This window comes from Alteromonas sp. AWJ4_197, from assembly GCF_056160285.1.
This window is the reverse complement of record NZ_JBSWWW010000011.1, coordinates 1-41,310: the sequence shown is the minus strand read 5'-3', so window position 1 is coordinate 41,310 and position 41,310 is coordinate 1. Positions and strand designations below refer to the sequence as shown.

The following is a 41,310-nucleotide window of genomic DNA, read 5'->3' as shown; positions in this document are numbered from 1 at the left end:
CAGAGCCAGAGCCAGAGCCAGAGCCAGAGCCAGAGCCAGAGCCAGAGCCAGAGCCAGAGCCAGAGCCAGAGCCAGAGCCAGAGCCAGAGCCAGAGCCAGAGCCGGAAGAGTCGAATGACGGCAGTGCACTTGATGAGGCACTGGCAGAGTTCGACCGGCAGATGATGGACGATATTCCTTCTTTCGCCAGTATGGACACGCCTGCGTCTTCTGAGCGTAATGCTCCGGAGGAGCCAGCCGGTGATACAGACGACAGTATCGACGACTTCAGCCTCGAGCAGGAGCAGGACGGTGAACTGCCACAAAAACCTGTGTCAGAAGAATACAATGAATTGTCTGACTTGCCGGGTCTGGATGACTGGCTGTCACAGGATCACAGTGAAGATCACAAGTTACTGGATGAGCTTGAACAAGCTGATTTTGATGACCTGCTGGGTGGACTGGGCGATGACGAAGAAGCACAGGCCGGCACTTCGCCGATAGCTCCGGACACAGCCGCAGACAGTGAACCGGCACCTCAGGAAAAGCCGGACATGTCGCTGGGCAACCCGGATCTTGACCTTGAAGCGTTGTTGTCTGATCCGCAACAAAGCATCGACGATGACACCGAAGAAAATGACTTTCTTGATGTGGAAACCCTCATCAATGACAGTGATGACGACAGTGCCATCGATGATGATGCCCCGCTGGACCTGGATGTCAGCCTGTCTGACTTCTCCGGCATTGGCGAAGATGATGATGTTATCGATATCGACAAGGATGCCGGTCAGAGTGCAAATCTTGACCTCGCCCGTGTTTATGTCGAAATGGATGACTTTACCGCTGCCAGAGAACTGTTGAACGAAGTCCTTGAAAAGGGTAGCGAAGATCAGATTGAAGAAGCCAAAACAATCCTCGCCGGTTTAAGTTAGTGTCTGCGCGCTAACGCTTGCATCTGGCTAAGTGGCTGACTACACTTAGCCGGTTTTTTAGCGGGAGCAGAATTTTCATGGCAAGAATCGTCCTGGGCGTCGAGTATGATGGCGCAGCACACTATGGCTGGCAGCGTCAGCGTGAATTACCCAGTGTGCAGGGATATCTGGAAAAAGCACTGTCTGTGGTAGCCAATCAACCCATTGATGTGCAATGCGCCGGTCGTACTGATGCCGGCGTGCATGCCACCGGTCAGGTGGTGCATTTCGACTTCGACGGTGAACGTCCGGACCGTGCCTGGACAATGGGTGTGAATACCAACCTTCCTGATTCTGTCGCTGTGAGCTGGGTAAAAACCGTCAGTGATGACTTTCACGCCCGCTTCTCTGCAACCCACCGTCGCTACCGCTATGTGATTTATAATTCGCCGCTGCGCCCGGCGATTCTGCTGAACGGCGTCACCCACGAATATCAGGAACTGGATGCATCACTGATGCACGAGGCTGCTCAGGCGGTGATCGGCGAACAGGATTTCACCTCATTCCGTGCTGCTCACTGCCAGTCAAAAACGCCGTTTCGTAATGTTACAGGTGTATCTGTGTTTCGTCAGGGGCGCTATGTAATTGTCGAAATACGTGCAAATGCATTTTTGCATCATATGGTGCGCAATATTGTCGGTTCACTCATTAAAGTAGGGTGTGGTGAACAGCCGGTAAGCTGGATTGCAGAACTGTTAGCCGCGAAAGACCGTACACAGGCGGCTGCAACAGCAAAGCCGAACGGACTGTACCTGGTCGATGTGACTTACCCGGACACATTCGGCATTCCCCGCCAACCGGCCGGGCCGTTGTTTCTGCCGGAAACCTGAAAGCCTGATGAGCAGTCGGTGAGTGGCTTGACTTCTTAGACCAGTTTTACTTTTTACCGGGTGCGGATATGTGGTCTAATACATGGCTAAATCGCGTTCTTTTAACACTGTGCACAAATAAAGACCAACGAAGCATAGTTACAGATAACAAGGATTCTCCTTACTATGAGCTGGATTCAAAAAATTCTGCCTAAAACTCAAACGTCCATGAAAGGTAACGTACCGGAAGGTGTGTGGACGAAATGTTCAAGCTGTCAGGCTGTGCTGTACAAGCAGGAACTGGAAAAGCTGCTGGAAGTGTGTCCCAAGTGTGACAACCATATGCGTATCAGCGCCCGTAAGCGTATTGATGCGTTTCTGGATACCGGCGACCGTAAAGAGCTGGGCGGAGATTTAGAACCTCAGGACGTTCTGAAATTCAAAGATTCCAAGCGCTATAAAGATCGCATCGTTGCAGCACAAAAAAGCACCAACGAGAAAGACGCATTAATCGTGATGCAGGGCAAACTGAAAGGCATGCCGGTTGTGGTTGCCAGCTTTGAATTTGCCTTCATGGGCGGTTCTATGGCTTCTGTTGTCGGTGCCCGTTTCGTGGCTGCTGTTAATGCCTGCCTTGAACACGACATGCCACTGATTTGTTTCTCTGCTTCCGGCGGTGCCCGTATGCAGGAAGCGTTGATGTCATTAATGCAGATGGCGAAAACCTCTGCTGCACTGGCAAAAATGAGCGAAAAGGGTTTACCTTACATTTCTGTGCTTACCGACCCTACAATGGGTGGTGTTTCGGCCAGTCTGGCTATGCTGGGTGACGTTAACGTTGCCGAGCCGAAAGCACTTATCGGTTTCGCAGGCCCGCGGGTTATCGAACAGACCGTTCGTGAAACCTTGCCTGAAGGTTTCCAGCGCAGTGAATTCCTGCTGGAAAAAGGTGCCATCGATATGATTGTTGACCGTCGTAAAATGCGTGATAAATTACACGGCCTGTTAGAAAAGATGCATCGCCCGAATTAAGTGAATAAACAATCACCTTCTTTTACTGCGTCAGCGGATAACTCTCTGACGCAGTGGTTGGCCTACCTTGAGTCCATTCATCCCACAGCCATCGATATGGGGCTGACGCGGGTGAAGCAGGTCGCTGACAAACTCGCCTTAGATTTTTCAAACCAGACTGTCATCACCGTTGCCGGTACAAACGGCAAAGGCACTACTTGCCGCTTCATCGAACAAGCCTGCCTGGCGCAGGGTAAAACCACCGGTGTGTATTCCTCTCCCCATCTGCTGGATTACCGTGAGCGTGTACGTATCAATGGCGACATTGAAGCCGAAAGCCGGTACTGCGAAGCCTTCGCTGCAATTGAGCAGGCCAGAGGTGATATCACCCTGACCTATTTCGAATTTGGTACGCTTGCCGCCATGCTCATGATGGTGAATGCCGGTGTCGACATCGCTATTCTTGAAGTAGGTCTTGGTGGCCGGCTGGATGCAACCAATATCGTTGAACCGTCTGTTGCTGTTATCACGACCATCGGTCTGGATCATATGGACTGGCTGGGAGATACCCGTGAAGCCATCGCCATTGAGAAAGCCGGTATCATGCGCAATAACGGCATTGCGGTAGTAGGAGAGCGCGAGCCGCCTTCAACGCTGGATGAGTACGTCAGTGAACATCAGGTTGATACCTGGTGGGCCGGCCGGACTTTCGGTACAGAGCAGCAGGGTGACATGTGGCGCTGGTATCATGAATATGAGCAGACTGCCTGGTTGCCCATGCCGCAAATTCCGCTGCAAAACGTGGCGACAGCACTGGCAACATTGAAGCGTCTGGGGTTGTTTCCTGACAACACCGCACTGCAAGAGCTTGTTAGTACTGTGAATGTGCCCGGACGTAGACAAACCTTGTCCCAATCCCCTGAAGTGCTGGTTGATGTGGCCCATAACCCACAGGCCTGTGCATTAATGCGCGACTGGGCCGACAGTGGATTAAACGGTGAACTGCATATTGTTGCCGGTATGCTGGCAGATAAATCACTGGCCGCCACGCTGGATGAACTGGCGGGCGTAAAGGCGAAGTGGTACCTTGGTAATACCAGCGGGCCAAGAGGCTTAAGTGGCAGTACTTTAATGTCTCACTTACAGCCACATCAGCGGGCACATGCCAATGCATTTGATTCGGTAACCGCCGCTTATAAAGCAGCCCGTGAAGCAGCAAATGAGAACGACCGCATCCTGGTATTTGGTTCTTTTCTTACCGTTGCGGATGTATTAACGTTTCACAAGGACAGTAGTATCCAATAGGAGTAAACAGTGACCCCGGCGTTACATAACAGACTGGTCGGCACCGTTATTCTGGTCGCGCTGGCAGTCATTTTCCTGCCAGATTTTCTCGACAGAAAAAAAGAAACGAATCAGGACGAATTTGTCAGTGTGCCGGCTACGCCGGCGAAAAAGCCTATTGTGGATCCCGAACCGTTTCCTGTAGACCGCGTTGCGGGCGTCACCCAACGTCCGCTGGAAGTGGTCGATGAGCCTGCGGTTGATGATGAAGCTGCACAGGTTGCTGCATCGTCAGAAAAAGCACAGCAAGCTATTGAAGACGACCTGGCCCGTCAGACAGTGGTGGAGCAGCCTGCGCCGGAAGCCGTTGAAGGCAGCTGGGTGGTGCAGCTTGGCAGCTTCCGCCACCAGAAAAACGTAAAGCAATTACTCGTAAAACTTGAACAGGCCGGCTACCGTGCCTTCAGCCGCCCTGTGGAAACCCGTTCCGGTCCGCTGACGAAAGTGTTCGTCGGACCAGATACCGACAAAGCAAAATTACAAAAAGCAGTGCCGCATTTGCAGGAGATCACCGGACTGAAAGGGAAGGTGGCTACATTCAACGCCGAATAGCTTCCGGCGGCAGGTGGCAAGTTTTTCTTACTCAGGCGGGAAGTTACCCGGTCCGCGTTAAGATTACACATTGGTAATCTCCGGGGCTTCTGTTAGAATGCGCGCCATCTCGCAGCGGGGCAGTCACACTGCGTGCTTAACGACAGACGGATAGTATAACGCTTCATGAATTGGGTTGATTTTTCCATTCTCGGTATTATCGCGGTTTCAACGCTGATAAGTCTGATGCGTGGCTTTGTGAAAGAAGCCATTTCCCTGGTTGTCTGGTTCGGTGCACTTTTTATTTCCAGTGAATTTCATGCCGATCTTGCTGTCTATTTCACGCAAATAGACGACGAGGTGCTGCGCAATGGTGCTGCAATCGTTGTTCTCTTTATTGTTACGCTGGTACTGGGTGGTTTATTTAACCACGTTGTCGGCCAGTTAGTACAAGCTTCAGGATTATCCGGCACAGACCGGGCGTTGGGCGCAATTTTCGGCGCTTTACGTGGCGTACTGATTGTAAGCGCACTATTGTTCTTTATGGATACGTTTACCGATGCAGCAAAAGCCGTTTGGTGGAGCCAGTCTCTGCTGATACCGGAATTTGGTGTCATCATAGAGTGGTTTTTCACCTTCGTGAAAGGCAGCTCCAGTTTTCTAAAACCCGCTTGATATAGGTAAAGCAAATGTGTGGTATTGTCGGAATTGTTGGTAAAACACCTGTTGCTCAGTCACTCTATGATGGACTGACAGTGTTACAGCATCGCGGACAGGACGCTGCTGGTATCATTACGATCGAACAGAATCGATTTAATCTGAGAAAAGCAAATGGCCTGGTGCGGGATGTTTTCCACACACGCCATATGAAGCGTCTGTCAGGAAATATGGGTATCGGTCACTGCCGTTATCCCACCGCAGGCACATCAAGCTCTGCTGAGGCACAGCCTTTCTACGTGAACTCACCTTTCGGTATCGCGTTTGCGCATAACGGTAACCTTACCAATGCACACGAACTGCAGGACGAAGTGTTCCGTATTGCCCGCCGTCATATTAATACCTCTTCAGATTCTGAGCTGTTATTAAACATTCTGGCTCATGAACTGCAGCAGGTTGCCGACTTAACCGTAACTGCAAAAGATATTTTCAAAGTGGTCACAACCGTCCATAAGAAGATCCGCGGTGCCTATGCCGTGGTTGCTGCGATTATCGGACAGGGCCTGGTAGCTTTCCGTGACCCTAACGGTATCCGTCCTCTGGCGCTGGGCAAGCGCATTACAGAAATGGGCGAAGAATACATGGTTGCTTCTGAGAGCGTGGCTCTGGATGCGGTAGGTTTTACCTTCATCCGTGACGTAGCGCCGGGCGAATGTGTATACATCACCGAAAAAGGTGAACTGCATACCCGGCAGTGTGCTGAAGTACCGGCCACTTCTCCGTGTATTTTTGAATTTGTTTACTTTGCCCGTCCTGATTCATTCATCGATGGTATTTCTGTTTATGCTTCCCGTGTCAACATGGGGCGTAAGCTGGGTGAGAAAATTGCCCGCGAGTGGGCCGACCTCGATATCGATGTGGTCATTCCTATTCCGGAAACCTCCATGGATGTGGCGCTGCAAATCGCCAATACCCTTGAGTTACCGTACCGTCAGGGCTTCGTGAAAAACCGTTATATCGGTCGTACCTTCATTATGCCGGGACAGACCATGCGTAAGCAGTCTGTACGCCGTAAACTGAACGCAATTTCTTCAGAATTTAAAGGCAAAAACGTACTGCTGGTAGATGACTCTATTGTGCGGGGCACCACGTCCGGTCAAATCATCGAAATGGCCCGTGAGTCCGGTGCGAAGAAAGTTTACTTTGCTTCCGCTGCTCCTGAGATCCGTTTCCCGAATGTTTACGGTATCGATATGCCGTCTGCCAACGAACTGATTGCCTACGGCCGTGAGATTGACCAGATAGCTGATCTTATTCAGGCTGACGGACTGATCTTCCAGGACATTGAAGATCTGGTTGAAGCGGTACGGGAAGAGAATCCTGAAATTCAGCGCTTTGAGACGTCAGTATTCGACGGTAATTACATCACTGCTGATATTGACCAGGATTACCTTGAGCGCATTGATATTGCCCGTGGTGAAGCGTCAAAAAGCGGTCCTGTGGTGCAGGCAGAGTTGTCTAATCTGGAAATGCACAATATGGATTCTGACAACTAAGCCGGGAATCCGCGCACCAAATAAAAAGACCGCTCTCAGAGCGGTCTTTTGCTTTCGGATATGGATGAAATTTAATGATCAGTGCACGTATACCGGACCGAAGCCCATACTCCACATGATCACGGTGCTGGCCATTAAAATAGCCAGAAGTACCAGTCCGCACGTCACTACAGAACTGGCATAAATGAACCCTTTACCATCCGGTATATGCATCATAATTGGCGTACCTGAATAAAGCAGATACACAGAGTAGGCGAGTCCGACCAGACCTACAGCCATCACGAACCAGAGCTCCGGATAAAGACCAGCAAACCCCGTCATAAATAACGGTGTCGCCGTATACGCGGCAAGATCTAAAGACTCGGTATAATTGGGCTTGGCGTCAAACGCATTCGCAAGCTCATGAATCATGTAGGTAAGAATAAGCACACCGGCTATCAGACCAAAATACATGCCCACTGCCAGCATTGCTGCGCTTTGCTCGGTCAGTTTTATTAGATCACCGGCACCGATACTCCAGCCAAGGTGTGCGCCGGAATAATACGTGACCAGTGAAGGTATCAACGCAATAACCCCGATATGACTAAGGGCATATACACAACTTTCATGTCGTCTGTCTATGTCCTGCCATTCTTCACGGGGATGAGTGTATATGCCGAGCAAGTGATTCAATATCATATTTTCACCTTATTGTTACCGGCGCTGCGTGCAGCGTTGATCATATTGATGTTTGTTTATGGTTAATATAATTAACATTAATTTTACAATGAGTGTTGATCATGTTTGGTGCAGGGTCAAATATTTTTTGCTTAAAAAATGTTCAGTTTTGTGAGTGGTTGAATTTGCTGAAGATATTAAAGCGCAGAAAATCGGGGCCGAAAGGAAATATCCGGCCCGAATTAGTTAGAAGGGAAGAAACAGACGTTGTTTACGGCTGCTTGAGAGGAAAATATCCGAGAACTTTGGTTATCTGGCCTTTTTCATCCGCCAGTCCCACGCCCACAGCTTTTACATAACCGGTAGCAGAGGGGGGAGAGGCAGCAAAATACTTTTTCATTGCTGGCAGGGCGGGTGATGCTTCTGCGGCCAGCAATGTCATATGCGGCTCAAATTGTGCAAATACATTAGGGCTGCCATATTTTTCGAACACCGCTTTCTTTTGCGGATAGGCATTAACCCACGCAGGCAGAGGCGCTGAAAGATCTCTTAACGGGGACAAGGCATTTGTCAGTTTATCTGCCAGATGTTGAAGTTCAGTTTCTTTCACCGCATCGACAAATACCCAGTTCCCTGCGGTTACCGTAAATCCCTCAGCTTTCAGGGGCACAGCCGGTTGTGTGGTTGTGAGCATTTCCACTTTCGCCAGTAAACCGGGAATAGCGGCTTCGTCGTAAGTGGTGAGGTACAACGTAATATGAACAGGAAATCCCTGTTCGTAAAAGCTCTCCATACCTTTCTGCTTCAGTTTATCGCTTACCGAGGCAACCGTCTGCTCTATGTCTGCCGAAGGAACAGCAAAAACATTAACAGACACACTTTTTGCCAGCGCAGCAAAAGACAGTAAACAACCTGACAAGATTGCAATAATGGACGCACTTAATTTCAACGGCTTATCTCATAATGTAGAATAAAGAAAACCCTTTCAAATACCGGCAGTCAATCTGTTGGTGATCAGCAGGGAGTGGCAGGCATCAACGCTACTTGAAACAGCGCTTTCCCACAAGTCTGATACTTCAATGAATGCTAAGGATAAACATGGAAAAACACATTTTCTTGTGCCGTCATGGTCAGACTGAGTGGAACCGTGACAAGAAATTGCAGGGTCAGCTGGACAGTCCGCTGACAGAAAAAGGACGGGCACAGGCGGCTGAGCTGGCAGCGAAGGCCGGGAACTGGGATATTGATCTTGTGGTCAGCTCACACCTTGGCCGCGCGAAAGATACCGCTGCAATTTGTGCCAGCTCGCTGGGGCAGTCCCATAAAGTGTACCAAGGTTTCTGCGAACGTAACTTTGGTGAATGGCAGGGAAAGGAAACCAGCGGACTTGCAGCCTATCAGGCGTTTAAAGAACACCGGTATACCCGTCCTGATCTTATGCCTGACAACGGCGGTGAAAGTGCCAACATGGTAACCGAACGTTTTATGACAACCTTTCACTCACTGGTGAACAGCGAAACGGCTTCCCGTATTCTTATTGTCAGTCATGGTGATGCGATGGCCTGTATCGCCCGCAGTTTCGGTGAAGGCCGTACTATTGATAATTGTGGCGGCATGTTGCTGGGTTGGCAAAACGGTAAACTGCACTGGCAGCAGTGGATCGACTAAATATACTCAGCGGATTTGTGATAGGATCCGCGCCCGGCGGCGCCCTTAAGGGCGTTGTCTTTATTTAACTGATATGAATTAACCTGAAAAAGCAGTGCTGGCCGCAGATGAACGAATTACTCACACCTATCCATTCATTTTTACAGTGTGAAACCCCTGATCCCTGGGTTGAAAAAGCCGCGGAAAAAGACAATCTGGCGGTGGTACTGACTGATCATTTAATTTGCGAGCTTAAAGCTGCGCAAAGCGCCATGTTTCTTATCCGTCGCTATGCGGTGGATAAGGAAAGTGGTGATGCCTTACTGGCATGGCTGAAGCCTTTTGAAGACTTTGCTTACCGGAAAGAAGGTGACTGGCAGTCACTGCTTAAACATAACAAATTGTCGAAATCGATTATTCCCAAGTCCGGCACACCTTACGGCCAGGATCTCATTGATAAAATGGTGCTGCTTATCAAAGAGGAACTGCATCATTTTTTCCAGGTACTGGAAATCATGAATGAGTACGACATTCCTTATGAAAATATCGCGTCAAGCCGCTATGCAAAAGGATTACTGCGTCACGTGCGTACTCATGAGCCGGCAGCCCTCACAGATAAACTCATTTGCGGCGCGTACATTGAAGCCCGTTCCTGTGAGCGCTTTGCTAAATTGGCCCCCCATGTTGATAAGCGTCTGGGCGATTTCTATATTTCGTTGCTTCGCTCGGAAGCCCGACATTATCAGGATTATCTGACACTGGCAGAAGAGATTGCCGGTGAGGATATTGCAGAACGTATTGCTTTTTTCGGTGAGGTAGAAGGTGAACTGATAACCTCACCGGATGAGGATTTTAAATTCCACAGCGGTTTGCCCGTATAGAGAAACCCCGGCTGCAGGCTTCGGCAGCAAGAATACCTTCACCAGTCTACGGGGCAATTTGTGCAGTCTGCCATGTATGTTCCCTGAAAAGTGGCGTAATGGATACGTGTACCGGTTAAGTCAGCACGGGACAAATTGGCGTCATTCAGCTTGGCTTCCTGAATGTTTGCGTTCGTCAGATCGGCGCCGGCGAGTTGAATCTTATTCATCCAGACCCTTTCCATGCGGGCATTCCGCAGAGTCACTCCGTTGAGTTTTGCGCCCGACATTCTCGCCTGGTCGAAATTGACGCCTGTCAGGTCTAAGCCTCTTCGTCTCTAAGAAGAATTCAACAACGGTATTGCTGACCAGGTCGTTGACCAGTGCCCAATAACAGAAGTCGCCAGGGGGGACGATGAAGTGCGTCCCCTGAACGGCAAACTGCAACTGCTTGGTGAATATGGCTTTGGTCAGCTTCGCCTTCACACGTTCACGACGGTTGCGCCAGTATGGGTTGTAATAGTCAGGGTTGATGGTGTGATAGAAAGGATCCATCCCAACACACAGTGATGCGGCGTCATCGAATGACCACGTAGCCTTGTGGCTGCATTCGTTTCGAAGGTGCTCACCAAAAAGTGGCGTTGTTGCTAGTGCGTTAAAAAGACTTGAACAATTAATGGAAGGCTCTTAAGTTAATTAGCCATAGCGGATTGGCCTTTGATTAAGTGTTCTAGTTAACAGTAAACCAATGAGCTTGTTCAACTATAAATCAAAATTTATTAAAATATAACTGGTAATGATTGCATCAATTTAACGGGTGTCCTTTCAACGGAAAAAATAGATGAAAAAGGTGTCCTGGTATTTTTTGACCAGTACACACTAAATTTGTAGCTTTTGTCGTTGAATATGAGTAGTTTGCCAAGAAGTTATCTCTTATTTATAAATGGATTCGTATGAAAATTAATTTTATACCAAACTTTAAATGGGTTTTATTAATCATAATGTTAACACCTTTTTTATCTAAAGGAGAAACCCATAAAGTTCATGAATTAGAGGCAAATGTTAAATCACTTTCTGAAAAGGCAGCTGCTTTGGAGAAGCTAAATGCAGAGCGGTTCAATCAGTTGAGTAGAAATGATGTAAAGCTTTACGAAACGGCTGTAAACTCAATTAAAGACACTTCTAAAGCCGCGATTGATTCAAGTAATCAATCTGTAGAAGCAATAAAGTACGTCATTTACTTGGGGGTTAGCATAATTTCGGTCTTAGTAGGTTTCGGCGTGTTTTTGGGTTACAAAGATAGGAAAAAACTATTGGAAGAGCATGCCGAGTACGTTGAAGAATCCAAAGTTAAAATTGAGGAACTGTCTAAGGCGACAGAAAATGTTATGAGTAAAGTTCCGGCTCATTGTGTTGACTTAGCTATCCTCAAAACGGAATTAAATGAGTATGCAAAAAAGTATGTAGAATCAGCTTCGATTAAACATAGCGATATAAACAATAATATGAGGAAAAGAGACAAAGAACATTTACTTCATATCAGTAGAACTGCTGTGACTGGTGCTAAAGATATCAGCGATTTCAGGAGTGTATCGTGGATCTTTTCGGAAATGGCGTTACTGTACTATTATGATGGGCAGTATGATGAAGCGTTAGTTTTACAAGAAATGTCAGCCAATCCTAATTACAACCGCATTCGCGCGGTGGACAGGTTCTACAATTTATCTTGCTACGCATCATGTTTATATGGTGTGACTAGGAAGCAAGGGCACTTGAAAAAAGCTAAAGATGCATTTCATGCAGTTCTTGAGATAGACTCAGATAAAGCTCAGGAGCTTAGGGGGGACCCCGATATGAGAGCTGTGATCCCTCATTTAGATTAATGTACTGGTTTAATTATCATGTCGCTTCTCCTCATAGGACGCTAAAGCTAAGAAAGATTTTTACGTAACCCTAGTTAAATTGTCAACTATTAAAATAATTACGATTCTAGGTTCTTATCAATCAGTATATAGGCTCCTGAGATGTAATTCAATTCGATTCATCTCATACAACTAGTCGCTCTGCTCTCATATTAGCAAAAAATCACTTAACTACAGGGAAATGTGTGACATTATTTTTAGTGTGCACATATTTACATTAAGTGAGTTAAAAGCTGCGCAAAGCGCCATGTTTCTTATCCGTCGCTATGCGGTAGATAAGGAAAGCGGCGATGCCTTACTGGCATGGCTGAAGCCTTTTGAAGACTTTGCATACCGGAAAGAAGGCGACTGGCAGTCATTGCTTAAACATAACAAATTGTCGAAATCGATTATTCCCAAGTCCGGCACACCTTACGGCCAGGATCTCATTGATAAAATGGTGCTGCTTATCAAAGAGGAACTGCATCATTTTTTCCAGGTACTGGAAATCATGAATGAGTACGACATTCCTTATGAAAATATCGCGTCAAGCCGCTATGCAAAAGGATTACTGCGTCACGTGCGTACTCATGAGCCGGCAGCCCTCACAGATAAACTCATTTGCGGCGCGTACATTGAAGCCCGTTCCTGTGAGCGCTTTGCTAAATTGGCCCCCCATGTTGATAAGCGTCTGGGCGATTTCTATATTTCGTTGCTTCGCTCGGAAGCCCGACATTATCAGGATTATCTGACACTGGCAGAAGAGATTGCCGGTGAGGATATTGCAGAACGTATTGCTTTTTTCGGTGAGGTAGAAGGTGAACTGATAACCTCACCGGATGAGGATTTTAAATTCCACAGCGGTTTGCCCGTATAGAGAAACCCCGGCTGCAGGCTTCGGCAGCAAGAATACCTTCACCAGTCTACGGGGCAATTTGTGCAGTCTGCCATGTATGTTCCCTGAAAAGTGGCGTAATGAATACGTGTACCGGTTAAGTCAGCACGGGACAAATTGGCGTCATTCAGCTTGGCTTCCTGAATGTTTGCGTTCGTCAGATCGGCGCCTGCGAGTTGAATTTTATTCATCCAGACCCTTTCCATGCGGGCATTCCGCAGAGTCACTCCGTTGAGTTTTGCGCCTGACATTCTCGCCTGGTCGAAATTGACGCCTGTCAGGTCTGCGCCGTTGAAATTAACGCCCTGAGCGAACAGGGAGAAGCCGGTGGCTCCTTCAAGATTGGCCTCAGTTAAGGTGGAAGTACGTAGATCACTGTGATTCAACGACACCATCGCCAGGTTTGCTTTGTCCAGTTTACTCTTTTTGAAGGTTACGTAGCTGAGATCTGCATGGCGCAGATCTGCACCGCTGAAGTTGACATTTGTGAACACGGAGCCGGACAAATCCATGTGGCGCAAATCAGCACCGGACAAATCAGCATTATTGCATTGTGTTCCCTGAGTCAGTTTGCAACCGTCAATTTCGGCCACGTCATCATCAAAAGGCAAAGGCTCTGCGTGGCTCAGTGTGGCAGTAAAGCAGAACAGAAAATACAAGGGTTTCATAAGTCACTCCTTGGAAGCGGGGCCGCAGCCCCGCCGGGTATGATTAACGTTTAGCGACTTTGTCGAAGTTTGGTAATTTGAATACCCAGAATGAACCGCCTTGTGCGACAGGCTTGGTCAGTTCTGCCATATCGCCACCCCACAGTGGTACAGCACCGCCGTAACCTGAAGCGAAACCGATATATTGCTCACCGTCCATTTCCCAGGTGATCGGGCAGGAAACGATGCCTGAGCCTGTTTGAAACTTCCACAGTTCTTCACCGGTTTTCTCATCAAACGCTTTGATGAAGCCATCGCCGGTACCAGTGAAAATTAATCCGCCTTTCGTGGCCAGAACGCCGGCCCATAATGGCAGCTTCTCTTTATGCGTCCATTTTATTTCACCGGATACCGGGTCTACTGCACGCAGTACGCCTACATGGTCGTCAAACAGGGTTTTAATTCTGAAGCCCTGACCAAGGTATGCATTACCTTTTACGTAATTAACTTCTTCTGTCCAGTAATCTTCTTTCCAGTGGTTTGCGCCCAGATAGAACCAGCCGGTGTTCTGACTGTACGCCATAGGATTCCAGTTCTTTCCGCCAAGGAATGGGGGGGATACTTCAATAGATTTTCCTTTCTCTTCGCCGGGGGCCGGCAGAGGCGGACGTTGTCCTTCTACTTCAACCGGGCGACCTGTATCGGGGTCGATGTGCGTAGCCCAGGTAATTTTGTCTACAAACGGGAAGCCTTTGATGAATTCGCCGTTCTCACGGTCTACCACATAGAAGAAGCCATTGCGGTCGGCGTGAGCAGTTGCTTTAACTGTTTTGCCGTTGTCATCGTATTCAAACAGCACCAGCTCGTTGTTTCCGGAGAAATCCCAGGCATCATTTGGCGTATGCTGATAGAACCATTTCACTTCACCGGTGGTAGGGTCTACACCAACCTGACCTGAGGTGTACAGGTTATCCCAGTTGCGCGGATCATCGCCTTTTGCTGTACGCTTCCATGTATTCCAGGGGGCCGGGTTACCTGCACCGATAATAATGGTGTTTGTTTCTACATCGAAGCTGGCACTCTGCCACGGCGCACCGCCACCGTGATGCCAGGCTTCAACCAGTTCGCCGTTTTCATCACGCGGCCAGGTAGGCGCATTTTCATCACCGGTGGGGGTACTGTCTTTACCGTTCAGCCGGCCCATGTGACCTTCAACAAAGGGGCGCATCCACACTTCTTCGCCGGTCAGCGGATCACGGGCGAACAGCTTGCCTACTACACCGAATTCATCGCCGGAGGAGCCGTGGATCAACAGGACTTTGCCAGTTTTCTGATCTTTTACCAGTGTCGGCGCACCTGTCATGGTGTAACCGGCGCGGTAGTCTTCAAAACGTTTTTTCCATTCCACTTTACCGGTGTGGCGATTCAGTGCCACGATTCCGGCATCCAGCGTACCGAAATACACCATGTCGCCGTAAATGGCAGCACCACGGTTAATCACGTCACAGCAGGGGCGGATCCCTTCAGGTAACCGGTGAGAATAGGTCCACTTTCTTTCGCCGGTTCTGGCATCAAAGGCGAAAATACGGGAATAACTGGCGGTCACATAAACAACGCCGTCATAAACCAGTGCCTGAGATTCCTGACCCCGCTGCTTTTCGTCACCAAAGCTCATGGTCCATGCCGGTGTCAGCATGTGCACATTGTCTTTGTTAATCTTGTCCAGTGAGCTGAATCGCTGTGCTTCCGGACCCATACCGTACATCAGTACATCTTCTGTGGTACTGGCATCGTTCTCAATATCATCCCAGGTGACGCCTTTAGCCTGAGTATATTGACTGGCAAGTGCGCTGCTCACGAGAATAGCAGACAGCAACAGTTTTTTAGTGGTGTTCTTGGGTGTAATAGTCATAGCGTACCTTTGCTATTTGTTTATGAAGTGTTAACAGTATGCGAGCAGCAGGGGGGCAGGGAGAATAGACTTTTGCCCGAAGTAAGGCGGGAATAATTCCCGATTTGAAGCGGGATTTATCCCGTCAGTGAAACAAGGTTACAGAAGCTGATATCTGCCACGGAATAAGTAAAAAAAAGGCTAACCACAAAGGGTTAGCCGGAATAGGGTGTGAGCTGTTGAACCTCACTAAACCGAAAGGTTGGTCGAACAATGCAGCCTTCGATTTAGAGTAAGTGTGACGTAAATGGTGTCTGGTAACCACGGAACTTTTCCCGGTTTTGGCAGGAGCAATTCCCGAAATTCAAAGGATCATGACGCCACTTTGACATAACCGTTGTCGATGGCGAGATGAACCAGTTCAGTACTGGTTTTTACCTGAAGTTTACTTTTAAGCTGGGTGATGGCATTGGAAACCGTTTTGTCAGAAATATTCAAATCCTCTGCAATCCGTGTCCGTTTCTGGCCCTTTGCTACACCCATAAACACATCGAATTCACGGCGGGTAAGCTGGTCGAAAATATCTTTCTTCTCACTGTAAGCATATGACGCAAGATTAATGGCCAGTTCGTGTTCAATATAAGTGCGTCCGGCCATTACAGTTTTTACCGCATCAAGCATTATTTCCGGTCTGCAACGTTTACTGATATAACCGCTGGCACCGGTATGCATTGCCCGGTTAACAATAGAGGCCTCGTCAAACATACTGAAAAATATGATTTTCAGTCCCGGCCACCGGCTGAGGAAGCGGGGAGCCAGATTCAGACCACTGGCCTGCTCCAGGTTAATGTCCAGAATCATTACGTCCACATCATTCTGCGTCATACATGTCATCGCCTGGCGGGCGTTTTCCGCCTCGTGAATCGTGGCTTCCGGCAGCATCATTGACAGCAGGGCACCGTATCCCTGGCGTACAACGGCGTGATCATCAACAAGTAATATGTGCATGACTGCTCTTCTCCGTTCCGGCCGTTAAAGGAACAACAACCTGAATACGTGCTCCTTCTTCGAAATTGTCTTTTGCAAAATGCCCACCCGTAAGACGGGCTCTGTCACGCATGGATGCCAGTCCCAGTCCGTCGGAACATTCTGATTGTTCAGCAAATCCGGTACCGTTGTCGGTGATATTCAATGTCATGGCGTTTTGCATCAGGGTGAGCGAAACGTGCACTTTTGAAGCATGTGCATGTCGTGCAACGTTGCTCAGCGCTTCCTGGGTGATGCGGTACAGATGCATGTCCCTCTCAATATTTTTTTCCGGGCTGAGGTCGGGAAGGGAGCAGGTGACAGCAATATTGTGAATTTCTGACCAGCGTTCCAGCATTTCCCGCAGGGCGGAAACAAGGCCCACTTTATTCAGTGTGACGGGGTAGAGTTTATTAACCAGTTGCCGTATGCCGGACTGTATTTCTGCACATTGCTCGCCAAGTAAAGTGGCTGTGCGTTCTATGAATTTCGGGCTTTGTGTTTGCTGGCGCAACATGTAGCTTTGTACACGGATTCCGGTTACCAGCTGGCCCAGATTATCGTGTAATTCACGGGCGAGATTCTGGCGTTCGTGCTCTTGCAGGGAAGCCAGTTTATTTCTCAGTTGCTGTACTTTGTTTTCTCTTTCTTCAAGTGCAGAAGCCATCAGCTGGGTATGGGTAACCACACTGTCAATTTCTTCAATATCGCTGTGTTCAACGTCAACACGATAATTACCTTTCGCTACTTTACTGAGAGCTGAACTCAGTGCCTGTAAAGGCTTCATTCTTGACTGAACCACGATGTGCATTACGCTGAGAGTGAATAAAAGTGAAATCGCCAGTAAACCGAAAACTTGATAGACAGTGGTCAGGATCTCTTCCCGTTCAGCAGCGGGATTAGCAAACAGAAATAGTTGCCGGCGGGGATCTTCCGGATGACTGAACACACTTACAGGTTCTACGGGAAAAAATGAAGCATCCGGAGAATTAAGTGTTGAACCGGCCGGAGAATCGATTGCGAGGGCTGTAAGGTGACGGCTGTGCTGCAAGGCTGCTTCTATGGTTGCAAAGTCAACGTTTTGTTCAACCAGCGCATCAGCCAGTGCCAGTGATGCGTTAATTTCGGTGGCAACATCTTTTGTTGCCTGACTGTACATGATGAAAGCCAGCACTATTCCTGATATCAAATAGATACCTGTGATTGTAAGTGTAATTCTGCTGGTTGCTTTCATCGTTCTTTCGTACCTGAAACCATAATGTATTTTAGTCAGCATCAGGTCAAAATTGCCTTGCCACTTTAGCTACAGATTTATAGTACTTTGGTAGGAAATGCTTCAGAGCCGGATTAAAGACAACAAAAAAGGAGCGCGATGCGCTCCTTTCATATGTAGTGGGATTGACCCCGCCGGATACCGGATTTATTGCGGGGCAGGGCCGGCACCATTTGATTTCGTTTCAGTGGTCGTGCCGGTTTGAGAGGTAAGGGCTGCAACCATAGCATTGTCGCCTTTTAATAAATCGGTGAGTGAACCACCGGCTTTATCTACCAGACCGACTTCCCGTAACAGAGCATCGACAACCGGTGCGTTGGCACGGTAATTCAACGCTGCCTGCGTGACCTGATCGGCCATACTGCCATTACCGGTACTTACTGTGCCTTCTGCACCCCCGGCGGCATTACTGATCCCGTAGCCCTGCAGAATTTTAATGCCTTCAATATTTTCCAGTGGCTTCACGGCGCTGGCGATTATTTCAGGCAGGACTTTCAGAATTGCCAGTGCTTTTTGCAGCTCAATCTGTTCGTTTTTCAGAGTGTTTTCAGCATCGTACAGCGCCTGTTTACCCGCCGCTTCTACTGCCAGTACTTTTTCATCGGCCTGCGCCTGCAGCATTTTCGCATCCGCTGTGGCTTTGGCTTCAGTTAAAATGGCTTCAGCCGCATTCTCCGCCGCTTCTTTTTTCGCCTGAGCTTCTACGGTAATGCCCACTGCTTCCCGTTCCGCTTCTTTACGGGCGTCAATCACTTCAATTTCCATGCGACGCTTAGCTTCTGCAACCTGACGGGCTGTGGTTACCGCTTCTTCTTTCTCTACCTTAGCCTTTTCTGCTTCTGCTGCTTTAGCTCGTGCGGCAGACTCTTCTTCTGACTTGGTAGCAACCGCAATTTGTTTAACTTGTTCGGCTACTTCGACGTCCTGCTGCTGGGCAATACGGGCTTCTTCCAGTGCTTTGCGCTTGGCAATTTCACGGGTTTCCAGCTCATGTGACTTGTCAATTTCAGCTGCTTCAACGGCTTTTTCTTTGGCAATGCCGGCTTCACGTTCTTCCCGTTCTTTTTGCTCCCGCTGTTTAGCGATTTCAGCTTTTTGCTCCTGACGCTTAAACTGCAAAACCTGCTCCTGCATCAGTCGTGCTTCTTCTTCTTCCCGTTTAATATTCAGCGACTCTTTTTCCGCTTCCAGATTACGGGTTTCAATCTTGATGCGGTTTTCCTGCTGGATATCGTTGGTTTCTTTACGCTTTTCTTCAATGATTTTTGCAAGACGGGCACGACCTTCAGCATCAAAGGCATTGTTCTCATTGAAGAAATCCAGGTCGGTCTGATCGAAGCCGGTTAAACTTACCGATTCCAGTTCCAGACCATTTTTCTCAAGATCGTTTGCAACACTCTGCTGCACTTTCTGGACGAAATCTGCACGCTGTTCATGCATTTCGGTCATTGTCATTTCTGCAGCCACGGCGCGAAGTACGTCAACGAACTTCGACTCCATCAGCTTTTTCACTTCTTCGGCCCGGGTTGTACGGGTACCTAAAGTTTGTGCCGCCATGGAAATGCCGCTGGCACTGGGCGCTACACGTAAGTAAAAGTCGGCTTTCACATCCACCCGCATGCGATCTTTGGTGATCAGCGCATCTTTTTGGGTTTTTTCTACCTCGATACGCAGGGTGTTCATATTCACGGGAATGATTTCATGCACTACCGGCAGCACTATCGCACCGCCATCTTTAATGACTTTTTCACCGCCAAGGCCGGTTCTGACGAAAGCCGTTTCTTTAGTGGCCCGTTTATAAAGCTTGGCGAAAATAAGACCAATGGCCAGCAGGGCGATAACGACAACAAGCCCGATGATGAGAACGGCGGGCAGATTATTAGCAGAGTAGGTTTCCATATTTACAACTTCCTTATTGCTGCAGGGTTATTTATATCGGGTAGCTAGCCAACTGTGCAGGCTTTTCTTTACGAGGATGATTTTTTCTCCGCGGGTAAAGGTTTCATCACTTTCAAAAGGCTCAACCAGTACATAGTGAACCTGGCGGTAACGATCAGTAAATTTCGCTTCCGCCGGACTGCCGTTACGGGCAACGCCTATGGTGATTTCTCCTACTGCGCCAACAAATTCATCATTGTCGATAGCACTGCTTTCATTTTTTGGTAACAGACCTGCCAGTGCGCTGCCAAGCCGGCCGGTGAGGGGCAGGGAAACGAAAATAGCGATTGGAACACCAGCCGCCGGCGGTAAGAAGCGTCCACCCAGAAAGCTGGCGTAAGACAGATTCAGTATGTAGCCGGTGAGTCCGAACAGGGTAAGAAGCAGAATGAACCAGATCATCACCGGTAATTTGTCCAGCGACAGCCAGTTGGTAAGGGCGGCCATTCCTGACACAGACTCACCACCGCCAAGGTCGGGTTCAGGCATATCGTCGAAAATGCCTAATAAACTGATCCCCAGCGCCATGCCGAGTAATTCAATAATGAACAGTAAGATGACAATGCCAACTGCTGCACTGAACAGAAAGTTGGCATCATGAAAGAAGAATGTGGACATTTTTTCACCATCCTTGATGAATCCTGATTGCTATTTTTATAACACATTCTTATCAAATTGCGAGGAGTTTACAACGATCTTTAGTGCAGGTGAGATCCCTCAAGGGCTTCACCGCTGGCATTGTAAAAACCACTGGCACCGGCTTCTATAAAGCCCTGGTGTACCATGTTGGTGAGAAACGGATCGGTATGATCATCGCCAATATCGGCATAATCAGTTGTCTGATATCCGTAGCGACTTGCAAAAAATGCGTTGATGCCTGCCTGTTCATGAGACAGCGATTGCTGTTGCCAGTGCATTTTCTGTTCGCCTTTAGTCACAGTGAACGAGACAATTAATTGCAGGTTGTCTGCCCATATTAGCTCGATGTACCCGTTTTCACTGCCGCCAGTATAACGGGTACGGATATCGCAGCCTGACCCCTGTGAATCCTGTTTCTCCAGCCCGTCGATAAAGGCCTGCTTAACCAACTGATTGCGGTATTCCCAGTCGTTATCAACGCGGCCATGAATATTTTCGCCGGGCTGATATTCAATGCCCCGTTTGTGAGCATCAAAAAAGCGCGTTTGTTTTACCCGTTCATGCACATGTTCCCAAACCTGCGTGATGTCGCTGGCAGGATACTGGTGTGCTACCACATCAGGCTTTCGCCATAAGGTCAGTGAACGGCTTCGAACATTGTCGTTGGTCGTCTCAGTAAGGGTATAGTCTGCTTTCACCCAGTTCTTTTCAGCATCACACTGAACCGGTTCTTCAGACGTTGCGGCAGTTACCGCTGAAGTAAACAGAGTGGATGCGGATAAGAGCAGTCCGCAGAGAAGAGTGTGAGATTGTTTCATTATTTATTACCAGCAAAAAAGGGACGACCAGACGGACGTCCCTGTATTCAGAGCTTATTGTTACTCGATAGCCGCTTCTGCGTCATCAATCAGACTTCCGGCAAAATCCATCACATGGAAGATAACGCTTTGCTCGTTAGTGCTGTTGACGAGGAATGCGCCAGGGCCTTTTGCATAAATGCCAACGTCTTCACCTGAGTGAGTTTCAGATGAAAGCGGGATTAAAGACTCCTGGTGGAAACCGGCAGCAGTGGTATCAACATCTGCCAGATCCTGACGGCCGGCGTTGACATCATAGTTGTAGATTTCGTCTGCATCGGTTTCGGTACCCAGGTCACGGAAGCCGTTACCGTTCATGTAACCAACCGTGGTGTATGGCATACCGTCAGCTGCAGTTGCTGCTTCGTCTGCGCCTACGTTAACCACTTTGCCCAAAATCGGATTACCCCGTTTCGGATAACCGGCTATGGTAAATACGTGGCCGTGGTCGGCTGTGACGATGATTAATGTATCTTCATCATCCGTTAACTCATCAGCTACAGCTACCGCATCAGCAAGGGCAATTGTATCGGTCAGTGCACCGTAGGCGTTACCGGCGTGGTGGGCATGGTCAATACGACCGGATTCCACCATCAGGAAAAAGCCGTCATCGTTGTTATCCAGAATCTTAATAGCTGCTTCTGTCATTTCACTGATTGACGGTTCACCGGCTACATCGTTACCGCGGTCTGCGTCGTATTGCATGTGCGATTCATTGAACAGGCCGAAAACACGCTCAGTGGTTTCTGTGTCGAGTCCGTCAAAACCGGCCTGGTCGTACAGGTAAACACCATTGGGATATTGCGCAGACCATTCTGCGGTCAGATCACGTCCGTCTGTACGGTCACCTTCAACAGCGCTGACAGCGTCAGGGCTGTTAAACGCAGCATCTTTAGGCAGGAATGAGCGGCGGCCGCCGCCCATAACGACTTCGATACCGTCAATGTCAGCACCGAAACGTGCTTCTGTAGCTGCTTCAAAACCAACCAGCTGCGCAGCAATGTCGGTACAACCGGCAGTAATGGCCTCAGCAGGCATGTCGCCATCGTCTTCCCAGTTACGGTCAGCTGATTTGGCGTAAGTCGCTGCAGGTGTAGCGTGAGTGATACGTGCAGTAGACACGATACCGGTAGATTTACCGGCCAGTTCCGCCAGTTCCAGCGCCGTTACCAGCTCATTACCGGCAACGGTGCTGCAGTCACCGCGAACAATATTTTCGTTTACACCAATTACGCCAACATCGGTTTTCACGCCGCTCATCATTGCGGTCATGGTGCCCGCTGAGTCTGGCGTTTGTGCATCAACGTTATAGGTTTTAGATAAACCGGCGAAAGGGAAGCGGTCGAAACTCAACTGGTTCTCTTCACCGTTGTCACCGTTCATCTGGCCTTCCATGATACGGGCTGCCGTTACAGTAGACACGCCCATACCGTCACCGACGAACAGGATAACGTTTTTCGCTTTACCTTTCAGCGATGCAACAGCCGCTTCCACAGAAGCATGTTTGGTCACTGTAGTCTTGCTGGTAATAGTCTGAACGCCGTCCACAGAGGTTGTGCCGGTGGCATTCAGCCAGGTGGTTTTGGCCGCCTCAACTTCCGCCTGACCGGCAACAAAATATTCGTTGTTCAGGCTGGTCAGCAACTCACTGGTTGCCACTTCTGCATTAGCCGGTACACACACATAACTGGTTTCAGAAATTTCGCTGTCGCTTAACGCGCCGTCTCCGTCAGCATCCAGGCCTGAATCAAAACGTACGCCACTGTTCGGGCAGTTTGCATCGCCGGTGGCCAGTTCAGTTTGTACCGTCAGGCTGTTTAATCCGTTACTGCCGTCAGTACCGTCAGCGCCATCATCACCGTCAAGAGAACAAGCGGTCAGGCCGGCCATGGCCATGGCTAAAAGGCTATATTTAAATACTTTCATGATGTCCTCTTCTTATTCTTCAATCAGTCCGAGAGACTGGTTAATCAGGTGGAATACAACGCTTTGCTCAATGACACCCTGAATTAACTGGCTGCCTGGGCCTGTGCCGTGCAGGGCAATGTCTTCACCGGAGTGAGTTTCTGAAGACAGCGGGATAAGCGCTTCCTGGTGGTACCCTGCAGCAGTGGTATCCACGCTGGTAATATCCATACGGCCAGCATTGATTTCTTCGCTGTAGATAGCGTCAGAATCGGTTTCTGTACCTAAATCGTTAAAGCCGAAACCATTCATGTAGCCCACAGTGGTATAAGGCATGCCGTCAGCAGCAGTAGCCGCTTCATCAGCACCTACGTTAACCACTTTGCCCAGGATCGGGTTACCGCGCTTAGGATAGCCGGCAATAGTAAACACGTGGCCGTGGTCAGCCGTGACCAGAATCAGTGTTTCTGAAGGATCGGTATTCGCTACCGCAGCTTCGATAGCCTGCTCAAACGCTAGTGTTTCAGACAGTGCACCGGAGGCATTACCTGCATGGTGAGCGTGGTCGATACGACCTGATTCCACCATCAGGAAGAAGCCTTTGTCGTTGTTATCGAGAATGTCGATTGCTTTAGAAGTCATCTCTGCAATGGAAGGCTCACCGGCAACATCGTTGGCGCGGTCTGCCTCGTACTGCATGTGAGATTCGTTGAACAGACCAAACAGACGGGTCGTGGAAGCGGCATCCACCGCATCGAATCCGGCCTGATCGGTTACGTAAACACCGTCGCTGTACATTTCCTGCCACTCAGCAGTCAAATCACGGCTGTCAGTACGGTCGCCTTCTGTTTCACTTACCGCGTCATTACTGTTAAATGCAGCATCATTCGGCAGGAAGTGACGGCGGCCGCCGCCCATGGCAACATCAATACCGTCAACGTCTATACCGGTGTAACGGCTTTCCAGATATTCTTCAAAATGTACCAGCTGGTCGGCAATGTCAGCACAACCGGCTGTGACTGCCGCTTCCGGCATATCAGATACGTCTTCCCAGTTGCGGTCTGCTGATTTGGCATAAGTGGCTGCAGGCGTCGCGTGAGTCAGGCGGGCAGTTGATACCACACCGGTAGACAGTCCTTTAATTTCAGCCAGTTCCAGTGCGGTAATCACTTCATTGCCGGCAACTGTTGAACATTCGCCACGTTCGATGTCTTCATCTACACCGATTACACCCACGTCAGTTTTCAGTCCTGACATCATGGCTGTCATCGTACCCGCTGAATCCGGAGTCTGGGCATCTACGTTATAGGTTTTTACCAGTGCAGTACCGGGAAAGCTTTCCCACGCTAAGTAACCTTCTTCACCGGGGTTGCCCGCCAGCTGGCCTTTACGGATACGTGACGCCGTCAGCGTTGAAATACCCATACCGTCACCCACAAACAGGATCACGTTTTTGGCTTTAAAATTATTGGTGGTTTCCAGTTTCTCAGTGAGTTTGGTTTGTGCGTCGGTGAACCAGGCACTTTCAGACTGATAAGCAGGGAGCACATCCGCCTGCAAACCAGTTGAAACCGCCAGAGCCAGAGCGCTGACAGAAGCTTTCCAGTTAAATTTCATTATGACATTCCTAATTATGTTTTTGATTACCGGCGCTGTAGACAGAAGCAGCCGTGTGTCTGCGGCAGGGAGCGGGAAGCAGGCAGGTGATGTGTGTAACCTCTCTTCCCTGAAAGTATCGGTTCCCCGACCGGACGGTGAAACAGAGTAGGCGGCCTGTATGACGAACAGGTTAATCTGAGATGAATGATTTATGTCGGATTGATGTCGGTTTTATGAAAAATGTTATAACATAACATGTTGTTTTGGCTGATGTTTTGAGAGGGCGCAGTAAATAAACGACTGGTCTTGAGCATTTACCTGCTTATTTTCAGTCTGTGTACACTTCGCTTAATTTAATCACGATCCAGCCGCTGATGTAGATGTTTTGAGGGCGGCGGGCGTCGTAAATAATCCCGTTCTCGTACATGGAACTCAGTTCTTTGCGACTGAACCGAAGATGATTTTTCCGGTAGTAGTTTCTAAGCAGGAGTGGTTTATCAAATTTGATGTGAGTTTCAGGCGATACGGGTTCACTGAAACCAATATTTCCTACCGCTACCGTAATGTTTTGCTCATCTGTTGCAATGACTTTTAAGGGCACAAAACGATATTTAATGTCACTGGATCTATCCAGTTCATAGTAATCAACAAACAAAAAGTCGCTTTTCCTAGGCTGGGAGATAATCGTAGAGGCGACAGCCTGCAGGTACTGACCGTGTAAAAGGTAAATGGCAATCAGACTGCCCACCGCCAGAAACTCCCAGTGATTTTTCACAAACTCAATGAAACCAGCGCGCTTCCCCACAATCAAAATCCTTTTGATTCTCCATATTGTTAGCTTTGTATATATCCGCAGGCAGGTCAAACAGGGAAAAGCGGCGATGACAATTACTCCATCGCGTAAAGGGTGGGAATATTACTTTTAAATTTCAGATTCTTGAGACCTTAAATGCTTGTGTTTTTGTGTGCCAAACTGACACAGTAATTGCTTACCGCACAATTTACGCCCATAATAGACATGTGTCATTTTGACACAACAGGAGACAACATTATGACTACTACCTTGCCTCGCATCACCGCCAGAGTCGATGTCGATACACAAGATTTACTGAATAAAGCTGCAGCGATTGCTGGCATGTCCAGTATTAATTCATTTGTCTTAAGTGCTGCAATTGAAAAAGCTAAACAAATCATTGAACGTGAGCAAGCTTTAAAATTGAGCCAATCTGATGCAATGTTGCTAATGGAAGCTTTAGACCGTCCTGCAGTACTAAACTCAAAACTGAAAGCAGCCTCGGACCGGTACGGGAACAAAACTCAGTAATGAATACGGTACTTCTGGATAAAGCTAAACACGATAGAAACCGGTTCAACTGTGGTATTGAAGCTCTCAATAATTACTTAAAAGTAATGGCTAGTCAGCAAGCCAGGAAAGACAATACCAGAACTTTTGTTTTGGAAGATGATAACGACAACTCACATATCATCGGCTTCTACACGCTAACAATGACACCAATTGACTTAAAGGCATTACCAGATAAATTACAAAAAAGGCATCAATCGTCGACCTCTGGCGGCCTTATCGCCCGCCTTGCAGTTGATGACCGATATAAAGGAAAAGGCTTCGGCGAGTGGTTGCTGGTCGACGCGCTTCGAAAGCTATTAGCTGCAAGTGATAGCGTTGCATTCCCTGTTGTTATCGTTCACGCCAAAGACAGTGCAAAACTATTCTATGAGCGCTATGGATTTCAGGTATTTCAGGATACTGAAAACAAACTCTTCATCACTATTGCAGATGTCAGAGCAAGCTTAAGTTAGTTAAGTCTTTAACCGCTAATTCCATTTCTGTCTGCTGATTACAGGAATTCACTCATTCCTGCCCGGGCATCAAAAAATCCCGCTGCTGCAACGCAACTTCCGTTTCACTGATTTTTAAAACCGAGCCTTGATCGTACCAGTCGCCCAGCACAATACGGGTAGCGGGTTTGCCGTTGGCTTTCAAGGCGTGGATGGCGGGGCGGTGGGTATGACCGTGGATCATTCGCTGTACGTTGAAGTGTTCCATGGCTTTCACCACCTCTTCCGGCGTTACATCCATGATTTCAGGTTTCAAACCCTGCTGGTTTAACTTGCTTTGCTTACGTCCGTTCTCGGCGACCTTACGGCGGTATGAAAGTGGCAATGCCAGCATAAGCCGTGGCCACCACCAGCTGCGGCTTTTCTTACGGAATTTCTGGTAGGCAATGTCTTTTGTACATAACTCATCACCGTGGCTGATGAGGGTAGGGGTGCCATATAAATCGATGACAGCTTGTTCGGGCAGTAATGTCATGCCGGCCTGGGTTGCCCATCCCTGACGGATTGCAAAGTCTCGGTTGCCGTGAATGAAAAATACCGGTGTGGTTTTACTGACTTGTTTAAATGCGGCAGCAATCGCGTCATTGAAAGGTGTTTTATTGTCATCACCTATCCACACTTCAAACAAATCGCCCAGCACGTAGAGTGCATCGGCCTGTGGCGCTTCGTTTTCTAAAAAAGTCATCAGACACTGAGTAATGTCAGGGCGGTCTTCGCTCAGGTGAATATCGGCAATGAAGTAAGTAAATGGCATGCAGCTAAGTGTGACAAATGGGGAAAGAGGGATCAGAGACAGCAGGAACTGTCTCTGAACAGAGGTATCGCCGGATTACTCAGCAATAACCGCTTTTTCGATAACAACAGGCTCTGCAGGTACGTCCTGGTGGAAGCCGCTGGTGCCAGTTTTCACAGCTTTGATTTTCTCAACCACGTCCATGCCTTCAGACACTTTACCGAATGCACAGTAGCCCCAGCCGTTTACTGATTCGCTGGAGAAGTTCAGGAAGTCATTGTTGTTCACGTTAATGAAGAACTGCGCAGTCGCTGAGTGCGGATCATTTGTACGTGCCATGGCAATTGTGCCTTTTTCATTGGCCACACCGTTGTTCGCTTCATTAGCAATAGGTGCGTTGGTCGATTTCTGATCCATATCCGGTGTGAAACCACCGCCCTGAATCATGAAACCGTCGATAACACGGTGGAAAATCGTGTTGTCGTAAAAGCCTTCTTTTACGTAGTTTAAGAAGTTTTCAACGGTTGCCGGTGCCTTATCTGCAAAAAGCTCCAGTGTGATGTCACCGTAATTTGTTTTTAACGTAACCATGAATTCGCCCCTTATCTTGTGTCCCGGCGGTTAAAGTGGGGTAATGGTAGCTGATTTCCTCCGTGAGTTAAATTAATCACTGTTAAAAGGCGGCAAAACCTGTGCGACCGCAACGGGTAGTGCTACACTTTCGCCCCGAATTTGAATCCTGAGCTAAAAAACGAGGACAACCATGCTACACCTTTACAACACACTGACCCGGGAAAAAGCCCCTTTTGTACCGCTGAAAGAAGGATGCGTGGGTTTATATGTGTGTGGTATCACGGTGTACGACCTCAGCCACATGGGGCATGCCCGTACCTATTTAAGCTTTGATGTGCTGGTGCGTTATCTGCGCCATCTTGGATTTGATGTGAACTACGTGCGTAACATTACTGACGTAGACGACAAGATTATTGCAAGAGCGAATGAAAATGGTGAAACCACCGGTGAACTGACTGCCCGTACCATCGCTATGATGCACGAAGATTTCGCTGCCATTAATTTACTTGAGCCGGATATCGAGCCCCGTGTAACCACGCACATGGCTGAAATTGTTGATATCATTGAAAAACTGCTGGATAAAGGCTTTGCTTATGTAGCAGAAAGCGGTGATGTGCTTTTTGATGTCAGTAAGTTTGGTGACTACGGCAAACTGAGCAAGCAAAACCTGGAACAGTTACAGGCCGGTGCCCGCGTTGAAGTGGCGGCGGGTAAAGATGATCCGCTGGATTTTGTACTGTGGAAAAAAGCCAAAGCCGGCGAGCCTTTCTGGACTTCGCCCTGGGGCGACGGCCGTCCCGGCTGGCACATTGAATGTTCTGCCATGAATCACAAGCACCTGGGTGCACACTTTGATATTCACGGCGGAGGCTCTGACTTAACCTTCCCTCACCACGAAAATGAAGTCGCTCAATCCTGCTGCGCCTTTGATACACCGTATGTAAACACATGGATGCATACCGGGATGGTGCAGGTTGATAATGAGAAGATGTCCAAGTCGCTGGGCAACTTCTTTACCCTGCGTGATGTATTGCAGGAACACGATGCAGAATCCCTGCGTTTCTTCCTGATGTCGGCCCATTACCGCAGTCAGCTGAGCTACTCGCAGGACAATATCACTCAGGCAAAATCAGCGCTGGAACGTTTGTACACGGCTCTTCGCGGTGTGGATATAAACTCTGCCACAGATTTGTCTTACGGCGGTTACCTTGAGCGCTTTGAAACGGCAATGAACGACGATTTGAATGTGCCTGAAGCGATGTCTGTCCTGTTTGACCTGGCCCGCGATCTCAATAAGCAAAAAGCCGGTGCGGAAGAAGCCGGCAAGCTGGCTGCGGTACTGAAAGGACTTGGAGCGATTTTAGGTATTTTGCAAACCGCGCCGGAAACCTGGTTACAGGGCGGCAGCAATGATGATGAGAGCGCCGAAATTGAAGCACTTATCAAGCAACGTAACGATGCCCGTGCTGCGAAAGACTGGCCTGCTGCTGACGCTGCCCGTGATGCATTAGCCGCAATGAATGTTATCCTTGAAGACGGGCCGGCCGGAACGACCTGGCGGAAAGGCTGACAAGCTACAGCACCTTGCAATATGCGCTGAATGAAAGGGCCCGTCGGATTATTCCAACGGGCCTTTTGTTTGATTTTCAATGCCGGCATCAGGCACCGGCCGGTTCTTTTCAGCCAGTTCGGTTTTCCAGCGCTGCTGAGCCACATGGGCTTTCACCAACTCCAGACACTCGTTAATCACTCCCAGCACCTCTTTATCCAAATCATCTGTGACCGGTGTGTAATCGTGTAAACCGGCTTCTACAAAATGATCAATCTTGTGGGCGTCGATGTCAGAAAGTAAGTTAATAATGGATGTGGTCACGATGTCTGTAACAGCCGACTCCAGTGTGCTTTTAATGGTTTTTCCCACCACCGGAATATAGTGCAGAGTCGATACCTGCTCGTTACTTTTCACCGCTTTGCCTACCGACCGTCTGACGTGTTCGCGGATCGCTTCACCATAATGGCCGTCACTGATGGACTGACCGAAATGATTCAGCACACCGGCAACCCATTCAGTCAGAACAGGGCGGCGGGGGGCGAGCACCTGACGGGTGATATCGTCAACCAGTGGTGACCCTGCAGAAATGTCTTTTTGTGCATCGCTGAGCACTTTAACGACAATGCGGTCAGACAGCTCTTCCACAAAAACATCGTAATAAAAGCGGAAGAAACGAAAAATAGCAGTACGGTTTAAGTCGATGATGTCGAATTTATGCAGCCGGTGCAAAATCGAAAAGATACGCAGGAAACGGAAAATGCGGGTTGCCCCGAGAGGAATGAGGCCGACGATATCGTACCAGTGCAGAAAGGGGAAAAAATACCAGCGCAGATGCTCTTTCCGTACCACTGACACAACCCAGCGAAAGCAAAACTCAACAAAGAAAATACCAATGAATACCAGGTCGACAAGAATGAAATTTTTATGGATGGGGTCGTAGGTGCCGGTAAATCCCGGCAGCAGAATTTCCAGTTGCTGGTGGATGACGGCAGTGCCGTAGAGAGCATCGAAGAGCAGCCAGGCCAGGTTTACCAGCAATAAACCCAGCATAACCAAATCAAGAATTAACCAGGGCGTTTCATGACTTTTCCGTAAGTTGTCCCAGTTAATTCTCAGCATGGTGGCTTATCCTACATTTTTTAGTCTCGTTACATCCACGTGTAATTTGAGTTTCTGACCAGGTTGCAAATAGCGGTTTTTGCTCAAATTATTCCAGTTGGTGATGTCTGAGATTTTAACATTGAACTTACTGGCTATACGGGAAAGACTGTCTCCCGGTTTAACTGTGTAAGTCAGAGAGCGGATGATGGAAGCGGAGGACTTCTCCGGCGCATCGCCACCTTGCCAGATCACCAGGGTTTTACCGGGCATCAGCGGATCTGCCGGCGCCATGCCATTCCACTTCGCCAGGTCACGGGTGCTGACTTTGTATTTAACGGCTAAATCCCACAGCGTATCGCCGGAGGTGACTTTATGTGTCACTTTCACCGATGAGCGAGGCTTATTCTGTAACGAAGCCAGACGCTGATCCTGTGACAAAGAATAAGAATCCAGTTCTTTTAAAGCAACCGGCACCATGACATAGTCACCGGCGCGGATCATGTTCCCCGACAGACTGTTGACCCTTCTGATGATGTCAGCTGTCGTATGATACTTCTTTGCCAGGCGTAGCAGGCTGTCTCCGCTTTTCACTTTATGACGCACCCAGTTCAGACGGTCATGACGGTCAACGGACGCCAGTTCTGTAGTAAATTGTTCTGCTTTCTCTACCGGAAGCAACAACTGATGAGGGCCATCAGGATCGGTTGCCCAGCGGTTAAAGCCGGGATTCAGGGCATGCAAGTCTTCCAGTTCCATGTCTGCAAGATCGGCAGCAAACGCCAAATCTACCTGTGAGCCGATATCCACCAATTTTACCACTTCAACATTATCAACAGCAGGCCAGGCAAAGCCGTAGTGCTCTTTGTTTTTAAGAATGTCAGCAAGAGCGAGAAGTTTCGGTACGTAGGCGCGTGTCTCGCGGGGTAAATCCAGCGACCAGAAATCTGTAGGTTTACCGGCTTTACGGTTTTGTTTGATGGCTCTGAGTACGCGGCCTTCACCGCTGTTATACGCCGCAAGGGCATGTAACCAGTTGCCGTCGAACATGTTATTCAGGTAGGTAAGGTAATCCAGCGCGCCCTGTGTGGATGCCACCACATCCCGGCGGCCGTCGTACCACCAGGTCTGGCGGATCCCGAAACGTTTCGCTGTGCCCGGAATAAACTGCCACATACCGGCAGCGCGGCCATGGCTGTATGCGAAGGGGTCAAAAGCACTTTCCACGACAGGAAGCAGTGCGATTTCCAGCGGCATATCCCGCTTTTCAATTTCTTCAGTGATGTAGTACAGGAATGGACGTGCACGGTTAACCACACGGGCCATGTACTCAGGGTGTTTCAGATACCAGTTACGCTGGCTGGTTACCCGCTTGTCGTCGGGGATCTCAAAGGCCATTTGTGCAGCCGCGCGGGTCCACACATCATCAATGACAACGTCTTCAGGTTCTTCCGGTTCAACCGCTTCATCCAGCGCCTCGTCCACATCTTCAACAGGGTGCACAACTTCAATGACACCTTCTTTGGCGATTTGACAGTCCTGCTCGTCGTCAATGGTCGTCTGGCCTACTTCACAGGTGTCTGAGTCCTGAGGTTCGGTATACTCAGGCGGTTGCTCACTGGCAATGTCATTCTCACCGGTGGTTTCACAACCACTCAGCATGCCAGCAAGCGCGATACTGGCAATCAGGCCCAGTGCTGATTTCATTAATTAAGTGCCCCGCAAATAAACTTCGAACGTGATAGTGTAACGATTGTTGCCGTCAATTGCATCAAAACTCATCTTTCCAGCGCCGCAGCGCAGCAAATACCGCAGTATCGTCATCTAATTCTTCTCCCTGCCACTGTGATGCAGCGGCTGCCACAGAAGCTTTGTGACTGCGCAGAAAGGGGTTGATGGCCTTTTCTTTTTGCATGCTGGAGGGCAGGGTAATGTTGTCTTCAGACCGCAACTTTTCTACGAGGTTCGCATGTTGCTGTAATTCTTCGTTGTCAGGCTCTACAGCGAGGGCAAACTGCATGTTGGCCTGTGTGTATTCATGGGTACAGAACACACGGGTGTTATTGGGCAAGCGTTTCAGTTTGTTCAGTGAATGGTGCATTTGCGCCGGTGAGCCTTCGAACAGACGTCCGCAGCCACCGGAGAATAATGTGTCTCCGCATAACACCAGTCCGTGACCATAAAATGCAATATGATCGAGGGTATGGCCTGGCAGCTCCATGACCGTAAACGCACAGTTCACCACATTCAGATGAATATCATCACCTTCATCCACAGAGCGGGTAATGCCGCGAATATGTCCGCCAGCCGGGCCGATAACCGGTAATGAAGGATTGGCGGAGGCCAGTCTGGCGATGCCGCCAGTATGGTCGCGGTGGTGATGGGTGATCAACACGGCTTCCAGACTGAGTCCGTTCTGCTTACAAAATGCCAGTACAGGTTCTGCATCGCCCGGATCCACAACCACTGCATGGGTTTGATTGTGCAAACACCAGATATAATTGTCAGTAAAGGCGGGAATAGCGCTGATTTGTACACCGTCGGGAAGGGCGTCAGACATCCTGTTCATGGGGAATCCTGCTTGTTTATCAGTATTAATGCGATACTATAGAAATTAGATAGCAGTGTCGCAACTAATTGGATCAGCCTGAATATTAATGAGACTGGCATACCGTTCTAAACCGCCCGGTTACCCTGAATCCTGGGCTCAGCTACCGGCAGGTGAGGCAATTAAAGATGCTGTGCAGACTGTCAGTAACAGCTTTTCTGGCCGTATCTTCGGCTATCATCTGGTAAAGCTGGGAACACTCAGCAGTGAAATTGCGTTAAGCAAGTGCAACGTCAAACACCAAATCCGTCAGACACCCGTTCAGATCGACGCGACATCTGTGCTGAGTCTGTCTACCGAACTGCCTTACGTTGAGAACAGCATCGACGGGTTTCTGCTGGCCAACGAACTGGACTTTTGTCAGGATCCTCATCAGTTATTACGGGAAGTTGACCGCTGTATCACGCAGGACGGTTACATTATTCTGAGCGGTTTTAACCCTTACAGCCTCACCGGCATCGGCAAATATCTGCCACTGAAACGGGGTAACCTGCTGCATGATGCACGTTTCTTCTCGTCAAGCCGGGTAAAAGACTGGTTACAGTTACTGGGCTACGAAATTATTGAAACCCGCCATATTCTGTTTTCCATGCTGTTTATTAAAAAGCAGTTTTCTTTACCTGCCAGCTGGCATAACCGCATTACCCGCTATTTTCCCTGGTGCAGCTCGGTGTATGTGATCCTTGCCCGTAAACGGGTGATCCCGATGACCACCATCAAGCCCGCGTGGAAACTCAAGCCCCGGTTCTCCGCCGTGGGTGCCAGTATGCGGGTGCAGAATGCAACCCCTGCAGGCCGCGACGGAAGCTGGGGCTGACCGGCAGTTGTCAGAGGTAGAAGGGTTCTCCCTGCTGTGGAAAAATCAGCGTTAGACCATGCGAATTAAGCGCTTCCAGTTCGGATTTTATTTTCAACAGGGTGTTTTCCTGTTTGTTCAGAGACGGCTTTATGTGGGTGATAATGACCTTTAATCCCCGCAATGCGCTTGCCGGATTTTCACTGTCGGTAAGTGCTGCCAGTGTGTCCAGTTCCCGCATCAGCCATGCCGGTGTTAAATGACCGAACAGCGCGTTGTCCGCTCTGTCTGAAGGATAGGACGCTTCAATAAACACGCCTTTTAACCGGCCGCTTTTTATCAGTGGTGCGACGGTTTTCCACAAGCCGGCTAAATGGCCGGTACCTTCCACTGCATCAGGCCCGGTATCTCCCAGATAGAGCACAGCATTGTCATCACACTGGTATAAAAACGCTGAAGACTTGTCAGCACCGGCATGGGACAGCGGATAGGCGGTAAGCGAGCAGCCTGTGTCACCCAGTGTTTGCGCTTCACCGGCCTGCATGTAGGTATAACGGTAGCGGTTCAGTTTGTAGCCGCTTCCCTCATTGGCAAAGTTCGGCCACAGCGCCCAGTTAAATACATTTTCTTTCAGCGTTTTAATAGTGGAGGGCATGGCATAAACCGGTTTCGGCGTATCATCCGTTGCGTTAATCACCAGGCCGGCTACGTGGTCGAGGTGAGCATGGGAAAGTGCATAACCGGTGATATGACGGGTGAGCACATTTCCCTCAACAGTTAAATCCGTTTGTACAGGCAAAGTCGCAAAAGCACCGTTTGCCGCAGCCACTTTCAGGCCGGTCATTACCGAACCGGCATCGAACGCGATATAACGGTGGCTGTAACCGCGCGATATCAGATAGGACGATAAGTTGCTTTCATCCAGTCCGCCTGCCGTACCCAGCGGGATCACTTCAAATGCCGGAGCTGAAACTTTTAGTCCGGCATCAACGGAAGTGGCGGGAGAGGACGGCACTGTACTGCAGCCGCTTAAAAGAAATGTGAGAAGACATGCTGCGCCGGCCAGTACGTTGACTGAAATCCCGGCCCGTGGTTTTACAAAAATCATTGTGACTGAGGCAGAAGGGGTTTGCACAAAGCATATTATCCGCTGCCTTTGCTGTATACCTTTTTGAAAAGCAATGACCTGTGAATTTTATTCATAAAAAAACGGTGCTCATCTGAACACCGTTTTTCGTTTACTGTCGACGTCACCTTTTCAGTTGACCATAGCGCAGCGCATTATTTGACGCGCATACCCGGTTTGGCACCTTCGTGTGGCTCAAGGATATACAAGTCCTTACCACCCGGACCTGCCGCCAGTACCATGCCTTCAGACATACCGAAACGCATCTTGCGCGGAGCCAGGTTGGCAACCATCACGGTGTGTTTGCCAATTAAGTCTTCAGGGGCATAGGCTGACTTGATACCGGCAAATACCTGACGGGTTTCGCCGCCTAAATCCAGCTCTAAGCGCAACAGTTTGTCAGCTTTTTCCACATGCTCGGCATTAGCGATGCGGGCAATGCGGAAATCCACTTTCGCGAAATCATCAAACGTAATTTCTTCACTTATGGGATCTTTCGCCAGCGGGCTTTCAGGATCTAACTTCGGTGCATTTGCTGCAGCCAGGCTTTCTTTTGAGTCTTCTACCATTGCGTCAATCTTATCCATTTCGATGCGTTGCATCATGGCTTTAAATTTATTGATTTCATGACCGGTCAGAACAGTTTGAGTACTTTCCCAGGTCAGCGTATCGTTCAGGAAAGCTTCCGCTTTCTCTGCCAGCACTGGCAATACCGGCTTCAGGTAAGCCACCAGAATACGGAACATGTTAATACCCAGTGAGCACACATCATGGGTAAACTGCTGTTTGCTTTCGTCTTTAATGGTGACCCACGGCGCGTTCGCATCAATGAACTGGTTCGCTTTGTCAGCCAGCGCCATTATTTCACGTACCGCCTGATGATACTTACGGTTTTCAAAGTGCGTGGCGATACTCTCTGATGCGGCATGGAATTCTGCCATCAGCTCTTTATCCAGTACCGTATCTGACAGTTTGCCGTCAAAACGTTTGGTGATGAAGCTGGCACAACGGCTGGCGATATTGACCACTTTACCCACCAGATCTGAATTCACTTTCTGGGCAAAATCAGCAAAATTCAGGTCGATATCCGTTACACCGTCACCCAGCTTGGACGCGAAGTAATAACGCAGGTATTCCGGGTTCAGATGGTCAAGATAGGTACGGCCTTTAATGAATGTACCGCGGGACTTGGACATTTTCGCGCCGTTTACTGTCACGAATCCGTGAATATTCACACCGGTAGGTTTACGGAAACCGGCACCTTCCAGCATGGCAGGCCAGAACAGGCAGTGGAAATACGTAATGTCTTTACCGATGAAGTGATACAGCTCTGTGCCGGTGTCTTTGTTCCAGAAATCGTCAAAGTTAACGTCATTCTGATCACAGAAATTTTGGAAGCTGGCCATGTAACCAACCGGCGCATCTACCCACACGTAAAAGAATTTGTTCGGCGCGCCAGGAATTTCAAAACCGAAATAAGGTGCATCGCGGCTGATATCCCACTGCTGCAGGCCGTCTTCAAACCATTCCTGAAGCTTATTCGCCATTTCAGCCTGAATCGCACCGGAGCGGATCCACTCTTTAAGCATGCCTTCAAATTGCGGCAGGTCAAAGAAGAAGTGCTCAGATTCCTTCAGTATTGGCGTCGCGCCGGAAACTACACTGCGCGGGTTTTTCACTTCTGTCGGGCTGTATGTTGCGCCGCAAACATCACAGCTGTCGCCGTTTTGATCTTCCGCATTACAGCTCGGGCAAGTGCCTTTTACAAAACGGTCCGGCAGGAACATTTCTTTTTGCGGGTCATACAACTGATTGATGGTACGCTTGCTGATGTAGCCTGCTTCATCAAGACGGTTATAAATGGTTTCACACAACGCCTTGTTTTCCGGCGAGTGAGTCACATAATAGTTGTCGTAATCAACGTAGAAGTCCTGCAGATCCTGATGGTGCTCTGCACGGGTACGGGCGACCATTTCTTCCGGCGTAATACCCAGCTCCTGTGCTTTCAGCATAACAGGTGTGCCGTGAGCATCGTCGGCGCAAACACTGTAGCATTCGTTGCCGCGAAGACGCTGGAAACGGGTCCAGATATCGGTCTGGATATGCTCAAGTAAGTGCCCGAGGTGGATAGAGCCGTTAGCATACGGCAGTGCACTGGTTACCAGAATACGGCGTTTCGCATTGTTTCCGGCAACAGAAGTCGACGTGTTTTCAGACATAGTATTATGTTTCTGTTCTCAAGCGTTGAAAAATGGCTGCAAATACTAGCGGAATCGCGCTGCTTTTGCATTACGTAAATAGCGCGACCGCGCATTTTAAAGGTGAATTATGTTCTTTTCCCGAAAGGGTGACAAGCTGGCGCAAACCGCCGCACAAAGTCTGGCTGATTATTATGCCTTAAGCACAGAGCAAACCCAACCGTGGTGTGAGGTAGACAACGGCTGTTTGTCGGTCACACTGCCATTCTGTGCGCTCACTCAACATGCCGTTATCAGAGAAACCATTACAAAAGCATTAACTCAAGCCGGTTTTCCGCTGGTGGAGCTAGCCATTTCCCAGCAGGTTCGCGGCGCTGAAACCGCTATCGCGCCGGTGACAAATATCCGTAACGTGGTTGCGGTCGCATCCGGCAAGGGTGGTGTGGGTAAATCAACCACCAGTCTGAATCTGGCATTTGCGCTGATGCAGGAAGGCGCCAGAGTGGGCATTCTGGATGCGGATATTTACGGCCCATCCGTGCCCATTATGCTGGGCAATCCGCAGGATCATCCGGTCAGCGGCGATAACAAACATATGCAACCGCTGAAAGCCTGGGGCATGGTGGCAAACTCCATCGGATACCTGGTGCCGGCAGAGGACGCGGCAGTATGGCGCGGCCCTATGGCGAGCAGGGCACTGAAACAGTTACTGGATGAAACTTTGTGGCCGGTACTGGATTATCTGATTGTGGATATGCCGCCGGGTACCGGTGATATTCAGCTGACCATGGCACAGCAGGTGCCCCTGAGCGCTGCCGTCATTGTCACCACACCACAGGACTTAGCCGTAGCCGATGCACAAAAAGGCATTTCCATGTTCAACAAGGTGAATGTGCCGGTGGCGGGTTTAATTGAGAATATGAGCTATTACCAGTGTTCTTCGTGCGGTCACACGGATTATTTATTTGCGCAGGACGGCGGTAAAGCGCTGGCTGAACGTTACAATTTACCGTTGCTCGGCGCTTTGCCGCTGGATGTGTCTATCCGCGAGCAGGCCGATTTAGGTAAACCGCTGGTGGCAGATAAACCGGACAGTGAACTGGCCGGAATCTACCGTGAAGCTGCCCGCGCATTGTCCATGCAAATGGCGCTTACATTACCTTCCCGCAGCTCTGAAAGTTACATTCGCGGTGAAACCATCGGGCTGACAAAGTTATAACTGCATAAAACGGTAGTTATGGCGGGTTGTGCGGCTTTAAGCAAAGTCGCATAATACGCGCTGTTTTCTTTCCCTCCTCAGGACATGTGTTATGCGTTTATGCGATCGTGATATTTACGATTATCTTCAGAAAGGCAAAATTAAAATCGACCCTACACCCGGGTATGAGCAAATCAGCGGTGTGACGGTGGATATGCGCCTGGGGAATAAATTCCGCGTTTTTGAAGACCATCAGGCACCTTACATCGACCTGAGCGGACCTAAAGCCGAAGTTCAGGAAGCCCTTAACTCTGTGATGAGTGATGAAATTGAGCTGCCTGAAGGCAAGGCATTCTTTCTGCACCCAGGTGAACTGGCTCTGGCCATTACTCATGAGTCAGTAACCTTGCCGGACAATATTGTCGGCTGGCTGGACGGACGTTCTTCACTGGCAAGGCTCGGCCTGATGGTGCATGTGACAGCGCACCGCATTGATCCCGGCTGGTCCGGTAATATCGTGCTTGAGTTTTATAACAGTGGTAAGTTACCTCTGGCTTTGCGTCCGATGATGAAAATCGGCGCGTTGAGTTTTGAAGTGTTGTCTCAGGCGGCAGAAAAACCGTATAACGCCCGTGCTGATGCCAAATACAAAGGGCAGGCCGGTGCCGTTGCCAGCCGAATTACATCTGATGACGATAAATAAGCCTGTAATCGTTTAATCCCGAATACTCTGTCAGTTTTCGTCTTAAAAGAAACGGAGCCCGGTAATGATAAAAAGCAGTCTTACCCTATTCATTGCCGCGCTGGTAGCGTTGCTTTCAGGCTTTGGTCTGCATTTCGCCGGCCAGCCCGCTGACATTGCGTCCACAACTGCAATCACCGCTTTTGTTGCCATATTATGGGTAACCGAAGCGTTGCCTATTCCCGCCACGTCACTCATTCCTTTTGCGCTTTTTCCGCTCGCCGGCGTAATCAGCCACGCCGAAGCCGCATCTTCTCTTGGCAGCCATGTCATCATACTGCTGATGGCTGCATTTATGCTGTCGAAGGGACTGGAAAAAGCGAATCTGCATAAGCGGTTCGCGATTTATATGTTGCGGCTTACCGGCACGGGAAGCGGTATGAAACTAATTTTGGGCTTCATGCTGACCACAGCTGTTTTGAGTATGTGGATCAGCAACACCGCTACCGTGCTGATGATGCTGCCCATGGCAATGGCCATCATCAACGCAACCAAACATACCCGCTTCGGTATTGTGCTGATCCTTGGTATTGCATACGCGGCCAGTCTTGGCGGTGTCGGTACGCCCATCGGCACGCCGCCGAATATTATCTTTATGAGCGTTTATGAAGAAACGCAGGGCAGTGAATATAACTTCATTGAATGGATGAAAACCGGTGTACCCATTGTGCTGCTGGCAATTCCGGCTATGGCCATGTGGCTCGGACGGGGTCTGGGCAGCATCGGTAACATTGATTTACCGCAGCCCGGCGCCTGGACCACCGCTGAGAAGCGGGTACTGGCGATATTCGGCACAGTGGCAATGGCCTGGATTTTCAGGCCCTTCTGGACAGGCTGGCTGGGGATCACCACCGTTAGTGACAGCACTATCGCTGTAGCTGGTGTGGTTGCCATGTTTATGGTAAACAGTGGCAAGCCGGACAATGACAAGTTGCTCGACTGGCCTACTGCCAACGATATTCCCTGGGGTATGCTGCTGTTATTTGCCGGCGGTATCTGCATCGCCAAAGCATTTAAAGCCTCAGGGTTAAGCCTGCTTATGGGCGAGTGGCTGACAGGCCTGTCTACTTTGCCTGTATTACTGCTTGTGTTTTCTATTTGCCTGTTCGTAACGTTCCTGACAGAAATTACCTCTAACACCGCCACAGCCACATTGCTTATGCCCATACTCGCTGCTGCCGGCACCGCCGTGGGCGTTGATCCGAAATTGCTGATGATCCCGGCCGCAATAAGTGCCAGTTGTGCTTTCATGCTGCCCGTTGCCACAGCACCAAATGCCATTGCCTATGCCAGCGGAAAATTCGATATTAAAACCATGGCGAGGGAGGGGATGGTGCTGAATGTGATCGTCGCCAGTGTCGTCACCGTGGTGTGTTACCTCACATTACAGGGCTAAAAGCGCAGTCCCGGCAGGGATTTGCTCATCATTTAGACGTTCAGTCTTCAGGGTGCATATTTGTCGTTGCAAAGTGAAGAAAAATAAGTAGACTTGTCGGCTCTTTCGGTCGGTGTGTGGCGCAGCTTGGTAGCGCACTGTCATGGGGTGTCAGGGGTCGGAGGTTCAAATCCTCTCACACCGACCAATCTCTCCTACTTTTCAATGACTTACCCTAATCATTGATTGCTCATAAAAGAGCGTCCTAAAATTGTCCCATAATTGTCACAATATACAGTAGTCGTTAGTCTTACGATTCATATCATTATTTTCTTGCTTCAACATGCAATCCGATGGATCTATTTTGCAAGTATGCGAGATGAATGCAGGTCTGAAGTAGCAAAGTTCTCGTGATACGAAACTAGTTATCTCTGAGGTTTACCAACTGAGGACTTAACTATGACTAAGAAGACAAATAACACTGATCTGCAAATCACGTTCATTCATCAATTCAAACGCAGTACACGAACTGAATGGCCCGACAAATTCCGTGTTTGCTGGTATTTCAATCCAGAAACTCTGGACTATATCTACGAACATAAAAATGAAAAATTTGTCACCAACGGATTTGTTCTGTCTGATGGGCTGAAGGAGCAACTACCTGAAGAATTCAGGAAGAAGTATTTCGAGCCAGTTGAGAGATGCTTATTGTTTCTGCTTTTCGAACTACAGATTACTAACTTCATTAATTCTGAAGAATGAATCGCCACTATTAGCCTAGACACTTCCCAGCCGTTGAACATGGCGTTTTTCATACTCTACTGGTGACAGTAAATTATTGGAACCATGTTTGCGTTTGCA

General features: G+C 49.1%; 40 protein-coding genes and 1 tRNA gene. 20 read left to right on the top strand and 21 right to left on the bottom strand.

Going from position 1 to position 41,310, the window contains the following annotated elements:
* The 7 genes from ACXAGC_RS19890 to purF form a co-directional block, all read left to right on the top strand.
* A partial coding sequence (locus ACXAGC_RS19890) for a FimV C-terminal domain-containing protein (RefSeq protein WP_474846649.1) occupies window positions 1-911 on the top strand: 911 nt, incomplete at its 5' end.
* A gap of 77 nt (window positions 912-988) precedes the next feature.
* Window positions 989-1,780, top strand: a complete 792-nt coding sequence (gene truA / locus ACXAGC_RS19885; protein WP_474846647.1) for a tRNA pseudouridine(38-40) synthase TruA — start codon at window positions 989-991, stop codon at window positions 1,778-1,780.
* A 165-nt stretch (window positions 1,781-1,945) separates the two neighbouring features.
* Window positions 1,946-2,791 (top strand): acetyl-CoA carboxylase, carboxyltransferase subunit beta, encoded by an 846-nt coding sequence (accD, locus tag ACXAGC_RS19880; protein ID WP_474846645.1) that lies wholly within the window; start codon window positions 1,946-1,948, stop codon window positions 2,789-2,791.
* The gene (gene folC, locus ACXAGC_RS19875; RefSeq protein WP_474846643.1) at window positions 2,792-4,075 is read left to right on the top strand and encodes a bifunctional tetrahydrofolate synthase/dihydrofolate synthase; all 1,284 of its coding nucleotides are present in this window, start codon (window positions 2,792-2,794) and stop codon (window positions 4,073-4,075) included.
* 9 nt (window positions 4,076-4,084) lie between these two features.
* Window positions 4,085-4,666: an SPOR domain-containing protein gene (locus tag ACXAGC_RS19870; RefSeq protein WP_119501822.1), complete on the top strand. Its 582-nt coding sequence runs from the start codon at window positions 4,085-4,087 to the stop codon at window positions 4,664-4,666.
* Window positions 4,667-4,831: 165 nt separating this feature from the next.
* The gene (locus tag ACXAGC_RS19865; protein ID WP_474846640.1) at window positions 4,832-5,320 is read left to right on the top strand and encodes a CvpA family protein; all 489 of its coding nucleotides are present in this window, start codon (window positions 4,832-4,834) and stop codon (window positions 5,318-5,320) included.
* Between the two features lie 14 nt (window positions 5,321-5,334).
* Window positions 5,335-6,858, top strand: a complete 1,524-nt coding sequence (purF, locus tag ACXAGC_RS19860) for an amidophosphoribosyltransferase (protein WP_474846638.1) — start codon at window positions 5,335-5,337, stop codon at window positions 6,856-6,858.
* A 78-nt stretch (window positions 6,859-6,936) separates the two neighbouring features.
* Here the strand turns inward: purF and ACXAGC_RS19855 are convergent, their stop codons facing one another.
* A complete protein-coding gene (locus tag ACXAGC_RS19855) occupies window positions 6,937-7,536 on the bottom strand; it encodes a Yip1 family protein (protein ID WP_349587618.1) in 600 nt (199 codons plus the stop codon).
* A 250-nt stretch (window positions 7,537-7,786) separates the two neighbouring features.
* Entirely contained in the window at window positions 7,787-8,464 is a 678-nt protein-coding gene (locus tag ACXAGC_RS19850; protein WP_474846636.1) for a 2'-5' RNA ligase family protein, read from the bottom strand.
* A 149-nt stretch (window positions 8,465-8,613) separates the two neighbouring features.
* Between ACXAGC_RS19850 and ACXAGC_RS19845 the strand changes: the two genes are divergently transcribed.
* Together ACXAGC_RS19845 and miaE (ACXAGC_RS19840) are read left to right on the top strand one after the other, a co-directional pair.
* Complete coding sequence (locus tag ACXAGC_RS19845) at window positions 8,614-9,183, top strand: histidine phosphatase family protein (RefSeq protein ID WP_474846634.1); 570 nt, start codon at window positions 8,614-8,616, stop codon at window positions 9,181-9,183.
* Between the two features lie 107 nt (window positions 9,184-9,290).
* Window positions 9,291-10,043: a tRNA isopentenyl-2-thiomethyl-A-37 hydroxylase MiaE gene (gene miaE / locus ACXAGC_RS19840; RefSeq protein WP_474846632.1), complete on the top strand. Its 753-nt coding sequence runs from the start codon at window positions 9,291-9,293 to the stop codon at window positions 10,041-10,043.
* Window positions 10,044-10,081: 38 nt separating this feature from the next.
* Here miaE (ACXAGC_RS19840) and ACXAGC_RS19835 read toward each other — a convergent pair whose 3' ends face one another.
* Together ACXAGC_RS19835 and ACXAGC_RS19830 are read right to left on the bottom strand one after the other, a co-directional pair.
* On the bottom strand, window positions 10,082-10,312 hold the full coding sequence (locus ACXAGC_RS19835) for a pentapeptide repeat-containing protein (RefSeq protein ID WP_474846630.1): 231 nt from the start codon (window positions 10,310-10,312) through the stop codon (window positions 10,082-10,084).
* The gene (locus ACXAGC_RS19830; RefSeq protein ID WP_474846651.1) at window positions 10,245-10,577 is read right to left on the bottom strand and encodes a hypothetical protein; all 333 of its coding nucleotides are present in this window, start codon (window positions 10,575-10,577) and stop codon (window positions 10,245-10,247) included. Before ACXAGC_RS19830 ends, ACXAGC_RS19835 begins: the two co-directional genes overlap by 68 nt.
* Before the next feature lie 398 nt (window positions 10,578-10,975).
* On the opposite strand from ACXAGC_RS19830, the gene ACXAGC_RS19825 reads away from it, so the two are divergent.
* Both ACXAGC_RS19825 and miaE (ACXAGC_RS19820) read left to right on the top strand, forming a co-directional pair.
* Window positions 10,976-11,905, top strand: a complete 930-nt coding sequence (locus ACXAGC_RS19825) for a hypothetical protein (RefSeq protein WP_474846628.1) — start codon at window positions 10,976-10,978, stop codon at window positions 11,903-11,905.
* A 220-nt stretch (window positions 11,906-12,125) separates the two neighbouring features.
* On the top strand, window positions 12,126-12,800 hold the full coding sequence (gene miaE / locus ACXAGC_RS19820) for a tRNA isopentenyl-2-thiomethyl-A-37 hydroxylase MiaE (protein ID WP_474846626.1): 675 nt from the start codon (window positions 12,126-12,128) through the stop codon (window positions 12,798-12,800).
* A 38-nt stretch (window positions 12,801-12,838) separates the two neighbouring features.
* Here miaE (ACXAGC_RS19820) and ACXAGC_RS19815 read toward each other — a convergent pair whose 3' ends face one another.
* The 10 genes from ACXAGC_RS19815 to ACXAGC_RS19770 all read right to left on the bottom strand — a co-directional run bounded on the left by ACXAGC_RS19815 (window position 12,839) and on the right by ACXAGC_RS19770 (window position 25,398).
* Window positions 12,839-13,486, bottom strand: coding sequence for a pentapeptide repeat-containing protein (locus ACXAGC_RS19815; RefSeq protein WP_474846624.1), 648 nt, complete (start codon window positions 13,484-13,486; stop codon window positions 12,839-12,841).
* Window positions 13,487-13,529: 43 nt separating this feature from the next.
* On the bottom strand, window positions 13,530-15,377 hold the full coding sequence (locus ACXAGC_RS19810) for a methanol/ethanol family PQQ-dependent dehydrogenase (RefSeq protein WP_474846622.1): 1,848 nt from the start codon (window positions 15,375-15,377) through the stop codon (window positions 13,530-13,532).
* A gap of 351 nt (window positions 15,378-15,728) precedes the next feature.
* On the bottom strand, window positions 15,729-16,364 hold the full coding sequence (locus tag ACXAGC_RS19805) for a response regulator (RefSeq protein ID WP_474846620.1): 636 nt from the start codon (window positions 16,362-16,364) through the stop codon (window positions 15,729-15,731).
* Window positions 16,345-17,571 carry a sensor histidine kinase gene (locus tag ACXAGC_RS19800; protein WP_474846618.1) on the bottom strand — a complete coding sequence of 409 codons (1,227 nt, stop codon included), beginning with the start codon at window positions 17,569-17,571 and terminating at the stop codon, window positions 16,345-16,347. The genes ACXAGC_RS19805 and ACXAGC_RS19800 overlap by 20 nt, the downstream gene beginning before the upstream one ends.
* 231 nt (window positions 17,572-17,802) lie before the next feature.
* Complete coding sequence (locus ACXAGC_RS19795; protein WP_474846616.1) at window positions 17,803-19,554, bottom strand: flotillin family protein; 1,752 nt, start codon at window positions 19,552-19,554, stop codon at window positions 17,803-17,805.
* A gap of 27 nt (window positions 19,555-19,581) precedes the next feature.
* Window positions 19,582-20,211, bottom strand: coding sequence for an OB-fold-containig protein (locus tag ACXAGC_RS19790; protein ID WP_474846614.1), 630 nt, complete (start codon window positions 20,209-20,211; stop codon window positions 19,582-19,584).
* 80 nt (window positions 20,212-20,291) lie between these two features.
* Window positions 20,292-21,050: a hypothetical protein gene (locus ACXAGC_RS19785; RefSeq protein ID WP_474846612.1), complete on the bottom strand. Its 759-nt coding sequence runs from the start codon at window positions 21,048-21,050 to the stop codon at window positions 20,292-20,294.
* A gap of 60 nt (window positions 21,051-21,110) precedes the next feature.
* Window positions 21,111-23,015, bottom strand: coding sequence for an alkaline phosphatase (locus ACXAGC_RS19780; RefSeq protein ID WP_474846610.1), 1,905 nt, complete (start codon window positions 23,013-23,015; stop codon window positions 21,111-21,113).
* 12 nt (window positions 23,016-23,027) lie between these two features.
* Window positions 23,028-24,611: an alkaline phosphatase gene (locus ACXAGC_RS19775; RefSeq protein ID WP_474846608.1), complete on the bottom strand. Its 1,584-nt coding sequence runs from the start codon at window positions 24,609-24,611 to the stop codon at window positions 23,028-23,030.
* 310 nt (window positions 24,612-24,921) lie between these two features.
* A complete protein-coding gene (locus ACXAGC_RS19770) occupies window positions 24,922-25,398 on the bottom strand; it encodes a hypothetical protein (RefSeq protein ID WP_474846606.1) in 477 nt (158 codons plus the stop codon).
* 246 nt (window positions 25,399-25,644) lie between these two features.
* Between ACXAGC_RS19770 and ACXAGC_RS19765 the strand changes: the two genes are divergently transcribed.
* Both ACXAGC_RS19765 and ACXAGC_RS19760 read left to right on the top strand, forming a co-directional pair.
* On the top strand, window positions 25,645-25,917 hold the full coding sequence (locus ACXAGC_RS19765) for a type II toxin-antitoxin system TacA family antitoxin (RefSeq protein ID WP_474846604.1): 273 nt from the start codon (window positions 25,645-25,647) through the stop codon (window positions 25,915-25,917).
* Window positions 25,917-26,411 (top strand): GNAT family N-acetyltransferase, encoded by a 495-nt coding sequence (locus tag ACXAGC_RS19760; protein WP_474846602.1) that lies wholly within the window; start codon window positions 25,917-25,919, stop codon window positions 26,409-26,411. Before ACXAGC_RS19765 ends, ACXAGC_RS19760 begins: the two co-directional genes overlap by 1 nt.
* A 52-nt stretch (window positions 26,412-26,463) precedes the next feature.
* Here ACXAGC_RS19760 and lpxH read toward each other — a convergent pair whose 3' ends face one another.
* Both lpxH and ACXAGC_RS19750 read right to left on the bottom strand, forming a co-directional pair.
* A complete protein-coding gene (gene lpxH / locus ACXAGC_RS19755; RefSeq protein ID WP_474846600.1) occupies window positions 26,464-27,204 on the bottom strand; it encodes a UDP-2,3-diacylglucosamine diphosphatase in 741 nt (246 codons plus the stop codon).
* Window positions 27,205-27,279: 75 nt separating this feature from the next.
* A complete protein-coding gene (locus ACXAGC_RS19750) occupies window positions 27,280-27,774 on the bottom strand; it encodes a peptidylprolyl isomerase (protein ID WP_119501800.1) in 495 nt (164 codons plus the stop codon).
* Between the two features lie 172 nt (window positions 27,775-27,946).
* Between ACXAGC_RS19750 and cysS the strand changes: the two genes are divergently transcribed.
* Window positions 27,947-29,326, top strand: coding sequence for a cysteine--tRNA ligase (gene cysS, locus ACXAGC_RS19745; RefSeq protein WP_474846598.1), 1,380 nt, complete (start codon window positions 27,947-27,949; stop codon window positions 29,324-29,326).
* A gap of 48 nt (window positions 29,327-29,374) precedes the next feature.
* On the opposite strand, the gene ACXAGC_RS19740 is transcribed toward cysS, so the two are convergent.
* The 3 genes from ACXAGC_RS19740 to gloB all read right to left on the bottom strand — a co-directional run bounded on the left by ACXAGC_RS19740 (window position 29,375) and on the right by gloB (window position 32,975).
* Window positions 29,375-30,427 carry an ion transporter gene (locus ACXAGC_RS19740; protein WP_474846596.1) on the bottom strand — a complete coding sequence of 351 codons (1,053 nt, stop codon included), beginning with the start codon at window positions 30,425-30,427 and terminating at the stop codon, window positions 29,375-29,377.
* 6 nt (window positions 30,428-30,433) lie between these two features.
* On the bottom strand, window positions 30,434-32,113 hold the full coding sequence (locus ACXAGC_RS19735) for a lytic transglycosylase (protein WP_474846594.1): 1,680 nt from the start codon (window positions 32,111-32,113) through the stop codon (window positions 30,434-30,436).
* A 64-nt stretch (window positions 32,114-32,177) separates the two neighbouring features.
* The gene (gloB, locus tag ACXAGC_RS19730) at window positions 32,178-32,975 is read right to left on the bottom strand and encodes a hydroxyacylglutathione hydrolase (protein ID WP_474846592.1); all 798 of its coding nucleotides are present in this window, start codon (window positions 32,973-32,975) and stop codon (window positions 32,178-32,180) included.
* An 88-nt stretch (window positions 32,976-33,063) separates the two neighbouring features.
* On the opposite strand from gloB, the gene ACXAGC_RS19725 reads away from it, so the two are divergent.
* Window positions 33,064-33,831 (top strand): methyltransferase domain-containing protein, encoded by a 768-nt coding sequence (locus ACXAGC_RS19725; protein WP_474846590.1) that lies wholly within the window; start codon window positions 33,064-33,066, stop codon window positions 33,829-33,831.
* Between the two features lie 10 nt (window positions 33,832-33,841).
* On the opposite strand, the gene ACXAGC_RS19720 is transcribed toward ACXAGC_RS19725, so the two are convergent.
* The gene (locus tag ACXAGC_RS19720) at window positions 33,842-34,945 is read right to left on the bottom strand and encodes an MBL fold metallo-hydrolase (protein WP_474846588.1); all 1,104 of its coding nucleotides are present in this window, start codon (window positions 34,943-34,945) and stop codon (window positions 33,842-33,844) included.
* Window positions 34,946-35,091: 146 nt separating this feature from the next.
* On the bottom strand, window positions 35,092-37,155 hold the full coding sequence (metG, locus tag ACXAGC_RS19715; RefSeq protein WP_474846586.1) for a methionine--tRNA ligase: 2,064 nt from the start codon (window positions 37,153-37,155) through the stop codon (window positions 35,092-35,094).
* A 109-nt stretch (window positions 37,156-37,264) separates the two neighbouring features.
* Here metG and apbC point away from each other — a divergent pair, with 109 nt between their 5' ends.
* The 5 genes from apbC to ACXAGC_RS19690 all read left to right on the top strand — a co-directional run bounded on the left by apbC (window position 37,265) and on the right by ACXAGC_RS19690 (window position 41,211).
* A complete protein-coding gene (gene apbC / locus ACXAGC_RS19710; protein WP_474846584.1) occupies window positions 37,265-38,353 on the top strand; it encodes an iron-sulfur cluster carrier protein ApbC in 1,089 nt (362 codons plus the stop codon).
* A gap of 91 nt (window positions 38,354-38,444) precedes the next feature.
* Window positions 38,445-39,035 carry a dCTP deaminase gene (dcd, locus tag ACXAGC_RS19705; protein WP_119501791.1) on the top strand — a complete coding sequence of 197 codons (591 nt, stop codon included), beginning with the start codon at window positions 38,445-38,447 and terminating at the stop codon, window positions 39,033-39,035.
* 64 nt (window positions 39,036-39,099) lie between these two features.
* On the top strand, window positions 39,100-40,470 hold the full coding sequence (locus ACXAGC_RS19700) for an SLC13 family permease (RefSeq protein WP_474846581.1): 1,371 nt from the start codon (window positions 39,100-39,102) through the stop codon (window positions 40,468-40,470).
* A gap of 110 nt (window positions 40,471-40,580) precedes the next feature.
* A tRNA-Pro gene (locus ACXAGC_RS19695) sits at window positions 40,581-40,657 on the top strand.
* Between the two features lie 251 nt (window positions 40,658-40,908).
* Window positions 40,909-41,211, top strand: a complete 303-nt coding sequence (locus ACXAGC_RS19690) for a hypothetical protein (protein ID WP_474846579.1) — start codon at window positions 40,909-40,911, stop codon at window positions 41,209-41,211.
* Window positions 41,212-41,310 lie beyond the last annotated feature (99 nt).

Coding starts and splice junctions, on each gene's coding strand:
- ACXAGC_RS19835 (WP_474846630.1), bottom strand. CDS start 10,312: ATGTCGGGCGCAAAACTCAACGGAGTGACTCTGCGGAATGCCCGCATG.
- ACXAGC_RS19795 (WP_474846616.1), bottom strand. CDS start 19,554: ATGGAAACCTACTCTGCTAATAATCTGCCCGCCGTTCTCATCATCGGG.
- gloB (WP_474846592.1), bottom strand. CDS start 32,975: ATGAACAGGATGTCTGACGCCCTTCCCGACGGTGTACAAATCAGCGCT.
- ACXAGC_RS19865 (WP_474846640.1), top strand. CDS start 4,832: ATGAATTGGGTTGATTTTTCCATTCTCGGTATTATCGCGGTTTCAACG.
- ACXAGC_RS19855 (WP_349587618.1), bottom strand. CDS start 7,536: ATGATATTGAATCACTTGCTCGGCATATACACTCATCCCCGTGAAGAA.
- ACXAGC_RS19830 (WP_474846651.1), bottom strand. CDS start 10,577: ATGGATCCTTTCTATCACACCATCAACCCTGACTATTACAACCCATAC.
- metG (WP_474846586.1), bottom strand. CDS start 37,155: ATGTCTGAAAACACGTCGACTTCTGTTGCCGGAAACAATGCGAAACGC.
- ACXAGC_RS19765 (WP_474846604.1), top strand. CDS start 25,645: ATGACTACTACCTTGCCTCGCATCACCGCCAGAGTCGATGTCGATACA.
- ACXAGC_RS19790 (WP_474846614.1), bottom strand. CDS start 20,211: ATGTCCACATTCTTCTTTCATGATGCCAACTTTCTGTTCAGTGCAGCA.
- ACXAGC_RS19825 (WP_474846628.1), top strand. CDS start 10,976: ATGAAAATTAATTTTATACCAAACTTTAAATGGGTTTTATTAATCATA.
- dcd (WP_119501791.1), top strand. CDS start 38,445: ATGCGTTTATGCGATCGTGATATTTACGATTATCTTCAGAAAGGCAAA.
- cysS (WP_474846598.1), top strand. CDS start 27,947: ATGCTACACCTTTACAACACACTGACCCGGGAAAAAGCCCCTTTTGTA.
- ACXAGC_RS19780 (WP_474846610.1), bottom strand. CDS start 23,015: ATGAAAGTATTTAAATATAGCCTTTTAGCCATGGCCATGGCCGGCCTG.
- miaE (WP_474846626.1), top strand. CDS start 12,126: ATGTGTGACATTATTTTTAGTGTGCACATATTTACATTAAGTGAGTTA.
- ACXAGC_RS19725 (WP_474846590.1), top strand. CDS start 33,064: ATGAGACTGGCATACCGTTCTAAACCGCCCGGTTACCCTGAATCCTGG.
- accD (WP_474846645.1), top strand. CDS start 1,946: ATGAGCTGGATTCAAAAAATTCTGCCTAAAACTCAAACGTCCATGAAA.
- ACXAGC_RS19760 (WP_474846602.1), top strand. CDS start 25,917: ATGAATACGGTACTTCTGGATAAAGCTAAACACGATAGAAACCGGTTC.
- miaE (WP_474846632.1), top strand. CDS start 9,291: ATGAACGAATTACTCACACCTATCCATTCATTTTTACAGTGTGAAACC.
- purF (WP_474846638.1), top strand. CDS start 5,335: ATGTGTGGTATTGTCGGAATTGTTGGTAAAACACCTGTTGCTCAGTCA.
- apbC (WP_474846584.1), top strand. CDS start 37,265: ATGTTCTTTTCCCGAAAGGGTGACAAGCTGGCGCAAACCGCCGCACAA.
- ACXAGC_RS19775 (WP_474846608.1), bottom strand. CDS start 24,611: ATGAAATTTAACTGGAAAGCTTCTGTCAGCGCTCTGGCTCTGGCGGTT.
- ACXAGC_RS19700 (WP_474846581.1), top strand. CDS start 39,100: ATGATAAAAAGCAGTCTTACCCTATTCATTGCCGCGCTGGTAGCGTTG.
- ACXAGC_RS19690 (WP_474846579.1), top strand. CDS start 40,909: ATGACTAAGAAGACAAATAACACTGATCTGCAAATCACGTTCATTCAT.
- lpxH (WP_474846600.1), bottom strand. CDS start 27,204: ATGCCATTTACTTACTTCATTGCCGATATTCACCTGAGCGAAGACCGC.
- ACXAGC_RS19845 (WP_474846634.1), top strand. CDS start 8,614: ATGGAAAAACACATTTTCTTGTGCCGTCATGGTCAGACTGAGTGGAAC.
- ACXAGC_RS19815 (WP_474846624.1), bottom strand. CDS start 13,486: ATGAAACCCTTGTATTTTCTGTTCTGCTTTACTGCCACACTGAGCCAC.
- ACXAGC_RS19785 (WP_474846612.1), bottom strand. CDS start 21,050: ATGAAACAATCTCACACTCTTCTCTGCGGACTGCTCTTATCCGCATCC.
- ACXAGC_RS19810 (WP_474846622.1), bottom strand. CDS start 15,377: ATGACTATTACACCCAAGAACACCACTAAAAAACTGTTGCTGTCTGCT.
- ACXAGC_RS19740 (WP_474846596.1), bottom strand. CDS start 30,427: ATGCTGAGAATTAACTGGGACAACTTACGGAAAAGTCATGAAACGCCC.
- ACXAGC_RS19750 (WP_119501800.1), bottom strand. CDS start 27,774: ATGGTTACGTTAAAAACAAATTACGGTGACATCACACTGGAGCTTTTT.
- ACXAGC_RS19805 (WP_474846620.1), bottom strand. CDS start 16,364: ATGCACATATTACTTGTTGATGATCACGCCGTTGTACGCCAGGGATAC.
- ACXAGC_RS19735 (WP_474846594.1), bottom strand. CDS start 32,113: ATGAAATCAGCACTGGGCCTGATTGCCAGTATCGCGCTTGCTGGCATG.
- truA (WP_474846647.1), top strand. CDS start 989: ATGGCAAGAATCGTCCTGGGCGTCGAGTATGATGGCGCAGCACACTAT.